The sequence below is a fragment of the Lentilactobacillus parafarraginis DSM 18390 = JCM 14109 genome, from assembly GCF_001435895.1.
Classification (GTDB): domain Bacteria; phylum Bacillota; class Bacilli; order Lactobacillales; family Lactobacillaceae; genus Lentilactobacillus; species Lentilactobacillus parafarraginis.
In genome coordinates, this window is the sequence record NZ_AZFZ01000012.1 from 1 (window position 1) to 57671 (window position 57671).

Annotated in this window: 44 protein-coding genes, 2 pseudogenes and 4 CRISPR repeat arrays; of the genes and pseudogenes, 13 read left to right on the forward strand and 33 right to left on the reverse strand. The window is 48.2% G+C overall.

Features of this window, described 5'->3' with window-relative positions; genetic code table 11:
* Window positions 1-208: 208 nt before the first annotated feature.
* The 7 genes from FD47_RS04375 to FD47_RS04405 form a co-directional block, all read right to left on the reverse strand.
* Window positions 209-682 (reverse strand): GRP family sugar transporter, encoded by a 474-nt coding sequence (locus FD47_RS04375; protein WP_082620184.1) that lies wholly within the window; start codon window positions 680-682, stop codon window positions 209-211.
* Window positions 682-873, reverse strand: a complete 192-nt coding sequence (locus FD47_RS16070) for a GRP family sugar transporter (protein WP_056980096.1) — start codon at window positions 871-873, stop codon at window positions 682-684. The genes FD47_RS04375 and FD47_RS16070 overlap by 1 nt, the downstream gene beginning before the upstream one ends.
* A 360-nt stretch (window positions 874-1233) precedes the next feature.
* The gene (locus FD47_RS04385) at window positions 1234-1992 is read right to left on the reverse strand and encodes an ABC transporter ATP-binding protein (protein WP_054734601.1); all 759 of its coding nucleotides are present in this window, start codon (window positions 1990-1992) and stop codon (window positions 1234-1236) included.
* Entirely contained in the window at window positions 1989-3008 is a 1020-nt protein-coding gene (locus FD47_RS04390) for a taurine ABC transporter substrate-binding protein (RefSeq protein ID WP_054734597.1), read from the reverse strand. The genes FD47_RS04385 and FD47_RS04390 overlap by 4 nt, the downstream gene beginning before the upstream one ends.
* Entirely contained in the window at window positions 3008-3787 is a 780-nt protein-coding gene (locus tag FD47_RS04395; protein ID WP_054734595.1) for an ABC transporter permease, read from the reverse strand. Before FD47_RS04395 ends, FD47_RS04390 begins: the two co-directional genes overlap by 1 nt.
* 179 nt (window positions 3788-3966) lie before the next feature.
* Window positions 3967-5670, reverse strand: a complete 1704-nt coding sequence (locus tag FD47_RS04400) for an FAD-dependent oxidoreductase (protein WP_056980097.1) — start codon at window positions 5668-5670, stop codon at window positions 3967-3969.
* Between the two features lie 17 nt (window positions 5671-5687).
* Window positions 5688-7031, reverse strand: a complete 1344-nt coding sequence (locus FD47_RS04405) for a YeeE/YedE family protein (protein ID WP_056980098.1) — start codon at window positions 7029-7031, stop codon at window positions 5688-5690.
* Window positions 7032-7161: 130 nt separating this feature from the next.
* Here FD47_RS04405 and FD47_RS04410 point away from each other — a divergent pair, with 130 nt between their 5' ends.
* Window positions 7162-8082 (forward strand): LysR family transcriptional regulator, encoded by a 921-nt coding sequence (locus FD47_RS04410; RefSeq protein ID WP_054734592.1) that lies wholly within the window; start codon window positions 7162-7164, stop codon window positions 8080-8082.
* Window positions 8083-8203: 121 nt separating this feature from the next.
* On the opposite strand, the gene FD47_RS04415 is transcribed toward FD47_RS04410, so the two are convergent.
* Window positions 8204-9088: a tyrosine-protein phosphatase gene (locus FD47_RS04415; protein ID WP_225425032.1), complete on the reverse strand. Its 885-nt coding sequence runs from the start codon at window positions 9086-9088 to the stop codon at window positions 8204-8206.
* A gap of 362 nt (window positions 9089-9450) precedes the next feature.
* On the opposite strand from FD47_RS04415, the gene FD47_RS04420 reads away from it, so the two are divergent.
* A complete protein-coding gene (locus FD47_RS04420) occupies window positions 9451-10185 on the forward strand; it encodes an SDR family NAD(P)-dependent oxidoreductase (protein ID WP_054734588.1) in 735 nt (244 codons plus the stop codon).
* A gap of 116 nt (window positions 10186-10301) precedes the next feature.
* Here FD47_RS04420 and FD47_RS04425 read toward each other — a convergent pair whose 3' ends face one another.
* The 9 genes from FD47_RS04425 to FD47_RS04465 all read right to left on the reverse strand — a co-directional run bounded on the left by FD47_RS04425 (window position 10302) and on the right by FD47_RS04465 (window position 19852).
* On the reverse strand, window positions 10302-11681 hold the full coding sequence (locus tag FD47_RS04425; RefSeq protein ID WP_056980099.1) for a glycoside-pentoside-hexuronide (GPH):cation symporter: 1380 nt from the start codon (window positions 11679-11681) through the stop codon (window positions 10302-10304).
* A gap of 297 nt (window positions 11682-11978) precedes the next feature.
* On the reverse strand, window positions 11979-12878 hold the full coding sequence (locus FD47_RS04430) for a helix-turn-helix domain-containing protein (RefSeq protein WP_054734585.1): 900 nt from the start codon (window positions 12876-12878) through the stop codon (window positions 11979-11981).
* A gap of 93 nt (window positions 12879-12971) precedes the next feature.
* A complete protein-coding gene (locus tag FD47_RS04435; protein WP_054734582.1) occupies window positions 12972-13874 on the reverse strand; it encodes a triphosphoribosyl-dephospho-CoA synthase in 903 nt (300 codons plus the stop codon).
* The gene (gene citX / locus FD47_RS04440; RefSeq protein WP_054734579.1) at window positions 13861-14430 is read right to left on the reverse strand and encodes a citrate lyase holo-[acyl-carrier protein] synthase; all 570 of its coding nucleotides are present in this window, start codon (window positions 14428-14430) and stop codon (window positions 13861-13863) included. Before citX ends, FD47_RS04435 begins: the two co-directional genes overlap by 14 nt.
* Window positions 14431-14873: 443 nt before the next feature.
* Window positions 14874-16412, reverse strand: a complete 1539-nt coding sequence (gene citF / locus FD47_RS04445; protein WP_054734576.1) for a citrate lyase subunit alpha — start codon at window positions 16410-16412, stop codon at window positions 14874-14876.
* On the reverse strand, window positions 16402-17316 hold the full coding sequence (gene citE, locus FD47_RS04450; protein WP_056980100.1) for a citrate (pro-3S)-lyase subunit beta: 915 nt from the start codon (window positions 17314-17316) through the stop codon (window positions 16402-16404). The genes citF and citE overlap by 11 nt, the downstream gene beginning before the upstream one ends.
* 1 nt (window position 17317) lies before the next feature.
* Window positions 17318-17611 carry a citrate lyase acyl carrier protein gene (citD, locus tag FD47_RS04455; protein ID WP_054734572.1) on the reverse strand — a complete coding sequence of 98 codons (294 nt, stop codon included), beginning with the start codon at window positions 17609-17611 and terminating at the stop codon, window positions 17318-17320.
* Window positions 17601-18659: a [citrate (pro-3S)-lyase] ligase gene (citC, locus tag FD47_RS04460; protein ID WP_054734569.1), complete on the reverse strand. Its 1059-nt coding sequence runs from the start codon at window positions 18657-18659 to the stop codon at window positions 17601-17603. The genes citD and citC overlap by 11 nt, the downstream gene beginning before the upstream one ends.
* Window positions 18660-18676: 17 nt before the next feature.
* The gene (locus FD47_RS04465) at window positions 18677-19852 is read right to left on the reverse strand and encodes an NAD(P)-dependent malic enzyme (RefSeq protein WP_056980101.1); all 1176 of its coding nucleotides are present in this window, start codon (window positions 19850-19852) and stop codon (window positions 18677-18679) included.
* 240 nt (window positions 19853-20092) lie between these two features.
* On the opposite strand from FD47_RS04465, the gene FD47_RS04470 reads away from it, so the two are divergent.
* The gene (locus FD47_RS04470; protein WP_054734567.1) at window positions 20093-21040 is read left to right on the forward strand and encodes a sugar-binding transcriptional regulator; all 948 of its coding nucleotides are present in this window, start codon (window positions 20093-20095) and stop codon (window positions 21038-21040) included.
* Between the two features lie 59 nt (window positions 21041-21099).
* On the opposite strand, the gene FD47_RS04475 is transcribed toward FD47_RS04470, so the two are convergent.
* The 3 genes and pseudogenes from FD47_RS04475 to FD47_RS04485 all read right to left on the reverse strand — a co-directional run bounded on the left by FD47_RS04475 (window position 21100) and on the right by FD47_RS04485 (window position 24587).
* A complete protein-coding gene (locus FD47_RS04475) occupies window positions 21100-21879 on the reverse strand; it encodes an alpha/beta fold hydrolase (RefSeq protein ID WP_054734607.1) in 780 nt (259 codons plus the stop codon).
* A 32-nt stretch (window positions 21880-21911) separates the two neighbouring features.
* Window positions 21912-23332 (reverse strand): annotated as a pseudogene (locus FD47_RS04480) (anion permease).
* Window positions 23333-23642: 310 nt separating this feature from the next.
* Window positions 23643-24587 carry an L-lactate dehydrogenase gene (locus tag FD47_RS04485; protein WP_054734563.1) on the reverse strand — a complete coding sequence of 315 codons (945 nt, stop codon included), beginning with the start codon at window positions 24585-24587 and terminating at the stop codon, window positions 23643-23645.
* 467 nt (window positions 24588-25054) lie between these two features.
* Here FD47_RS04485 and mazE point away from each other — a divergent pair, with 467 nt between their 5' ends.
* Both mazE and FD47_RS04495 read left to right on the forward strand, forming a co-directional pair.
* Entirely contained in the window at window positions 25055-25276 is a 222-nt protein-coding gene (gene mazE, locus FD47_RS04490) for a type II toxin-antitoxin system PemI/MazE family antitoxin (protein WP_225425033.1), read from the forward strand.
* Complete coding sequence (locus FD47_RS04495) at window positions 25273-25656, forward strand: type II toxin-antitoxin system PemK/MazF family toxin (protein ID WP_054734558.1); 384 nt, start codon at window positions 25273-25275, stop codon at window positions 25654-25656. The genes mazE and FD47_RS04495 overlap by 4 nt, the downstream gene beginning before the upstream one ends.
* An 84-nt stretch (window positions 25657-25740) precedes the next feature.
* On the opposite strand, the gene FD47_RS04500 is transcribed toward FD47_RS04495, so the two are convergent.
* The gene (locus FD47_RS04500; protein WP_056980102.1) at window positions 25741-26913 is read right to left on the reverse strand and encodes a D-alanyl-D-alanine carboxypeptidase family protein; all 1173 of its coding nucleotides are present in this window, start codon (window positions 26911-26913) and stop codon (window positions 25741-25743) included.
* A gap of 269 nt (window positions 26914-27182) precedes the next feature.
* On the opposite strand from FD47_RS04500, the gene FD47_RS04505 reads away from it, so the two are divergent.
* From FD47_RS04505 to FD47_RS04520, 5 genes are all read left to right on the forward strand, one after another.
* Window positions 27183-28766 (forward strand): BCCT family transporter, encoded by a 1584-nt coding sequence (locus FD47_RS04505; RefSeq protein ID WP_054734556.1) that lies wholly within the window; start codon window positions 27183-27185, stop codon window positions 28764-28766.
* A complete protein-coding gene (locus tag FD47_RS15340) occupies window positions 28763-28939 on the forward strand; it encodes a hypothetical protein (RefSeq protein ID WP_156319448.1) in 177 nt (58 codons plus the stop codon). The genes FD47_RS04505 and FD47_RS15340 overlap by 4 nt, the downstream gene beginning before the upstream one ends.
* A 5-nt stretch (window positions 28940-28944) precedes the next feature.
* Window positions 28945-30714: a choline/carnitine O-acyltransferase gene (locus tag FD47_RS04510; RefSeq protein WP_056980103.1), complete on the forward strand. Its 1770-nt coding sequence runs from the start codon at window positions 28945-28947 to the stop codon at window positions 30712-30714.
* Window positions 30715-30883: 169 nt separating this feature from the next.
* Window positions 30884-31687, forward strand: a complete 804-nt coding sequence (locus tag FD47_RS04515; protein ID WP_054734547.1) for a CHAD domain-containing protein — start codon at window positions 30884-30886, stop codon at window positions 31685-31687.
* A complete protein-coding gene (locus FD47_RS04520) occupies window positions 31684-32451 on the forward strand; it encodes an alpha/beta hydrolase (protein WP_056980104.1) in 768 nt (255 codons plus the stop codon). The genes FD47_RS04515 and FD47_RS04520 overlap by 4 nt, the downstream gene beginning before the upstream one ends.
* Before the next feature lie 65 nt (window positions 32452-32516).
* Here the strand turns inward: FD47_RS04520 and FD47_RS04525 are convergent, their stop codons facing one another.
* From FD47_RS04525 to FD47_RS04585, 11 genes are all read right to left on the reverse strand, one after another.
* Window positions 32517-33347: an undecaprenyl-diphosphate phosphatase gene (locus tag FD47_RS04525; RefSeq protein WP_054734544.1), complete on the reverse strand. Its 831-nt coding sequence runs from the start codon at window positions 33345-33347 to the stop codon at window positions 32517-32519.
* Window positions 33348-33664: 317 nt separating this feature from the next.
* Window positions 33665-34615, reverse strand: coding sequence for an IS3 family transposase (locus FD47_RS04530; protein ID WP_162230589.1), 951 nt, complete (start codon window positions 34613-34615; stop codon window positions 33665-33667).
* Between the two features lie 274 nt (window positions 34616-34889).
* A CRISPR array of direct repeats spans window positions 34890-36442; the repeat unit is 28 nt; unit sequence GGATCACCCCCACATGCGTGGGGAATAC.
* 64 nt (window positions 36443-36506) lie between these two features.
* A CRISPR array of direct repeats spans window positions 36507-38918; the repeat unit is 28 nt; unit sequence GGATCACCCCCACATGCGTGGGGAATAC.
* Window positions 38919-38947: 29 nt separating this feature from the next.
* A complete protein-coding gene (cas2e, locus tag FD47_RS04540) occupies window positions 38948-39856 on the reverse strand; it encodes a type I-E CRISPR-associated endoribonuclease Cas2e (RefSeq protein WP_054735673.1) in 909 nt (302 codons plus the stop codon).
* Window positions 39853-40806 carry a type I-E CRISPR-associated endonuclease Cas1e gene (gene cas1e / locus FD47_RS04545; protein ID WP_056980105.1) on the reverse strand — a complete coding sequence of 318 codons (954 nt, stop codon included), beginning with the start codon at window positions 40804-40806 and terminating at the stop codon, window positions 39853-39855. The genes cas2e and cas1e overlap by 4 nt, the downstream gene beginning before the upstream one ends.
* A 2-nt stretch (window positions 40807-40808) precedes the next feature.
* Window positions 40809-41480: a type I-E CRISPR-associated protein Cas6/Cse3/CasE gene (gene cas6e, locus FD47_RS04550; protein ID WP_056980106.1), complete on the reverse strand. Its 672-nt coding sequence runs from the start codon at window positions 41478-41480 to the stop codon at window positions 40809-40811.
* A gap of 12 nt (window positions 41481-41492) precedes the next feature.
* Complete coding sequence (cas5e, locus tag FD47_RS04555; protein WP_056980107.1) at window positions 41493-42224, reverse strand: type I-E CRISPR-associated protein Cas5/CasD; 732 nt, start codon at window positions 42222-42224, stop codon at window positions 41493-41495.
* Window positions 42205-43281: a type I-E CRISPR-associated protein Cas7/Cse4/CasC gene (gene cas7e, locus FD47_RS04560; RefSeq protein ID WP_162230590.1), complete on the reverse strand. Its 1077-nt coding sequence runs from the start codon at window positions 43279-43281 to the stop codon at window positions 42205-42207. Before cas7e ends, cas5e begins: the two co-directional genes overlap by 20 nt.
* Window positions 43271-43903 (reverse strand): type I-E CRISPR-associated protein Cse2/CasB, encoded by a 633-nt coding sequence (casB, locus tag FD47_RS04565; RefSeq protein ID WP_082402648.1) that lies wholly within the window; start codon window positions 43901-43903, stop codon window positions 43271-43273. Before casB ends, cas7e begins: the two co-directional genes overlap by 11 nt.
* Window positions 43904-43910: 7 nt before the next feature.
* Window positions 43911-45650 carry a type I-E CRISPR-associated protein Cse1/CasA gene (locus FD47_RS04570; protein WP_056980108.1) on the reverse strand — a complete coding sequence of 580 codons (1740 nt, stop codon included), beginning with the start codon at window positions 45648-45650 and terminating at the stop codon, window positions 43911-43913.
* On the reverse strand, window positions 45631-48453 hold the full coding sequence (locus FD47_RS04575) for a CRISPR-associated helicase/endonuclease Cas3 (protein ID WP_056980109.1): 2823 nt from the start codon (window positions 48451-48453) through the stop codon (window positions 45631-45633). The genes FD47_RS04570 and FD47_RS04575 overlap by 20 nt, the downstream gene beginning before the upstream one ends.
* A 1111-nt stretch (window positions 48454-49564) precedes the next feature.
* Window positions 49565-49747, reverse strand: a complete 183-nt coding sequence (locus FD47_RS04585; protein ID WP_054735667.1) for a hypothetical protein — start codon at window positions 49745-49747, stop codon at window positions 49565-49567.
* Window positions 49748-49938: 191 nt separating this feature from the next.
* Window positions 49939-51185: direct repeats of the CRISPR family, unit length 28 nt; unit sequence GGATCACCCCCACATGCGTGGGGAATAC.
* A gap of 474 nt (window positions 51186-51659) precedes the next feature.
* Here FD47_RS04585 and aldA point away from each other — a divergent pair.
* The 3 genes and pseudogenes from aldA (at window position 51660) to FD47_RS04600 (ending at window position 54131) form a co-directional block, all read left to right on the forward strand.
* A pseudogene (aldA, locus tag FD47_RS04590) lies at window positions 51660-53132 on the forward strand (aldehyde dehydrogenase).
* Window positions 53133-53521: 389 nt separating this feature from the next.
* Window positions 53522-53722: a hypothetical protein gene (locus FD47_RS04595; RefSeq protein ID WP_054735665.1), complete on the forward strand. Its 201-nt coding sequence runs from the start codon at window positions 53522-53524 to the stop codon at window positions 53720-53722.
* Between the two features lie 163 nt (window positions 53723-53885).
* Window positions 53886-54131 carry a hypothetical protein gene (locus FD47_RS04600; protein ID WP_054735663.1) on the forward strand — a complete coding sequence of 82 codons (246 nt, stop codon included), beginning with the start codon at window positions 53886-53888 and terminating at the stop codon, window positions 54129-54131.
* 566 nt (window positions 54132-54697) lie between these two features.
* Window positions 54698-56312: a CRISPR direct-repeat array (repeat unit 28 nt; unit sequence GGATCACCCCCACATACGTGGGGAACAC).
* A gap of 188 nt (window positions 56313-56500) precedes the next feature.
* On the opposite strand, the gene FD47_RS04605 is transcribed toward FD47_RS04600, so the two are convergent.
* Window positions 56501-57637, reverse strand: a complete 1137-nt coding sequence (locus tag FD47_RS04605; RefSeq protein ID WP_054735659.1) for a DNA/RNA non-specific endonuclease — start codon at window positions 57635-57637, stop codon at window positions 56501-56503.
* Window positions 57638-57671: the final 34 nt, after the last annotated feature.

Sequence of the window (57671 nt, forward strand, 5' to 3'; positions counted from 1 at the left end):
CTGAAATAAAGTTTTCAGACGGACCCTAATTAAAATATATCTTTTAACGCCTCTTCCAAAAATAAATTACAATTAATTTTTATTTGCGCTTCACGAAGCAATTAATCAAAAACTCAATAATATAATAAATCCAGTGGAAGTAAGTTTATAGAAAATATATTCTGACGTCCACTAGATTCTTTATGATGAGCAGTCTATTGTCATTCTGTTATGGATCTCTATGGATATAATCTCCACTGACCAATATGTCAGTACTCTTAAAGAGATAATTGGGGCCCCCCCTCTTCGTCACTCCAATCATCACCGCCCCGACTACCACCAATACCAACCCGGCCAAAATAAACCATTCCTGCATGCTGGTTTTCTTTTCGTGAAGAATGAACAGCCCGCCCAAGGTTGCAATGACTACGTTAAACTGAGGGGGGTAAAGCCAACGCCACACCATTGAATTGATTTGAAAGTAAAATGCCGATGTTAGCAATCGCGAAGCAAAAGCCGGTCGGAATATTTTGAAAGCTTTTTTGCTAAAAATATCCTGCCACCGGATCGTCCCGACGATGATCATCATCGCCACCAAAGTCGCTATGACCTGGGGAAACAGAATATCCCAACCGTTTAGCCCAAAGATTCGCGGGAAAACCGCGTAGCCGACGTTAGCGGCCGCCGAAAAGGTCAGAACGATTAGTCCACCCCCCCAATGTTGGTCCCAGCATTCTCTGGGCGATCCTTATAGTAGGTCGTCAGGTAGATTCCTAAAATAGTAATTGCCAGGGTGCCAAATCCTAATATGTATTGCCATAGGTACGGGCACTCCTGAAAGTAAAACACCCCAAATAATGCCGATTTCAACTGCTCCCCAGTTGAAATCGGCATTGCCTATGATAGTCCCATCATATCAAACGACTTAACCTGCAGAATATTGGCCACATACCAGGACACCCCGCAAAGAACTGAGCCCCAAATTAATCCCTTGGTAATTTGCGCTGGTCGATGAATCATCAGCGCGCAAATGGCAAATAAGAACACGCACAAGGCCCATCAGTAAATCCGTCACAGGATCGCCTTCTTCTCATCACATGGTAGATAACTAATCTGTCATAATGATTACCTTTAAGATGTGGCAACACAATGCGTTGCGTATCTTTTCATTAAATATCTCAAAAAAACACGCCACCAGTTAGCCAAAAACGATTCCCACCATCCTCAGCTAACTACCGCCGTGCTTTCCAAATTTTAGCGATTCTTTGGCTTCCCAATCAACCCCAACAACCGTCGCCGAAACGCCCCGTATGCGGGTTCGCCCGACAAATCCGAAATATCTTTCTTGAAATACGGATTCGCTTCCACGCTCACGATCGTTCCGGGGTGCTGGTTAATCACAATGATGTTTTGCCCTAAGAAGAGGGCCTCATCAATGTCGTGGGTAATCGCAATCACGCAATTTTGCGTCGTTTCCCACAAATTTAACAAGATGTCATGCATGTCACTGCGGGTCGCGTTATCCAGCGCGCTGAACGACTCATCCAGCATTAGGATTGGCGGCCGATTGATAAATTCCCGGGCAAGGGCCACCCGCTGTTTCAGGCCACCAGAAAGCTCATAGATCGCCGCGTCCCGATAATCAGTCAACCCCGTCTGAGCCAGCAAACGCGCTAAGCGGTCCTGAATTTCCGGATCATTCAGATGGCGCATCTTCGGCCCAAACAGAATATTGTCCGCCACCGTCAGCCACGGAAACAGCGCCATGTCCTGAAAGACCATCCCCCGCTGCCAATCCGGCTGATCAATCGCTTTTCCCGCCATCTTAATTTGGCCGGTGGATGGGTGATCGTAGCCGGCAATCAAGTTAAGGAGGGTCGTTTTGCCAATTCCCGACGGCCCGATCACGACGTTGAGCGAATTACTTTCCAAATTCAGATTAATATTCTTCAGTGAGGGGTCACACGACCCGGCATACTTAAAATCAACGTTTTCAATGGTTAACAGGCTCATGATAATCCCTCCCGAGGCATAAATTCAGACGTGACAAACCGGCAGCAGTCCGCGTAACTCGGCGTGCTATTCAAGGTCTGCTGGTCGCACATAAACTGGCAGGCGGCGTAGAACTGCTTGGTAAACGTCGTGTCCGTGAAGGCTGCCATCTGCCGGGACGGCACCCACCTGGCCGTCCCAATTTGCTTCTTGGTTGCCTGGGGGCTTAGCTTCAAATTAGCGGCTGTGCTGCGATAAACCATTTGCGGATCGTGCCGATAATCATCATGGATCCGGGCCAGGCAATTGACGAACGCCCGCAAGACTTGAGGATGATGCTTGATAAACCGGTTGCTGGCCAACGTCACGTTCGCCGTTAAGCGGCCCTGGCGTGCTAAATTCTGACTGTCAGCCAATTTAACCCGTTGATTCAAATTCGACAGACTCGGTTCCCATGTGTAGGCGCCATCAATGTCCCCCCGATGCCACGCGGCAACAATTTCTTCGGTTTGCATGTCCACCAAATCAACCTTTCCCAGCAAATGGTGCTTCTTCAATAGCATCATTAAGCTATAGTGCGACGTCGAGGCAAACGGCGTGGCAATTTTTTTGCCCTTTAAATCCTGCCAGTGGTGAATGCCACTGCTTTTCTGGACAACTAATTGTTCATTACTGCCGATCACGTCATTGACCCACACCAGTTTTGCCGGCAAGTGGGCCGCCATGGCGACGACCGCGTTGGTATCACCCATCGTGGCAACGTCGATACTATTTGACATCAGGGCCTTATTGGCATCCACTCCCGAATCAAAGGTGACAAATTGGGCCCGGTAGCCGCGTTTTTCAAAAGTCTTCTTTAACAATCCCGTTTGCCGGGCAGTCGTGACATCGTTTGGAACCCGCAAAACACCAATTCGAATGACCCGGTTAACTGGCTGCTCACCAGCCGGGTGCTTTCCATTCGCCATTGAAAATCCCGAAAGGCAAACCAACAGAAGCAACAACCCTAATAATGCGAATCGTTTCAATCTTTTCATCAGAATTTCCCCCGCCAATGCACAACCCGATTTTCAACCAACTTGATCATCCAATCCAGCACGACGCCAGTCACGCCCAGGACGATAATCCCGACAAACATCACGTCACTCTTTAAATAATGCGACGCGTCAACGATCATCCAACCGATACCGGCAGATGCCGCAAACATTTCCGCTGAGACAATCGTCGTGTACGCGACCCCAACGGCAGACCGGACGCCGGTAAAGACGTCGGGCAGCGCCGCTGGAAACACCACGTGAAAGAAGATTTGCCGTTGATCCGCGCCCAACGAGGACGCCCCGCGAATGTATTCTCGATTAATCTTGACGACCGCGTCAAAACACGCCAGGTAAATCGGCGGTAAGGCCGCCAGAAACAGTAAGGTCACTTTCGACGTTTCACCAATGCCCAGCCATAAAATCAGCAGGGTATAGTAAGCCAACGGTGGAATCGGTCGGATAAACTGCACGATCGGGTCAACCACCGCTTTGACGGTTGGCACGTACCCACTCAAAAGTCCCAGCGGAATGCCAATCACGATGGCCAGCACAACGGCAACTAGCAGCCGCCCCAACGTAATTAAATAGTGCTGGTACAGCAAAGTGCCATTGTACCCAACCAGACATAAATTAATGAACGTCTGCCCCACTCGCAGCGGTGACGGCAACAATACCGGAGAAATCAGCTTCAAAGACGTCACCGTGCTCCATAGAATGATGATGACCGCGGTCGTCGCCAAACTAATATTGAATGACCGTAACCGACGTTTTTTCTGCATCTTTTTTTCCTCCTTTGCTTGGTCACCGGAATGACTGGGTTGCCAGCATCTTAATCGACAAGCGCGCAACCATACGATTTTATTCATGAATCACGATCAGGGTTAGAACAAACCACTCATTTGCCCTAGCCCTAATCGACACTATGATACGAAAGCCATCTTGATTTTAACGACCCGGTTTACAGTAAATCGAATCGGTATTCCGTCATAATCGGCTCTCTTTTTTCGGTCACGTCCCGGTAGTACTCTTCCTCACTAATTCCCAGGAATGAGCCGGAAATATTGTAAATGTTGGTGTAACCCATATTGTTCAGCGCCCGAACCACGTTATAGCTCCGTTGGCCGCTTAGGCAGTGAACGTAAACTGGCCGACCGGTTGGAATTTCATCTAACCGATCCCGGAACTCGCTCATCGGAATGTTGATCGCATTCTTGATATGGCCCGCTTCGTATTCAAACTTCTCACGGACATCAATGATGGTTGCCCCGGATTCAACTAATGAGCGAACCTCCGAAACGTTGACCTGCTTGTACTCATCATTCAAAATGTTGGTAGCCACCAGACCGGCCATGTTAACGGCATTCTTAGCGGTACTAAACATTGGCTGGTAGCACAATTCCAAGCTTTCTAAATCTTCAACGTATTGGTGATTGGTAATCATTGCGGCAATGACATCCACTTGTTTATCAACGGCACTTTCACCAACTGCTTGAGCGCCCAAGATTTCCCCGGTTGGGTAAGCAAATACCAGTTTGAAGTAAAGGGGCTTGGCATTTGGCATCAACGCCACTTTATCCTTTGGAATCACCATGACGGACCGGTAATCAATCTTTTCGTCCTGACACTGCTTTTCAGTTAAGCCAGTTGACGCAACGTTCATTTCGAAAACTGGAATGCATTGGGAACCGATAATCCCGCGATTGCGGATCTGACGACCATATACATGATCAACTGCTTGGCGGGCTTCCAATTGGGCTGGAAATGCCAAATTCAGTTTGGCCGGTTTGCGGGTCATGCGGTTGGTTAATTCAATGGCATCGCCGACTGCATAGATGTGAGGTAAATTGGTTTGGTAGTTCTGATCCACCTTAATGCCGCCGGTAACTCCCAGCTTGATACCGGTCTTTTTGGCAAGCTCCGTATCGGGTTTAACGCCGACCGCCATAATGACGGCGCCGCTCTTCACAGTTTTGCCGGATGCCAAGGTGATATCGTCATCAGTAATTTCGGTTAACGTATCGTTGGTAATCACGTCAACGTCATGATCAATCATCGTCTTCTGGATAATTTGGGCCATGTCATCATCGATCGTGCCCAGAATATGCGGCATCCCTTCGACCAAGGTCACGTGATAGCCACCCTTATTCATGTTCTCAGCGGTTTCAATTCCAATAAAGCCGCCGCCAATCACTGAGACATCCTTAATTTGGTTATCATCCAAGAAGCTCTTAATCTTCTTAATGTCCACCACGTTACGGATAGTGAAGACATTTTCATGATCAATCCCCTTGATTGAGCGGGGCAAGATTGGAGTGGCTCCTGGTGATAGGAATAATTCATCGTAGTCTTCTGCGGTCACGTCATCGGTTAAGACGTTACGAACCTCGACCGTTTTAGCGATTGGGTTAATCCCAACGACCTCATGATTAACAATTGCATCGATATTGTACTGGGCCTTGAACTGCTTGGGATCCATCAACACGATGTCCTCAGCGTCCGCAATGGTGCCTGATAAATGATAGGGAAGCGCGCAATTTGAAAATGAAACGTTGGGTCCCTTTTCAAACATGACCACCTTTGCGTCCTCATCTAACCGCCGAGCTCTCGCAGCTACGGATGCCCCACCAGCAACGCCGCCAATAACAACAATCTTTTTACTCATAATATCCGATCTCCTTTTTAGTTTGAACTTGTTGAAAACAATGGTTTACGTGATACCTTGTACGTTGGGCACAGGGCAATCTTGCCTGCAAACAGCTTGATTGCGACCGCGCCGCCCAAAATTAAGAATGCCATGAAGATGTAACCGTGAACTGAGAAGTTGGTAATTGAGGAGTATAGCGCGCCGATGTTGCACCCCCGGGCCATTCGTGAACCGAGGCCCATCAAGGCACCGCCAACCTCGTAACCGCCGAAGTCACGCAGGGTCATCTTGAACTTCATGCTGAAGCGGCCGGCAAGCAGAAAGGCGATTAACGCCCCAACCACAATCCCAATGTTTCGGATCGTGCCGCCATCAACCAGCAGGGAATGCTGCATGGCAGTGGCGGTTTCGTCAAAGGCCGGCGAGGTAAATTTCATCCCGAACAGCCCCAGAAACTTTTGATCCAGGCTAACAAACGGGGTGGTGACGCCCCAGGCCTTGCCGGTGGTCGTGAGAATGAAGACCGATGCGACGGCAATTCCAACCGATCCGGTCACAAACGTCCAGCGTTGAACGAAGAACCGGTGATACGTTTTCCACGACCAAAGCTTAAATGGTTCCTCAGGATCGTCTTGAAGCGGCTTCTCAAAGGATTCCCAGTCAGACTTGGGATCCAGGTAAACCCCCTGGCGTTTCTTGCGATTTTCGTAACGCTTCAAAATCACGTACAGAATCAGCATCATGCCAAGCGTCAGCGCGATGGCACCGCCATAGCCGACGTACTGGGGCAGCCAGGCATTAATCCCAACCTTGCCGATCGCCGTGTTATCAAGCTGATAGCCAATGTACTGGCCGGGAGCGGCAAACAAGACGAAGAACGGAAACGCCATCCAGGCATGACCCTCACCTTCCCCAAAATCAGAAAGGGTTCCTGACGCGCAGCCGCCAGCCATTAACATGCCCATTCCAAACAGGAAACCACCCAGCATAACTGAGATATTGCCAATTCGAACGTTTTGGGTTCCGGGGATAATTGACTGACCTGGATTGGTAATCTTCCAGGCCGGCAAAGCCCCCTTGCTGGCGGCAAACCATTGAATCCCAACGTTTACGATGGCGGTGACTGCCAGTAAAATAATAATGGCTGTTGCCAGGCTGCCCTCACCACGATAGAAGGTTCGCTTCACCCCGCCGGCAAATCCGAACCGTGATCGGGTCAGCACGTAGCCAATCATCAATCCGGCAACCAGGTAAACCGGTAAGTTACCGTCAATAATGTGAAGGTATTCACCCCACCCAATCATCAGGACAAGAACAAGCAATCCTATTAATGGCTGACGTTTACTCAATCCATTTTTCTCTAAACCGTCCGCTATCATGTTGCACCTCCAGATATTGTTAATTTATTCACGATTACAGTGTAACCGCTACCAGCCACTGCCGTAAAATACTTATCGGGTAGCGGGGGTATAGCCTGTAGGGTATAATATTGATGGGAGGGCTTTCATCATGAACGATACGTCAATCTTATTGAACTATTTACGGGCAATTACCGCCAGCGGCAGCATTTCCGCGGCTGCCCGCCAGCTTTACATTTCGCAGCCATACTTGAGCCGTTATATCCACGAAAAGGAAGCCGAATTGGGGATCACCCTGCTCAATCGTAAGACGCACCCGATCTCACTGACTGACGGCGGCGCCAAATACCTGCAGGGAATCGAGAATTTGGACAATCAGTACAAATCACTAGTCAGCGAAGTCAACGAAATGACCTATAACCAAAAGGCCAACATCCGGATCGGCATTAACCAGTCAATTTCCAGTCAGTTATTGCCGAAACTGATCGCCCACTACACCACGGAGTTTCCGGGGAGAAAAGTGTTCGTCAAGGAAGGCCCTTCCAGTCAGATGGAGGACCAGCTGCTCAATCACCAAATCGACGTTCACGTGAGAATGCTGCCGATTTTTCCAAATGAAATTATGTATCAGGAACTCTGCGATTCACCGGTGTACTTGATCATTAACCGTTCGTGTCCGCTATACCGGCGGGCCAACGATCAGGTCATCACCGCCGATTTCCCGCTTAAAGAGATCGGCGGATCCGACATGATCTTTCTGCATTCCGGCTCCGGATTTATGCGGTTAATTGAACTATTTTTAGCCAATAACAAGCTGCCGCTGAACCAAAAGTACGAGGTTAAGTACTTAGAAACGGCCGCCAACATGGCCTACGAAGGCCTGGGGTGCACGTTTGTGCCGGGGATGTTTCTTCACGAAACGTTTAATCCTAATAAGTGCAACGTGCTCAAAATTCCGACTGACAAAATTCCCCTTAAACTGGTTGTGTCTTACTTGAAGGATTCCGCCCTCAATGAGGTTGTGCAGGAATTCGTTAAAGTGGCAACGAACACCGCCATCTTCACCGGCTGAGGCCTCAGGCAGCTAATTGCTAAATTGCCATATCAAAAGCCGTCCAGATTGTCCGATTGGGACAATTCTGAACGGCTTTTTGTGTAGGGCCATTTCAAATTATTAGTGTTATCGACGACGCCTATTTCTCCAAATACTTATCCTGCAGCTTCGTCAAATCACTCTGAGTCAATCCAAGCCCCTTGGTTAAGAAGCCCTTCATTGACCCGTAGTGTTTTTCAGCCTGCTTGTAGGCTTCGTCCAAGTATGCTTTTTCAACGATTAGCCCATAATAATTCTTCTTAATTGTGGCCTGACTGGCGCCCTTCTTCTTGAGAGCGGCCAAGGCCTGGTCATTAGTCGTTTTGCGGTATTTATTAGATAACAGATAGTCTTTATAAATGGTTTGCTTGCTGACGCCAAGCGCGGTCATAATCAGGGCCGTGCCAAATCCGGCGCGATCCTTGCCGGCACTGCAATGCCATAAGACGGCCTTGTTGCTTGGCGTGGTCAACAATTCATGGAATAGAACCTTGTAAGCATGACGGCCCTGGGTGGAGTCGACAAAGTACTTATAATAATCGATCATCCCCGTTTGACCATTCGCAATTTTGTCATTCTGTTTGCTTTCAGCGTCGGAAACCACCGGATTCTTGACATACTTGACGCCGGCAATCTTTTTATCCGGAGCTTCCTTCATTTCTGCGGGAGTCCTGAGGTCAACGTCAACGCCTAAATGGTGCTGCTTAACCAAAACGGCTTCATCGTGAGCGGTTAAAGTGTTCAACTTCGCCGATCGAATCAGCATGTTCGGCTTAATCACCTTTCCCGATTCCGTGTGGTAGCCGCCCAGATCACGGACGTTGACGGCGCCCTGCAGCTTAATCTGTGAACCGGCAACCGGCGTAGCAGCCTTTACCTTGGTAGTTGCCGCGCTGGCAACCGGCGTAACCGCACTGGCGGCGATTGGCGTTCCCACCGCTAACAAACTGAGTGCAACAGCGAATAACGTAACTTGCTTTTTCAAGATTCTCTCCTCCATACCCTTTTTATGATACGAATTCATCATAGTTGATTAACGTAAAAACCGGGTAATAGTGCCGTAAATGTTGTGTATATTTCTGCTGGATCGGATTGGACGCCATCAAAACACGTCAAATGAGTCAAAATATACATGACCAATCCACTTGAGATATCACTTTCACCATTAGTCTCACCATATTTTCTAGGGCTCACACCACTTATTTTAACGACATCCCCAACGATTGGGGAACTGTGGCTTTTTCACTGCGAATTTTCATTTTGTAGGCAAATAGTTTAGCTCTCAAATACGACTATTATATAATAACTTCGTAAACCGTAACCCACTACCCATTAGGAGGAACTATCATGGATAGGTTAAAGGACAAAGTCGCCATTATTACCGGCGCATCCCAAGGCATGGGTGCCAGCCACGCAAAATTGTTTGTTTCGGAAGGTGCCAAAGTGGCCATCACCGATATTAACGAAGAAAAGGGAAATCAAGTCGCTGCAGAATTAGGAAACGGGACAATCTTTATCAAGCAGGACGTTTCCAGTGAAAGCGATTGGCAAAACGTGGTTCACACAACGGTCGATCACTTTGGCAAGCTGGATATCCTGGTAAATAATGCCGGTATCAGTATCAATAAATCTCTGGACGACATGAGTGTTGATGACTACCTCAAAATTTTCAAAATCAACCAGTTATCCGTTTTCCTGGGAACCAAGTATGCCGCCCCAGCCCTTCGCAAGAACGGTTCCGGCAGTATCGTTAACATCTCTTCAATGAACGGACTGGTTGGCGGGGCAGTTGGCTACACCGACACTAAATTTGCGGTTCGAGGATTGACGAAGGCCGTTGCCTTACAGCTGGCCAAGGACAACATCCGCGTTAACTCAGTTCATCCCGGGGTAATTGCAACGCCGATGATCCTTCAGGGCGACAGCAAGGCCGTTATCGAAGAATTTGCGAAGAACATTCCTCTTCAGCGGGTTGCCGAACCAAGCGAAGTTTCCAAAACCGTTTTATTCCTGGCGTCGGATGATTCAAGTTACTCAACCGGTTCAGAATTCATTATCGATGGCGGGTTAACCGCTCAATAACAATTCCGCAATCAAATATATTATGACGATATTCAAACGGGCTACCACGCATCTTCAAAAGAAATGCGTAGTAGCCCGCTTTAATATCGTGAATTTAATTTAACGCGTCCGCCACCCTACTCGGCGGCTTCACGCTTATCGGCTCGCTCTAATAAGTCACTCTTAATCTGATTTTCCATTCGCTCATATTTAAAGTAGAACACCATAATGGCAGCAACAACCGCATAGATGATCACTGGCAGCCAAATGAACGAAAAGCTGATTGCACTTGATGCTTGGGCGGTTTGGGTGCGGTGAGCCACAAAGCCGGCCGCGGCTAAAATCTTAGACGGAATAAAGCTCCCAAATCCTGATCCGAGCTGGATACAGAAGGCACTCCCGACAGCTGTCAGGAACCCTGGTGCCCGATAGCCGCTCTTCCACTCACCATAATCAACGGTGTCGGCCAGCATGGCAAATGGCATTGACATCGCAAACGACGACCCAATCACGCCGATTGACCAGGCAATAATCACTAAAACAAAGTTTCCGCTCACAACTGCCATCAGCGCTTGACCGGCGGCTCCAATTGCCAAACCAATCAGCATGGTTGCGGTTTTATTAGTAATTTTGACAACGAAGGGAATCGAAATGCTGGAGATAATTCCCAAGACTTGCAGGCCATTAAAGACCGATGCCAGCTGGGCATTTCCTAAATTATACTTCGCGTAGTACGTCGAAAAGCTGTTGCGATCGGCCTGGGCGATCCAGAAAATGGCAAACGCGCTCACCAGCAAATACCAAGGGACGTTGCCAACCGTTGCTTTCAAGCTGTTCTTGAAGGAGACGGATTTTGTGCTAACGGGGACCCGTTCCCGGACGTTCTTAAACGCCAACAGCAGCAGGGCCGCCGCCACAATTCCGAACAATGAAATCGTCAGTGTAAAGCCGCGCTTGTTATTGCCATTTCCCAACAGGGCGACCAACGGCAACGTAAAGGTACTCGTCAAAAATGACCCAATCAAGCTGCCGACCATCCGGTAAGAATTCGCGCCGATCCGCTCACCGGCGTCCAACGTCAGATTGGGCAAAATGGCGGTAATGGTCGTTTGAATTCCGGTATAAATCACCCCGGCAGCCAGAATGTAAGTAAAGCCCGCGTACAAGAGTTTAGCCGTGCCATGAAGATTCGGGGCTGAAAATGCGAGCAGGGTCCCAATCGCAAACGGAATCGATAACCATAGAAAGTACGGGCGACTTTGCCCCCACCTGGTATGGGTGTGATCGACAATCGATCCCCAAAAGATTGCGCTGACAGCATCAACAATGCTGGCCAGTAAAATAATCATGCCGGCGCCGGACACCGGAATATTGAATACGTCCGTGTAAAAATAGAGAATGTAGCTGGACATGCTGACATATAGGAGATTGCCGGCCATATCCGTGAAGGCGTAACTAACCTTCTCAAGAACCGGCAGCTTGGCAGCCGCCGGATTTGCTTGCTCGTTTAATTCCATCAAATAGCCTCCATACATGAATCAATTTGTAAATCCGATTCATAAAAATATGATTATTATAAGTCAGTAAGGCGCTGGTTTCAACCGAATTATTAATTTTTCATTGACCTATAACGGTTGATTTAACGGTAAAGGAGTTTACTTTTTTATAAAATATCATAGTAGTTTTCAATAACCCGATCTCAACATTAAATTGGGCCAATCAAAAACTGACCAAACAGGGCGGTCATTGTTTGGTCAGTTGATCCGATTCGTATTCATTTGTAAGTTGGAAATTTAGCTATCAAGCGGATCATTTCAATCAGCGATCGACTTGATTTGGTCGGTGGTCACCCGATCACGAAAATCCTTTGGTGTCTGGCCCGTCCAGCCTTTGAACTGGCGATTGAAATTCTTGGGACTGCTGTATCCTAAAGCGCCGCTAATTTGAGCAAGCGAATAGGTTGGCACTTTCAATAATTCCGAGGCGGCCTGCTGTTTTAATTCCGATACATAACGTCGTGGCGTCATCCCGTATTCGGTTCGAAACAGCTTTTCAGCGGACCGGTTATTCACCGATGCCAACGACAAAATATCGTTAATTAGGGTTGTGTCCCCGCTGAACGGCCGATCGCCATGAATGAAGTTTTTGACCCGATCAGCAATGTTCGCCTTCAGATAATGGGCAATGACCTTGGAAATTTCATGCTGGGCAAACTTACCGTTGCCGTGGACTTCAGTGATAACGTCATGGATTGCCAACATGATTCGGCTCACAATCACCTGAATGGACAGGGTTAACTCGAAGTCCTGATGATTTTCCCCGCTGATTTCAATCAGCCGCGTGAGATGCGGGGTGACCAACTGCGCCAAAACCGTCTCCCGGGGGTACACGTAAATTAAATTCTGGCTCAAAAACAGTTGAAGTTTCGGATCATCCACCGCTAAGTCAAAGCTGAAGTACGTCACGTCTTCGTCGGGCTGCGCGTTAAAGACTAACTTTGGCGGTAAAGCCAACACGTCACCCTTTTCCAAAACAAAGTGACAGTTAGCGATGTCGACGTGGGCCTTCCCGCTTAGGAGGACCCCAATTCGAAAATGGGGATCCGACTTGAAAGTAAGCCGCTGATTATGCTTGATCTGATGTTCACTGGCAGCTAAAAAGTCAAATCCGCAGTGAAGGTCCGGAAAATTAACGCGCCGTCTGCTTTTATTCATGTTGGCCACCTCTTTTCTTCTTTCTAATCTATTCATGTTTGATTATATCATCGATCGTGACAAAATGAGCAAATCAAGTTATAAAAAATGCCGTTAACCGGCATTTTGATCATTACGGATAATCCCGTTTCGAAGGCCCAGAAAGATCGTTAAAATTAACAGATCAGCCGAACCGCCAAGACTCAAATTTTCCTGCTTGAATTTTCGATTCAGTTCCTTAAGAAACGCAAATCCATCAACGGTTTGACTGCCGCCTAACTCAAAATAGCGGGTCACCCACCGACGCACTCGCACCAAAATATCGGGATCGCCGGAACGTTTGATCAAATTAGAGTCATCTGCATATAACAAAATATGCAATAGAGTATCTAATAACCGTTCATTTATAGTGCCCGTACTTTTTTCGAGGAATGGGTAGGCGTGGTTCATGACCACCGGAAAGCCGGCAGCTGCTTCGCCCCGGATTCCCAGAAAGCCGTACTTCACGTACTGGTACTCGCCAGCAGTCAGGTTGCGAACGTCGTGCAAGTCGCCGTTGGCCAAATCGTGATCGATCAATGCCGCCAGCATTTTTTGAATCACCCGCATAAGCCCGGCATTCCCCGTGGGAACCGCGGCGGGATGGCGATCCTGAAAGGCCGCCGCCGTCAGCGTAATGCCCAGTGAAAAGATGGCTCCCTTGTGTGTATTCACGCCATGGGTGGCGGCAAACATATCCTTCTCCGCTTCAATCCCAGCTGGCCGAATCGTTTGAAAGAGATCTGGCAAGGCGGCCACCCCACCGGAGAACTGTTCGCCAGCGGCCACGCAGGCGTCAAAGTAGGTCCGCAGACTTACCGCCGAATCAATAAACATAAAGACATTCATGTCCGGATGGGGCCCGGCGTCCACCGGATCGACCAACCCGGGCTTGGGATTCACAGAAACTTCGTAGAGCATTGCCGCCAGCGCTGTCGAAACCAGTTGCCTTGCGTGGGTTGTTTCACTCGTTGTCATTAACCGTTCCCGCCTCACCTTTGAATTCTTGATCAAATACTTGTTGAATCACGGCCTGCAGTTCACTGACCGAATGCCGCCGGGAGCGAGCGCATTCCTTTGCCGGCCGCCCACAAATAAAGCACTTGCGAACCGGCAGTCCGAGCTTTGTCCGCGACAGCGCCGTCGCTTGCCCATGACCGAACACGTCGACATCGAACAGGCGACCAAACGCATCCTGATCTTCGAATGCTGCCGCTTGCCGTTTCACAGCTTCAAGAGGCCCGGCAACCGTCAAAAAGGCCTCATTGCCCGTCGGCTTATCCCACTGAGCCACCAACTTCACATCGGCATCCCCCGCCTGAAGCGACTGAATCAGGCTTAATAAGCCATGATTGAACCCCCGATGGAGTTGATCGTTATTTTTAATTGGGCCGGGAATATTCAGCTTGACGGCCAAAATGCTGGCGTCAAGATAATCTGCCACGAGTTGCTTCTGAAAGGCCACCCGGGCGTCCTTACTTTCTAACACGGCGGTGATGTCCTGCGGCTCACCAGTTTCAAACAGTTTGGTCATCAAAATCCCTCCCTTAGTTAGTTTATGTATACAAAAGACCCTGCGTGCCAAGAATTCAGCAGTGGTCTTGTGAGTAAGAGTGTGACGAGGCTCGGTAGGTGCGGTGGCTAAGGGTAAAATGACGGGAATCCCGGTTCTGGATTCTTGGCATTTTACCCTTAGACGTTAGCGCCTGAGCCGTTGCCCCTAAAGGGACTAGGCAATGCCTTCAGCATGGCCGTTGGAACGCGTTTCGGCTAGGTAATAATAGACCGACCACTCCAGTCTCTTCGTTTCCACTAGGTGACAACGAAGCAAACTAAGTGGCTCGTTCATTGCTACCCAGTTGAAACGTGCTCCAAAGGACTGATCCCGGCCGTGTAAGCCCAAAAACAAACATTCCAAGCCCGGGAATCTCTGTTTTTGGGCTTACACTCTGGGATCAAAGCGTCCTTTTCCGCACTCTAATCCTTTACCTCATTAATCGCATCAATAATACTCCCATCGCGATACTCAACCAGGGCAACGGTCCGGTCGGTAAATTCCAGCGGCTTTGGCTTACCAACTTTCTTTTCGGCCATCTGCTGAAGTTCTTCGATCGTGTAAACCGGCACACCAGGTAAGTTTGCGAAGGCTTTTTGCAAGTCCTTGCGCTTTGGGTTAATTGCAATGCCGTATTCTGTTACCAATACGTCCACTGAATCACCTGGGGTCACGTTCGTCGTAACCTTTGGCACAACCGTGGCAATTCGGCCCCGAACAAGTGGAGCGGAAATAATCGTTAATTTGGCAGTTGCGGCATCTTGGTGACCACCAACGGCGCCCCGGATCACGCCATCTGAACCGGTCATGACGTTGACGTTAAAGTCAGTATCAATTTCCAACGCGCTCAAAATCACAACGTCCAGCTGATCAACCATCGCGCCCTTATTGTCAGGATCGGCGTACCATGACGCATCGATTTCCTGCTGGTTCGGATTGGTGTGCATCGAATCAGCGGCGCCCTTGTCGAAGTCCTGAACGTCCATGACGCGGCGAACCAAGCCCTCTTCAAGCAAATCCGTGGTTGGCTTTGTAATGCCACCTAAGGCAAACGATGCCTTGATCTGGTTATCAATCATGGCTTGGCGCAAGTAGCGGGTAACGGCCAGTGCGGCGCCACCGGAACCAGTCTGGAACGAGAAACCGTCTTTAAAGTACGGTGAATGAACAATCACATCGTTAACCATCGACGCGATCTTCAATTCCTTAGGATCCTTGGTAAACCGGGTTGCCCCGGAGCCAATCTTGTCGGGATCCCCAACTTTGTCGACCTTGACAACGTAGTCAACCTGCGTCTGCTTGATGGAAGCCGGCGTGTTGGGGTATGGCATGATGTTGTCCGTCAGCAAAACCACGTTATCGGCATACTGGGCATCCATTAAGGCATAACCCAGTGAGCCAAAGACGGCGTCGCCCTGCATCCCGTTGGCATTTCCTAACTTATCGGCGTTGGGCACTCCCAAGAAGGCGACGTCAATCTTGATATCACCGTGTTCGATTGCCCGGGCCCGGTTGCCATGCGAACGGAAAATAACCGGATTCTTCAGGCCACCGTGAGAAACAAAGTCCCCTAAAGAACCGCGCATTCCGGAACTGGTAATGTTGGTGATGGTGCCCTTCTTAATGGCCTCAATCACGATATCATTCATGACCCCGGTCAATGAAGAGGGTGCCAGCGTCAGGTTCTTGATCCCCTGATCAATAATCACGCGCATCACTTCGTTGAACACAAAGTCCCCGTTTCGGAAGTGGTGATGAAACGAAATCGTCATCCCGTCCTTAACGGTCTTCTTGACAACGTCCTCAATGGAATCCACCAACTTATCGTCACCGGTGGAGACATGAACCTTTGGGGCTACCCGCTGGACTTCCGGCTCCCCAATTTCGGTGCTCTTAAAGCCTTCGTAGTTTAACTGCTTCATTAAATCATCTGGTAATTCGCGACCAACACTATTTTTCAATGTAGTTCCCCTCCTCATCAACTAAGTGAGACGCCTTGGCAAGCATCATAACCCGCTGAGCTCGGAGAACAACTGGCCGGTCAACCATTTGACCGTTCATTGAAATCACTCCAGATCCCTTAATTCGGGCTTCCTCAATTGCATTAATCACATTCTTGGCATTTTCAACTTCTTTTTCGGTTGGTTCGTATACTTTATTGACCATCGCAATTTGCCGCGGGTTAACCAACGATTTACCGTCAAATCCAAGCTGGTGGATGTAACGGGTCTCACGGTAAAAGCCTTCGGTATCGTCCATGTTGGTGAAGACGGTATCAAATGCGGCGATCCCGGCAGCTCGGGCAGCATGGAGAACCATGTTGCGGGCAAACTGTAATTCGGCGCCATCAGGATAACGATGGGTCTTCATATCGGTGGTGTAATCTTCAGCAGACAGCGCAATCCCAATCATCCGATCAGATGCCGCAGCGATTGCCGGGGCATTCAAAACGCCCTTGGCACTTTCAATGGCAGCCATCAAATGGGTGGATCCTTCTTTTCTGCCGAATTCCTTTTCGGCGGCCAGGACATCCTTCTCAAGGGTTTTGACCATATCGGCCGTTTCGGTCTTCGGTAACCGAATCACGTCGATGCCGGCCTTCACCATTGCTTTGATGTCGTTATGGTAATAGGGTGTATCGTCACCATTGATCCGGACAACCAATTCAGCGTCGCCGTAGTCCTGTGTCTGCAAGGCTTCATAGACCAAATCTCGGGCAGCATCCTTCTCAGCCATCGACACGGCATCTTCGAGGTCAAACATAATGGAATCGGCACCATAAATGCCGGCATCCTTGACCATTGCGGGGTTGTTGCCGGGTACAAACATCATTGTCCGTCGTAATCGTTCACCATTTTCAGCCATTTTACAGTACCTCCCATGCAGGTTGGTCGACCGTCTTCAACGCCCGTTGCGCAGCGGCGATCGTTCGGGCCTTAATCACGCAGTCCAAGGCACCCTTGTCGACGGCCTTCACCTTCACATTATCAATATCAAATTTTTTGAGAGTTTCGGTAATCACCGCGTTAATCTGATCACCAAACTGTTTTTTGACATCCGATTCAAGATCGATCTGGATTCCGGATTGACCCTTTGACAGCATGATTTGGATATCTGACGACTCCAAAGTCCCCGCAATTGCGGTCTGCTTAATTTCCATCAATATTCATTCCTTTCATAATGCGTGATTGAAGCTCATGTAAGTTCTCCTTAATAAAATCATAAGTCGAACTTGGCAGCGATTCAATGATATTTGAAAGATCACCGGCCTTAATGGCTTTTCTCACCCGGGTGGCGGTAATGACAGCCCCCGTTTGGTCCTGATTTCTGGGAACTTCAACGACCTGAACATCCGGTGGCAGTTCCCGTTTTAAAGCTTGATTGTACTGGTTGGTTGTCTTGGATAGCGGCTCGGAACCAACGTAACGGGTCGTAATGTGAAGGGCTGGGGCAATCTGGGTCTTAAACACCCGGGCGTCCAGTGCCGTCTGGTAGTCGGTCGCCGTGACGTTGTCCGGCAGAAAATAAGCCGGAAACGTCGCGTAACTGACCATGTAGTCGCCGCCCGCCACCACGATGACGTTATCCAAATCACGAAGCCCTGCCCGAACGAGCTTCAGTCGTTCATCAGCGGTAAACAACGACCGCTCGGCGCTCACCACGAAAACGTACACGAAGTCGTTTTGCTTGGCGGCTTTTTCGACCAGGTAGCGATGCCCCAGGGTAAATGGGTTGGCGTTCATCACCACGGCCCCGATTTGCTGGTACTGCTGATTGGGCACCTTGGGGAGACCATCCAGATAATCGTGAATGTTGGGATCGCCCATTTCAAGAAACGCGGCGACGTCCGTATCCCCCAGCTGCTCAAAGCCGATATGCTGAAAGCTTTCGGAATACCTCTTCTTGGTAAACACAAAGATGTGAAAGATCTGCTGCTGAAACAGCCGGTTCACCAGTTCACCGACAATCGCGTTAAACCGGCTGCCGGTCGTCACGCCCTTGTTGCAGACGCCAACGTATTTCAGGACGTTACCAGCAGCTGAGCCGGTTGCAACCAGGTCATCGCCGTTATAGATGCCGATTGTGAAATCGATCTGATCGACTTCCCGATCACTAAAGTCGGCGATGCCCAATGACTTTAGGAAAGCCTGCCATTTGGCGCGAACCTTCGAATTAGTTAAATTTAAATCAACAATTGATTCATACATTAGTTAGTGATCCTCCACTAATCGGTTACTAATGCGTGATCTTTCTTGGCATAGGAGACTAATGCATTAGTAACGGTTTTAACAACGCCCTTATCAAAGACGCCGGGGACAATTTCTTCAGCCGTTGGGTTGGCAATCATGCCGGCCAGGGCGTTTGAGACCACCGCCTGCAAGTCATAACCAACGTGCTTGATGCCAGCTGATAACAGCCCCTTAAACAATCCTGGGAACACCAGGATGTTGTTCACCTGGTTCGGATACTGGGACGAGCCGGTAGCAATCACCACTGCGCCGGCATTGCTGGCAATTTCCGGATCAATTTCGGGAATCGGGTTGGCCAGCGCGAAGATAATCGGATCAGCGGCCATCCGGCTAACGTCGTCAGCGGTCATCAAATTGGCAGCTGACAACCCGATAAAGGCATCTTTGCCCCTGATAACGTCTGATAACTGACGGTTCTTGAGACTGTCATCCTGACCAAGCTTGGCAGCGAAGTCCCGCTGGTATCGATTATAACGCCCGTCATTCTTAGTGATCACGCCATCCTTATCCACAAGCGTCAGATTGGTAATCCCAACGTGGTCCAAAAGTTTGGCAGTCGCAAGCCCGGAAGCGCCAACCCCGTTGACGACAACCTTCAAGGATTTCAGCGGCTTGCCGGTCACCTTGGCGGCGTTGATTAATCCGGCCAGAACAACGATTGCCGTGCCTTCCTGATCGTCGTGGTAGACGGGAATGTCTAATTCCCGGGCCAGCTGGTCTTCAATTTCGAAGCACCGGGGTGCCGCGATGTCTTCCAAATGGATCCCGGCAAAGGAACCAGCAATGTTCTTAATTGTCCGAACAGTTTCATCGACACTCACCTGATTGACTGAGATGGGAACCGCATTGACGCCGGCCAAGTCCTTGTATAACAGGGCCTTGCCTTCAATCACCGGCAAACCGCCGGCTGGGCCGATGTTGCCAAGTCCCAGAACGGCCGATCCGTCGGTCACCAAGGCCACCAGTTTACCGCTCATGGTGTAGCGGTCCTTTAACTCCGGATGGCTGGCAATCAGCTTGGAAAGGATTGCCACGCCGGGCGTATAGGCTTTTGCCAAGTCCTTGCGGTCATCAACCGGTAATTCAGACGCGATGTCCAATACGCCGGTATGCAGTTCGTGAAGCTTTAAAATATCATCTTTCTCAGTCATATAGGTCGTCTCCCAATTCAAATTCTGCTCTTAATGTCATTAATTCCGCGTGATTTTATCTGATTTCATTGCTCACTAAATAGAATAACGCGTCTTTTAACATTTATCAAATATCTATGGATATTTTTAAATTTGTTAAATCCACAGCCATCATGATTTTAAATTTGAAAAGGAATTCTCTATTTGTAAAAACCTATGCTATAATATTTTTAAAGCCTCACCATTGAAAGGAGCCCGCCCATGAACGACGTCAAACATCAGGAACTCCTGGCCAACATTGCCCAGGACTACTACCTATCAAAGCAAACCGTCACCGACCTATCGAAGAAGTACCAGCTCAGTCGCTACCTCATCACTAAGTATTTAGATGAAGCTTTAGCAAGCGGCCTGGTCAAAATCAGCATTGCCACGCCCATCAGCCGGAACTTCGACTTGGAAATGCGCTTTAAGAAGGCCTTTAACGTGCGGAACGCCTTCATTCTGAAATCTTCAGACACGCCCAACGATGATAACGAAAACATCATTGAGTATGCCTCGGCAGAAATTCAGGATCTCATTCGCCAAAGCCGGATTATCGGCCTCACCTGGGGCGATACAGTGCTCAGCGTCATCTCCCACTTCCAAGCCGAAGTTAGAGATGACATCACCTTCTCGCAATTTGTCGGCAATAACCTCAAGTACACGTCTTTATCTGGCGCCACCCCACTGGTCGAAAAGGCCGCGGCTAAATTTGGCGCGCCCTACCAAACCATGCCGGCACCGCTGTACATCCTCAGTGATTCCGCCAGGGCCGAACTCCAGCATGAGCCGGCGCTGGTCCCGGCCTTTAGCACCGCTTCGAAGATGGACCTGCTATTTACCGGTATCGGCACGTTGGCTTCAGTTGATACGATTCCGGTGTGGAAGCAGCATCAAGCTGAGATTTTTGACGGCGTTGACCTCGATCGGGTGGCCGGCATGCTGTACGGGCGGCCGTACGACATTAACGGCACGATTCTAAACGTCAAGAATGACAAGACGTTTGGCATCCCCATCGACACGGTGCTGGCAACCACCCGTCGTGTCGGCATCGTAAAGAGCAAGTTCAAGGCCCGGGCATTGTTAGGTGCCCTGCGCGGCGAACTACTCACCGACATCGTTACCAACGAAGGGGTTGCCAACCGGGTTCTGCTGGAAATGGGCGGCTAAGGACAATTAAATCAGCATGATCACTGGGTTGCCGTTTACGCGGCAGCCCTTTTTTGGCCTCACCTTCGCAAAAACTTGCGCAGGGCCGTCCAAAACGCTTCCGGCTGTTCGGCCATTACCAGATGGCCACTGTGATCAATGACTTTGGCGCTGCCGTTCTTCGCCATTTTCGCCATCACTGCGGCAAACGCCGGATCAAAGTACGGTGACTGCCTGCCGGCAACCACCAGCAGCGGGATCTTTAATGAAGCAACGATGTCCCGCCAGTCCTGAAACGCATGGTCAACCAGCAGCGGATAATTGAGCTGGGCATCGTAAGGATGAGCCTTGGCGGCGGCCTTCATTTGACTGAAAACGGCATCCCCAATTTTATGAACTGCGGCCCGGCCCATCGGAAACTTCAGGCTGGCAGGAAAACTGTCCCAGGTTAACGATTCAAAGCCGTACTGCCAAGTGGCATCGCTGATCATTTTTGGGGACTGGTCGACATCGACAAATTTGGCAAACCGGCCCTCACCGAACAGTGAAGCGTATGCAAACAGGGTGGCTGCGCCCATCGAACTGCCAATGCCAATCACATTGTCGACGTCGAGATCAGCCAGCAGTTCCGCCACATCCAGGGCGTGACGACTCATCCGCCGCCCCTTTACAGTGTGTTCAGAAGCGCCCTGATTGCGGGCGTCCAGATTAATGACCCGGTAGCCGTTCTCAACTAATTTGGGGATGATGGCGCCGAACACTTCTTTATAGGCCCCAACCCCAGAAAGGAGCAAAACCGTTTGGCCTTGCCCCTCATCTGTGTAGTCGAGAATGACGTGATCACTGGTTTGAAATTTGATCGTCATCCCTCCTCCGAAATTTTAATGAACCATTACCATAAACCAATCACTTTCATCCAAAGAGCCCCAATTCCGATCCAAACGACCAGATAGAAGAGCCCGAGAATGAAGTTCATGCGCCACCAATCAGATTGCTTAACGTAGCCGGAACCAAATAACACGGTTGCGGGGCCACTGGCAAAGTGAGTGGTTGAATTAAAGATCGCGCCGACAAAGCCAAGCGTGATAGCTGCCATAACGGCAGGGGCACCGGAAGAAATCGCAACCCCGAGTAATGCCGAGTACATTGCGGTAACGTGGGCGGTCCCACTAGCAAACAGGTAGTGAGAATAGAAGTAAACCAGTACCAAAATCAACAGAACCCAGATCCAGCTAACGCCGGCAACGGCATTCTTAATGGTCAGAGATAACCACGGAATAACACCCAGAGTGTTCAATTCGGTTGCCATGAAAATCAAGACTGAGAACCACAGTAACGTGTTCCAAGCCCCGGTTTCCTTGAGGATATCCTGAATGGACAGCACCCCGGTGAGCAGTAACAGCGAAACGGCCATGAAGGCAACTAAGGAAGCTTCCATGCCAATAAAGCTGGAAATCATCCACATAATCAGCGCAAAGACGAAGACGCCGGCCATCATTTTTTCAGGTAACGAGAACTTACCCATCTTATCCAATTCGGAATCCGCCCACTCCTTGGCGTTTGGCGTTTCCTTAATCTCAGGCGGGTACATCTTGTAAATGATCCACGGCACACAAATTAACGAAATAATAGCAGGTACTAAACCAGCGATGAACCAAGTCATCCATGGGATGTTAACGTGCAGTGCTTTGGCAAGGGCAACGGCAACAAGGTTAGGCGCCATTGCAGTCATGAACAACCCGCTGGTGATGATGTCACCGTGAAACTCTTCGAAGACCAGGAACGCGCCCATTTTACGAGCGGTCCCGTCCCTTGGATCTGACCCATAGGTGTGAGCCAGTGAATCAATAATTGGGTAAACAATGCCGCCTGAACGAGCGGTGTTACTTGGAGTGGCTGGAGCGGTCACCAAATCAACGGCGATCAGTGAATAGACCAACCCAAGTGATTTCTTTCCAAACAGGCGGACGAACAGCAGCGCGACTCGACGACCAAACCGGTCTTGATGAAGCCCCGTGACAGGAAGTAGGCCATGGCGATCATCCAAACGGTACTGTTACCAAATCCCATGGCGGCGTCGTCCATATCGACTAAGCCCAACGTGACGGTAATCGTAAATCCAAATAGTGCAACGGCGCCAATTGGCATTGGCTGGGTAATGCACCCAACAATGGTCCCAACAAAAATAGCTAACATATGCCAGCCGGCAACTGGAATTCCGGCGGGCTTAAACGGTGTGCAGAGCCATATAATTAAAGCAATGGCAATCGGCCAGATGAATTTCTGGTACTTAATTTTCTCTAAGTGTTCCATACAGAATTATCCCCTTTGTTTGAAACGGATCCATTCGCGATCCCCTTCATTAATTGGTGCAATGAAGATCAATCAACATTTGAGTCAAATCCCCCTTTTGTGAATTTATTCAAATGCCAATCGTTTAGGAAACGGTTTCACAAAAACCACTTGAAATTATGACCGGGCCAACACCTCCCTAAGTGCATTACCAAAGCATTTTTATTGTGACTTCATTAACAAGTATGGGCAAATAAAAAGCAGTGATAATGTTTTATTTCTTTCAATAATACCACTGCTATTGCCGATTATAAAAAGTTTGCATGTTTGGTTATGCGTTCATTAATACTTCCGCCATCTGGCGTGCCGACCGCTTCATCTTGGCCTTTTCGTCGTCTGATAACGGTTCCTCAATTACTTTAGCAATCCCCCGGGAATTAATCAAGGCCGGGTTGCCAATGTAGATATCCTTCAAACCATATTCGCCGCTTAATGGCGCGCTAACTGGCATCACAATATTTTGATTATTTAAGATTGCCCGGGTGAGCATCATCATCCCGTAGGCAACGCCGTAGAAGGTCGCGCCCTTCAAGCCGATGATTTTACCGCCCTTTTTGCGGACATCCACTTCAATTTGGTCAAGGTCATCTTCAGTGATCCCCTTTTCCATCGCAACTGTCCGCAGCGCGCGGCCACGAATGGTTGCTTCATCGTAGGCGGCAAAGGAGCTGTCGCCGTGCTCGCCCAAGATGTTGGCATCGATATCCTGCAGGTTAACGTGGAATTTGTTGGCCAGGGCCACTTGGAACCGGGCGGAATCAAGGGATGTTCCAGTTCCAATCACGCGGGTCCGTGGGAATCCGGAAATCCGTTGGGTAATCGTCGTTAAGATATCAACCGGGTTGGCGGATACTAAGAAGATGCCGTTAAAGCCGCTATCCACAATCGGACGCACAATTGATTCGAGGATGCGGGCGTTTTTAGAGACCAAATCCAAGCGGGTTTCGCCCGGTTTTCGTGGAACGCCAGCGGTAATCACAACCAAATCGGCGTCTTTGGCATCCGCATATTCACCAGCGCGAATCCCCATTGGGCCGGCCATTGGCATCACGTCTTCAAGATCAATCACGTCGCCTTCGGCATGATCCTTGGCAACGTCAACGATCACCAATTCGTCAGCGATCTGAGATTGAATTAATGAAAAGGCATATGATGAGCCAACTGCCCCGTCACCGATAAGCACAACTTTTTTTGATTTATGAATTTGATTTAACATAACGGCATCTCCATTCGTTTGACGTTTTTCTATCCGTCTACAAGCCTGAGGAAAACAACGGTCTTTCTATCCTCTTTGTGAATTCATATACATTGTATGCTATCGTTTTAAAAATGTCAAAACATATCGTTTATTTTCCAAAATTTAAATGCCCATTTGTAATTTTTTTGAGAAAGTAAACGGTTTTTATTATAATTTTAACGTTTTTCTCATTAAAAATGGTTGGGCCATTTCGCCCCTACGCCGCCCTAAAAGGATTTATTAGAAAGCAATGTGAAGGAAATCACGATAAATTTCCTGCTCGGGCTTGCCTTTTTAGAGGCGCGTTGGCTGGGAATACCGTTAGTCTGCATGATCATGATTTGGTTTAAAAAATAATCAGTTAGAAAAACGTATATAAGTCTGAAGAAAGGAAAATCAGTTTAGCCGTGATATAATTACTGTGAATACATCGTGAATACATGGAGGTGTTCCCCTTGAAAGTTAGAGAACAGGGTAATTCATTAGTTGTGACGGTTCCAAAGAAATTTGGGATCAAATCAGGAACCGAAGTTGTCGCGGTTAAGGGCAAGGGAAACTCATTCTCATATGTCCCAAAATTGGCAAATCCGTTTACTGACCCAACCATTCACTTTGGCCATGACCAAGAAGCGTTTCCTGATGATTCGACTGGGCGTGAATCGCTGTGAGCAGGGATTCGTATCGGGGCTATACCCCTGAACAGGGCGATATCGTGTATGTGACCTTCGATCCACAATCCGGTCGGGAAATTAAAAAGCGCCGCCCCGCGTTAGTCGTAAGCGCAACCCCGTATAATCGGGCGACCGGCTTTGTCCAAATCTGTCCAATTATAAGCACCATTCGCCATCGACCAGGATTCTTTACACTGACTGATCAGAAAGCCATCAGTGGTCAGGTTAATGCCATTCAACTCCGATCGGTTGATTTCCTTTCTCCTCATAGAAATATCGTTAAAGTCGAAGCAATCGATCCCAGAACCTTTGGTGAAATCGCCCAGTTCATCAGATTTATCTTTGACTTTGACCAAATCCTCGACTTCGGCGATTAACCGGAATAACGCCAAACAATCCCGCCAAATCCGTCTGACTTAACAGGCAGATTTGGCGGGATTGTTTTCGATTCCTTTAAACACCTAAATTTTCCCAGTTCGATAAACGTGATTCATCAACGACCGGGTTTCAGTAAACTCGTTCTCGTCATGAAGGACCACCGTAATCACGCGGTGATGGCCGGCCTTCTTACCGGTTCCGACGAAGCAGTAACCTGCCAAATCAGTAAAACCAGTCTTTAAGCCGTCAACCTTCAACGACTTTTGCGCGTACTTGCGGCCTGGCAATAGGTTGTTATAGTTGTGCATTGACTGACTGCCAATCTTGACGTTGCCCATCTTGGCGTAAGTCAAAACGCTGGGGTAATCGCTGATAAAGTGCTTGGCAATCAGGGCCACGTCCTTGGCGGAAACCTTATTGGCGTTGCCGCCCGGTGCCGAATAGCCGTATGAACGCAGGGCATTTTGTTCCATGCCGTTTGCGGATACAAAGCTCGCGTGACCGAAGTGCCAGGATTTAGCCTGCTTGTTCATTAGTTTAATAAACCGGCGATTGGCTGCTGGCGTTGAGCCGCCGGCAACCCACTGGCCTAGCGCGATGGCGGCATTGTTCGATGAACCAATCAACGCTGCCTTGTACAGTGAGCGGACGGTGTAGTGATTCTGCTTGAATTTGAAGCCGCCATAAACGCCGGACCGCCCCATGGTCTTCAAACCAGCGTAGTGGGTGTTTACACGACTATTCCAGGTTGCCGAGGTCTTGGCAACCTTTTTATCAACCAGATACAGCGTCATTAGTTTAGAAACTGACGCGATCGCCCGCGGGGTGTTCACATTTTTATGCCAGAGAACCTTGCCCGTACTTGCATCCATTGCCACGGCGGCCTTCGCATACTTTAAGCCAAACGGGGCCTTGCCCTTCTTCAAATGATGGTGCCAAACGTAGCCGCTAACAGAACCGCTGCCGCTTTTAACGCGGTAGTATGTCGCGTTTTTGCCATTATGCTTTAAAATCACTTTTTTGGCGGCATACCAGGTGGTGTAGGGATACGTCTTCAGTGCGTGAAGCCGGCGGGTGTGGTGCAGATTATAAATATAGCCCGCCTTTGAAGCCCGGTGATAAGCGGTCTTTTTCATAGTTGTGGTCTTTACAACCCGATAACCAGCGGCGTGGGCAACTACCGGCTGGTCCATAACGACTGCCGTGGCCCCGAAAATGGCGGCTGCGGCAATCACCCCAATAAATTGTCGTTTCATGAATCATTCTCCTCATTTCGATAATTGATCCTTTTTCTAAAAGATCAGACCAATCTATTATAGCTGATTAGAATTATCAAAATCTGGAAAAATATAATTGTAATGGTTTTGTGACCTCACTGTCGTATTTTCATTTGTGATTTCATACAAAAAATCCGCCGAAATTTTGTAGAAAGTGCTGACCAATTTCGGCGGTAATTAAGCTATGATCCTTTTGTGAAGAGATGCTTCCTGTCGCGTAATGGTCAAAAAAGGTTAAGGTGATCGTTATGAAAGCCATTATTCAGCGAAAGAACTTTTTGTTTTGGGCCTCAATTGTTTTTGCGGGGATTTTTTCGATTTGGGCCGTCGTCAGCCCCACCGGAATGACCGGGACGCTTTGGAATTGGCTTGGCCTTTACAACCGGACCTTTAGCTGGTTTACCATGCCAATGCCGGTGATTCTGCTGCTGATTTGTCTGTATCTGGCCTTCGGAAAATTTGGCAAGATTAAACTGGGCGGCGCCGACGACGAGCCAGAAATGAGCACGTTTGCCTGGATTGGCACCCTGTTTACTGCCGGCATTGGTATCGGCATCGTCAACTTTGGGGTTGCCGAACCCCTGGTCCACTACCTGCAGTCACCCGTCGGAATTGCCGGGGGTGTTTCCCCAGCCCAAGCAGCCGAAAACGGCATGAAATACAGCATGTTTATCTGGGGATTGCCGGCATGGGCCATCTACACCATGGCCGGATTAGTGATTGGCTACTTTGCATACTATAAAGGAAAGAAGTTTCTGCCGGGCGAACCAATTGCCGCCGGGTTCTCTGATAAGGCGTGGGCCCCAAGCGTTGCCGTTCTTGCCAACATTGTCGCGGCTGGCGCGGCCGCTCTGACAATTGCCGCCCACATTGCGATTGGTATTTTTCAAATCCAAAACGCCGTGCATTCGGTCAGCGGGTTCGATATTTCTTCAGCGACCAGTTCGATTGCGTTATTAATTATCATGTTCTTTATTTATACGTTTGCCGCCATTCTGCCGATTCAAAAGGGGATGGCATCCCTTGGCAAAATCAACACCATTGTCGCGGTGATTTTGATGATCTATGTCTTCATGATTACCAACTCGACGATGATTATGCGACTGGTGACTGAAAACGTCCGCCACGCCTTTTTGGACGTCTTTCCAGTCGCCTTCACCACCATCCCGTTTTCTGATCAGACCTGGTTTGGTTCGTGGCCCAACACAATCATGATCTGGTGGTTCTCCTGGACGCCGTTCTTGGGGATCTTTATCGCCCGAATTTCCAAAGGCCGCACCATTCGCCAAATCGTGACCATGTCCATTTTGGTACCGACGTTCTTCCTGATCTTTTGGTTCAGCGTTTTCGCCGGCAACGGCTTCTGGAACACGTTCTTTGGTGATGGTAAAATCATTCATTTTATTGCTAATAACCCGGAGAACGTCTACCTGTCGTTCATCATGGTGCTCAAGGAGCTGCCGGGATTCCAAGTTACCGGGCCAATCTTCCTGTTACTGGTGGTGATCTTTTTGGCGACCGCCACAACGTCGGGCATGATTTCGTTAAGTATCATTACCAGCAACGGCCCGGAAAACGCCCCGAAGACCCGGGTAATTTTGTGGTCAGTCCTGACCACGATGATTGCCTTTTCCAACATCGCCACCGGGACTTTGGACGGCGTCAAAGCTGTCGGCGTCATCATCGGGATTCCGTTTATGCTGTTTGTCCTGTTATCCATTTCCGGCATGTACCGGCAGATGACGCTTGACTACAACCACAATCTCCTGGTAGCCGCTGAAAAGAATCAGCAACTGATTGACCGCGAACACGGAAAGAAGGCGTCATCATGATTCTCATGTTCTTAACATCCAAATTCGTCCCCAACGAACATTTTCCGTTGGACAAAGCCCTTGCCGGCCACGATATCGTGACCAACTTACTGACGTCGCTTGTCATTATCGCGTTTATTGCATTGATTGCCTGGATCGTGTACGAGGCATTCGATCAAAAAAAGGAGGAGTGATCGTCATGGTAAATGAACGTTATACCACTGACCTCCAGCCAAAATTACCGTCATTACCGGTCCCGGAGCTTGCCCAAACCCTGACCAGCTTGGAAATTTGGGCAACCCCACTGCTTAATCAGCAGACAGCCGAAGATTTTTATCATTTGGTCAGACAATTTTCCCAAACGGACGGTCCAATCTTGCAGAAACGCCTGATCAGTTTAGCCCGGCAAACATCGGGCAGCTGGCTTGCCCCCATCTGGGAGGAAAGTTATTTAACCAGCCGTCAGCCGCTGCAAAATTCCACCAACTTTGCCTTCACGGTTGATCCGGCCGTGATTCCCCCGGCGGCCAGCCAAAGCTACCTGGCCGCCCAAATCATTGACCGCTTGACCGGCGCCTACCTGAGCTACGCCACGGGCAATCAACCATTGGAAACCTACCGCAATGGTAATTTGATGGACATGAGTTACTACCAAAACTTCTTCAAGGCCATGCGCTTGGCCCGACTTGGAAAGGACAGCTTTTATCAGGGCGATTCCGAAATAACCAACCAACAGGTGGCCATCATTTCCGGGCGCCAGTTGTATTTTGTGACCGTCACGGACGCGGACGGGCGCCAGTTGCCGGCCGAAAAGATCGCCGCGGATCTCACGGAAATTTTAACTCAACCGGCAAGCGATTCGCCATTTGTCGGTGAATTCACCGGTCTTCCCCGGGATCAGGCCGCTCAACAACTCACCGCCCTGCTAGAAGATGATCATAATCGCACGATCTGGCATGCCGTCAGTGACGCATTGTTCACGGTCAGCTTCGAAACGGCGCCCGCTGATCACAACTATCTTCGAGAAACGCTGCTGGGCGTCACCAACCGCTTTGTGGATAAGCCACTTCAAATCGTGATCTATTCCGATTCCCACGTCGGCTTCGCCATTGAACACAGCCGTGTGGACGGCGTGCCGGCACTGAACCTCATTCAACACGCCCTCACCGGCCTAGGCGATCACTCGCGCTGGTCGATGAAAACGACGCCGCCAAAACCAGTCTCGTTTCACTTAACGCCGGAACTGACCAGTCAATTGAAACTTGCCGCTGATCAAAATCAACGGGTTGCCGGCCAAATAACCATTACAACCGCCGCCTTCGATCACTTCGGCAAGAACCAGATCAAACAATTTGGCGTTAGTCCCGACGCTTTCTTCCACATCGCCCTCGCCCTGGCAATGTATCGGCTGACCGGCACCTGGCAAAGTATCTACGAACCGGTCTCCATGCGCAACTTCTACCAGGGCCGCACCGAAGACGCCCGCAGCGTGAGCCTGGAAAAGAAACGCTTCATTGCCGCCTTTGAGCATCAGGAAGACCCGCGGGATTTGAAGCAACTATTTGAGACAGCCGCCAAAGCGCACACCACCCGCATTCGCCTCGCCCAACAGGGATTCGGCGTTGAGCGCCACTTGTTGGGGCTGGAAACGGTATTCAACCAGAATCAAAATGGCCTGAAGATCGCCAAGACGTTTTTCGCTTCCCCCCAACTTGCAAAGCTGCGAACCGATTTTCTGTCAACGACATCGATTCCATTTCCAGTCATTCAGGGACTGAGCTTTGCCCCGACTTCGCCCAAAGGATACGGCGTTTACTACGGCATTTTAAAGGATGATATTCGCCTAGCGGTTTCCAGCTGGCAGGGAGCCGAATTTTCCCCGAATCAGTGGCTGGTGGCCATCGGCAAGGCCCTTGACGATTTGCATGAAATGGTATTGAGCTGGCCGAAGAATCGCAACCGACTGTGACGCCACGCTTAATATAGTAATAACCGGCTGATGATTTCAGCTAATGAGGTGACGACAACTATCTAGATGTCGCCACCCCTTTTTTGTGCTATCTTTAAGATGAATCAATCGTTGATCAATTGTGGTCATGCCATCGACTGCCATCTCTCACGAAAAGGGGTAATGACTCATGCCAATCCAGTCGATTCTTCATCAACAATTTCGCGTCATTAAAACTGAAGCTGTCCGTTACCAAAATAACCCGTACGATCCTGATCGGGCCCACGACTTGCGGGTCGCGATCCGAACCTTGCGGGGACTGATTAAATTTATCAAGCGGCGGCTGCCCACAACCGTTTATACCGAAATCGACCAGCAGTTGAGTGCCGCGGCGCAAATCTTTGGCCCGGTTCGCGAGCTCGACGTTCTGATCGAAGAGGCCGCTCAATTTGCGTACGATCATCCTGACAAGAACGCGGCCTACCAGCACTTCTTCAGTATGTTGGCTGCCAAACGACACGATGCCATGCAGGCCACCCTCACGACGGCCGTTCAAGACAAATTGGCGACCACTATCACCAATGTCCAGCGCCAGTTAAAGACGCTCGACCTGGACCAACAGGATAACTGGTCAGACTACGTTGAAACCGAAATGGCCCGCCGGAAGAAAAAGCTGGCCAAGGAATATCGCCATCTTGATTTAAGCGACTACCCCGCGGTTCATCACCTGCGCAAACGCTCGAAAACGTTGCGGTACGCGGCCACCTACTTTGTCAATTTGGCACCCAAGAACGCACCGAAAATTCGTCAAAAGGCCGAAAAAATCCAGAACACCACCGGCACCATTACCGACGCCCATATTAACGCCGACTATCTCAAAACCTTTGCCAAGCAAGCCCAGGACCCGCGGGACACTGCGCTGTTATTAAAGATTGCCGATGATCAACTGGCAAAAATTAAGCCGGCCCGCCAAAATAAGGGGGATTCCAAATGAGCGTTCTCACCTACACGCGGGCCTGGTCCGGATTACAAGAACAGACCACCACGTACGTGATTTTACCCAATGAGCTGCCCCAATCCGGCAAGCTGCAGGTCCTGTGGCTGCTTCACGGCTTGGGGGATAACGGCAGCGGCTTTCTGCGTAAAACCAACCTCGAGGTGCTGGATAAGTACACAAATCTGGCCATCATCACGCCGGAAATGAACCGCAGTTTTTATACGAACATGGACCGGGGCCTGCCTTATTGGGATTATTTAACCACCGAGGTCATCCCCACCATGCGGCAGCTGTTGCCCCTATCAACCGCCCGGGCTGACAACTTTGTCGGCGGCGTCTCGATGGGTGGCTTTGGCGCTTTCAAGTTAGCGTTCAGCCACCCCGACTGGTTTAGTGCGGTCATGGCGATGTCGCCGGTTGTCGATTTAACCAGCCTGCCGCAAGTGATGCCGGATTATCAGGAAATCTTTTCGGGTCCCTTGCCAAATCAATATTTGGAAAAGTTGGCCCAGGAGGCCCCGCCGGCAGCCCTCAAAAGTTTAAGAACCTTCTATTGTATTGGCGATCAGGATATCCTGAAACCGCAAAACGCCCGCTTCGTTCGCCGCCTTCAGGATCAGGGGACGCTGACACTTGACCTCAAGACCGGTCCGGGGGATCACGATTGGCTTTATTGGCAGGAAATGTTTCCCGAAATGTTGCGCTGGCTTTTGAATGTGCGGCTGAGTGACGGAGCACCATTGAAAAATCAGGATGAATGACAGAAAAAATAAGTGGTTAGCTTCCAGAATAGTAAGTCTGGAAACTAACCGCTTTTGTTTCACATTTATTTGGCTACCAATCCAAAATACCCAATCACGATCACCGCGAGGATAATGCGGTACCAGCCAAACACCTTGAAGTTATTATGCTTGATGTAATTAAGCAGGAACCGAATCGCCAGGTAGGCAACGATAAATGACACAATCATCCCCGTCAGCAATACCGCCGTCTGCATGCCGGTAAAGACGCCGCCGTGGTGGAAGTACTTATAAAGCTTCAGCAATGACGCCCCGAACATCGTGGGGATCGCCAGGAAGAATGAAAATTCAGTCGCCACAAACCGCGACGTGCCAATCAAAATTCCGCCGAGAATGGTGGCCCCGGATCGGGAAGTCCCGGGTACCAGCGACAAAAGTTGAAACAGCCCGATAATGAAGGCGGTTGAATACGACAATCGGTTCAAATCAGTGAACTGCGGGGTCCGTTTGGCGTTCCAATTTTCAATCACGATAAACAGAATCCCGTACACCAGCAGCATGGCGGAGACGACTGCCCAGTTCATCAAATGCGCGTCCATCCAGTCGTTAAGCAGAAGGCCAATCACGACCGACGGCAGGACGGCCACAATCACTTTCGACCACAGAATCCAGGTTAAGCGGCGCTCATCGCTGGTCTTTTTGGGCGACAGCGGGTTGAGCTTATGAAAGTACAGGACCACCACCGCCATGATGGCGCCGAGCTGAATGACCACGTTGAACATGTCGGTAAACTGTTGGGACTCACTCATTTTGATGAACTCGTTCACCAGAATCAGATGACCGGTGGAACTGATCGGCAAAAACTCGGTGATGCCTTCGACGATCCCTAAAATAATGGCTTTGATAATATTTAGCATGACAAACGACTCCTATTTAATTGATAGTCCAAGCATGCCATAAATGACGCGGCAACGGGGCTGATTTACCAATTGTTTACATATTGGAAACGGACTTTTTACATTCGGGATGCCAGCTGCTATTTTTTCCTTAATTGGTGATGAGGCAAATGTGAATGAGCACCCTTTTTACGTGACCAACAGCCCAACTGACCATTCATTTTGAATCAACTGAAGACTTAAAGAGCCGCGGCTTATGGCTGCGACCCTTTATGATTTAGATGATTATTTTGTCAGGCATTAATTTAGTGAGGAACCCCGGCGTGTTTTGAAGCAGACTAATCCTGCTTGGCTTCATCAAGGTCAACGTCACCGCTGTGGCGCTGCCGATACGCGACCGGGCTTAACCATCCCAGCCGCTCCTTGATGCGGACATAATTATAGTAGTGTATGTAACGCTGAATCGCCAGCTTGAGTCTGGCAAAGCTGTGATAGACCCGGCCATAGTACATCTCGCGTTTCAAAATGCTGAAGAAATTCTCCATGATCGCGTTATCCAGACAGGTGCCTTTCCGTGACATGCTTTGAAAAATTCGTTCCTGCTTGAGCCGCTGGTGGTAGGCCGCCATTTGGTAAACCCATCCCTGATCGGAGTGAAAGGTCCGCCGAACCGGGCAGTCAGCGGTCACCTTCACGGCGTCGTTGAGTGCGGCCAAGATGGCCCCTTCACTGGGTTGTGAAGAGATCCGGTACGAAATAATTTCTCGATTATACATGTCTAAAAAGGCGTCCAGGTAAACGCCCTTGACCTGAAACTGGCCGTTGGGCAGCTTGACGACGTACTTGAGTTCGGTGGTATCCGTCGTGACTTTCTGATGACAAATGGCCGTACAAAACCGGCGGCGCAACCGGTTCTTACAAACAATCCCGACCTTGCCCTGATAGGAATGATAAGTCGTCGAATCCAAGTGAATGGCCCGTTTGGCACATCCCTCAGCCTGAATATGAAGTTTGCGCATCAGGCGCTGAACGTGCTTTTTATTAATTAGGACCCCCTGATCACGCAGGGCAATCGTCACCCGCCGGTAGCCATAGTCCGGATTCTGACGATGAACGGCAAGAATCCGGTCCTCAAGGGCTTTATCAGCGTCAGGCCGGTGAAACCGTTTCTGCCAATACATATAGGTTGCCTTCGGAAATCGAAGGGCCTTTAAAATGTCAGTGAGAATGAACTTTCCGCGAAGGTCGTAGATGATCTGCGATATTTCCCGACGGCACAGAGCCGCCACTTCTTTGCCGGCCTTCGCTACGGTTTTAAAAACGATTGGCGAATGTCAGTTTGAAGAAGCCAGTCACCTAAAAGTTCAGTTTGGACAAATCGCTGGGTCATGTGCGTCACCTCGACTGATGAGCGGGAGTGGTCACCGCGTTGCGTGGTTTGTAATGGATAACGTTAATTTAATTTTATTTTAGTTCACGGCGGGGAATTTGAACAGGGATAAGAATGTGAGATGGGAAGAAAATTGCGGGATGGGGATTGGTTACACTTGATCGGGATGTTGTTTTTGACCCCCACAGGCGTGGGGAATACATTGTACAAGCGCACTTCTGAACCGTCGTACAAGGATCACCCCCACATGCGTGGGGAATACCTGTGGCACCTTCACTTTTTCACTCATAATTTAGGATCACCCCCACATGCGTGGGGAATACAGCCGCTCTCCCAATTAAAGAACGGATTGAAAAGGATCACCCCCACATGCGTGGGGAATACAGTCCTGGAATAGCTTGCCATTTTCCAATGTTGGGATCACCCCCACATGCGTGGGGAATACAATTCTTTTTTAACATTTTAACCCATCCTTTGAGGATCACCCCCACATGCGTGGGGAATACTCTATCAATAAAGGGTGCTTATGCTCTTTCATAGGATCACCCCCACATGCGTGGGGAATACCATTAAAGGGTGCATTAGATAAATCACGAAACAGGATCACCCCCACATGCGTGGGGAATACTTAGCTAATAACTATGGAGCAACTAAATCAGTAGGATCACCCCCACATGCGTGGGGAATACTTATTAAACTCATATTAGTTCCATAGGAGTTCAGGATCACCCCCACATGCGTGGGGAATACTTAAAGAAAACTTTAAAGAGAATATTACAAGTAGGATCACCCCCACATGCGTGGGGAATACTTAAGGATTGTGTTGATAAAAATGGGGTTGGGAGGATCACCCCCACATGCGTGGGGAATACTTAAGGATTGTGTTGATAAAAATGGGGTTGGGAGGATCACCCCCACATGCGTGGGGAATACTTAAGGATTGTGTTGATAAAAATGGGGTTGGGAGGATCACCCCCACATGCGTGGGGAATACTTAAGGATTGTGTTGATAAAAATGGGGTTGGGAGGATCACCCCCACATGCGTGGGGAATACTTAAGGATTGTGTTGATAAAAATGGGGTTGGGAGGATCACCCCCACATGCGTGGGGAATACTTAAGGATTGTGTTGATAAAAATGGGGTTGGGAGGATCACCCCCACATGCGTGGGGAATACTGCTGGAAAAGTTGCAGAGCGTCAGATTATCCAGGATCACCCCCACATGCGTGGGGAATACCAGCGTTGATAGTTTGTGTCATCTCTTTGATTGGGATCACCCCCACATGCGTGGGGAATACTTATGTATTTGTTGACTGGCCATTCAAATATCAGGATCACCCCCACATGCGTGGGGAATACAGTCCTGGAATAGCTTGCCATTTTCCAATGTTGGGATCACCCCCACATGCGTGGGGAATACAATTCTTTTTTAACATTTTAACCCATCCTTTGAGGATCACCCCCACATGCGTGGGGAATACTATTAAAGGGTGCATTAGATAAATCACGAAACAGGATCACCCCCACATGCGTGGGGAATACTTAGCTAATAACTATGGAGCAACTAAATCAGTAGGATCACCCCCACATGCGTGGGGAATACTTATTAAACTCATATTAGTTCCATAGGAGTTCAGGATCACCCCCACATGCGTGGGGAATACTTAAAGAAAACTTTAAAGAGAATATTACAAGTAGGATCACCCCCACATGCGTGGGGAATACTTAAGGATTGTGTTGATAAAAATGGGGTTGGNGCATTTACATGCTGCCTCCTATACATAGAGTAGGATCACCCCCACATGCGTGGGGAATACTTAAAGAAAACTTTAAAGAGAATATTACAAGTAGGATCACCCCCACATGCGTGGGGAATACTGCATTTACATGCTGCCTCCTATACATAGAGTAGGATCACCCCCACATGCGTGGGGAATACTTAAGGATTGTGTTGATAAAAATGGGGTTGGGAGGATCACCCCCACATGCGTGGGGAATACTTAAGGATTGTGTTGATAAAAATGGGGTTGGGAGGATCACCCCCACATGCGTGGGGAATACTTAAGGATTGTGTTGATAAAAATGGGGTTGGGAGGATCACCCCCACATGCGTGGGGAATACTTAAGGATTGTGTTGATAAAAATGGGGTTGGGAGGATCACCCCCACATGCGTGGGGAATACTTAAGGATTGTGTTGATAAAAATGGGGTTGGGAGGATCACCCCCACATGCGTGGGGAATACAGCTGGAAAAGTTGCAGAGCGTCAGATTATCCAGGATCACCCCCACATGCGTGGGGAATACCAGCGTTGATAGTTTGTGTCATCTCTTTGATTGGGATCACCCCCACATGCGTGGGGAATACTTATGTATTTGTTGACTGGCCATTCAAATATCAGGATCACCCCCACATGCGTGGGGAATACTCATATTTTTTGCTTCACAAAGTTGTTTAACGAGGGATCACCCCCACATGCGTGGGGAATACCACCATTGGTACATAAGTCAATTTCATTGCCCGGGATCACCCCCACATGCGTGGGGAATACCGGATGTAAACAATCCCAAGGCTGGATTCCACGGGATCACCCCCACATGCGTGGGGAATACTTGTCGCATAAATAAATCAGCAGTGGCGTATAAGGATCACCCCCACATGCGTGGGGAATACCATGATATGACTGTGGTTGTCCAAAAGTGTTAAGGATCACCCCCACATGCGTGGGGAATACAGTCCGATTCACAAAACTTTATGGCAGGCATTAGGATCACCCCCACATGCGTGGGGAATACTCATAACAATATTCTAAAACGTCTCCCTCGTATAGGATCACCCCCACATGCGTGGGGAATACAAAGTGGTTGTAAAAGGTTCGTTAGTTGGATTGGGATCACCCCCACATGCGTGGGGAATACCATAGAGCAGCTTGCTTCTCTACCCATTTAGCAGGATCACCCCCACATGCGTGGGGAATACCCAATTTTCCGAAAACGTAAAGTTTCCCCACAGGGATCACCCCCACATGCGTGGGGAATACCAACTGCTGATTTAAAGGCTGGAAAAAAGCTTAGGATCACCCCCACATGCGTGGGGAATACCTGTTTTACAGATTGATCCTTTGACACGCAAAGGGATCACCCCCACATGCGTGGGGAATACTTAACCAGAGCGTCTGTCTTGCGGATGAAGATGGGATCACCCCCACATGCGTGGGGAATACTCATCAGTACCACCAGCCCTGATAACGGCCATAGGATCACCCCCACATGCGTGGGGAATACTATCCCCGTTTGCAAAAAGGCGGTTCAGTTATCGGGATCACCCCCACATGCGTGGGGAATACTACTGTTGGACAGTCTTTAGAAGCAATTATTGAGGATCACCCCCACATGCGTGGGGAATACTGGGATGAGGGGAAATCTTATCAGGGGTATTTATGGATCACCCCCACATGCGTGGGGAATACTAATTTCATCGCTCGTTGCCAATGCCCGGTCCAGGATCACCCCCACATGCGTGGGGAATACCGAGTAGTTCACGATTACAGAAAGAATAAATTAGGATCACCCCCACATGCGTGGGGAATACTTGGCTTTCAGCCAATTCAGTGTCTGGGTTTGGGGATCACCCCCACATGCGTGGGGAATACGAACTGATATCACTATTTAAACTTGTATAATCAGGATCACCCCCACATGCGTGGGGAATACGCAAAGAAAATGATGACTTTGTCGCCGGCCAAGGGATCACCCCCACATGCGTGGGGAATACCATAACCAGTAAAAGTGTACCAGTATAATTTGAGGATCACCCCCACATGCGTGGGGAATACTAACACAAAGCCTCTATGCTTTAAAAAGTCTTAGGATCACCCCCACATGCGTGGGGAATACTCCTCTTTAATTTGCTTCGGTGATTCAGTTCTAGGGATCACCCCCACATGCGTGGGGAATACTGTTATAGGACTTTTGAATAATTAGGTATATAAGGATCACCCCCACATGCGTGGGGAATACTTAGTCCACTCTGCTTGTTTGATATAGTTAGTAGGATCACCCCCACATGCGTGGGGAATACAATTGGTTAATACTTTAGGTTTAGCTGGTGCAAGGATCACCCCCACATGCGTGGGGAATACTTGTCTGGGTCGCCAATTTGTGTAGCCGGTTTGGGATCACCCCCACATGCGTGGGGAATACACTAAACAAAAGCCGATATAACAGCATTCTTAAATGTGAAAACTGCCATTTTTCATTAACTTCATCGCCAGTAACAAAGTCGCTTCCGCATCCGCTAATGCGTGATGGGGTGTTAAATTCTCAATATCGTAATCTTTCAGCACAGTTGCTAATCGATAATTTTCCAGAAACTGATTAGCTTTCTTAACAACCGGCATCAAATCAATCATCTGGTTAGTCAGCTCCGGAAGTCCGTTATTTTGAATATTATAGGATAAGAAGGCCTCATCAAATCGGAGGTTATACCCAACAATCACCGCATCCTTAACGAAGGCTTCCAGCTTTTGGAGCGCGGAGACCAGCTCAACGCCTTCTGCACTTAACCGTTCAGATGTGATTCCGGTTAACTCAGTAATCTTCTTGCGAACTTGGCCATCAATTCGAATTAATTTATGAAATGAAACATCTTCACCATTCTTTTGTCGCTTAACGGCACCGATGGCAATAATCTGATTTTTAGCGGCATCCAACCCCGTTGTCTCTAGATCAAGTGATACTATGGTTGCTGCCACGCTAGTTCCAGTTGATTTGCCAACATTAGTTTTCTTCATGTTTTTCCGTGCCATCACCTTTGCCCGATGGTACTTGGCAGCGTTGCTGAAACCATGTTTGGCAACTGCGGGCGGATGATTTAAACGCATCATCAACGGAATGCCGTCAAAATCGACAACCTCATAAGCTTTTCGCGTCGTCTTAATTTGATAACCCAACTCGTTCTTGGCGTTATACACCATGGTGGCCTCGCCGCTGCCAATGTTTTTCATCACCCGTTCCCAAACCAAATCGCGGATTCGGGCACTGACATTACCTACATAGACCCCCGTTTGGACTTCTTGATACCACTTGGTCAAATCGCCTCGCAGCGAAGGCGGCACCTTGGTCAGCGTTATCACAATCATACGCCACCATCTTCTTTAAATTCATGATACTGAACGCCAAATTTCTGAAGACCCATCTTGTCATCCCACAAATTAATCACGCCGGCGCCAATATCAGTTTCAGTAACGCCAAGAATTGACGTGAGATCCTGAACCATTCGTACGAGTAACTTGCCATCGCTAAAAGCATCCCTCATGGCAAGTCGCGTCCGAGACCCGATATCCTTGTCATCACCAAACTCAGCGGCAACCCTGAACGCGACCGGAATCGAATACTCGGCTTTGTAAAGATCGGCAAAATCATACACGAACGACAAATCGTGACCAGTGTGCACGAAGCCAAGACCGGCCGAAGCCCCCATCGCAACAATAACGCTGTAACTCAATCCATATAGAGCCTGGTGAGCGGCGGTCAAAGCTTTGTTAATTGGCGTGCCGGCTTCAAAATTATCAGGATTATATTCGCGCCGTGACCAGTTAACATGGGTGATTAAGGACTGGTGCCGGTAAACATTTCTCACTCGGCTGCCCTCCTTACCCCGTAATTCGGCCATGGTTAAATCAGAAACATCGTCATTCGGAAACCGCATTTGGTACATTTTACGGGCTACCGCCACTCGCGATCGCTGATTGGAAACCAGTTTCGCTTGGGCCTGCAGAATTCGCGACGAATGATTCAGAGACCTCCCGTGGGCATATTGCCGTACGCCCTGCTCGCCAACCCACACTACCGCCATGCCAGAGTCCCCGATGAGTTCCATGGCTCGGTGAGTTACATCAACCCCGGGTCCCAACATTAAAACGCTGACAATTGCAGCCGGCACAAAAACGGTCCCCCGATTATCGGTGACCATCATTGCACTATCTTGGCGATTGAGTTTAGCGTGTTCCAAATAAAGAAATGTCAACCGATCACGAACGCGGCTCAGTTCTGAAAGTTCGGGCTTTTTCGCGCCCATTTTTCCAGCCATTATTATCTCCCCGGAATAACCGTCATAAGCCCCATTCCAAAGGCTTTTTCACGGCCAATTCCTTTCACCAGCGTCTGTTTAAACAGGACTGGATTTTCAACTCGCAACGCGCCTTCAAATGTGACGCGACTCAGCCGAACGCCACGGCCCCGTTTGCGGTGGAGAACGGGATAGTCTCGACTCACAACGTTAAACGCAGCAACCGATTCGCTTTGTGAATCATCCGCCGCAACCTGTTTAACTAACTCAAATCCGGATTTTTCAGCACGATCCACCAACCATTGCCGCTGCTGGGCGATGGTAATGTGCGGAACAATCCGTGGTTGATCACTGCCCGGGCGTTTGATTGCATGAGTTGGATTAGCAGTTAGGCGAAACTGCATGATTTGTCCCGGTTTAATTGCCGCCAAATACTGATCGTATGGTTTTGTGACGGCCGTTCCGGGAACCCCATAGGTCGCAAGCTTCGTCAAATCTGGTGCGTTTTCACTCAGCACAAGCAAATACGATTTTCCTGCCAGCCGATCAATGCGCCACAGATGCCGGCGGCGTTCATGAGTCGCAATTTCATTTGGAAAGCTTTGCTCAACCCAGTTATGGTAAGCTCCCAGGTGGGTTAAATCCCTGGTTTTTTGGCGGTTATTGATATCAATTTGAACTCTTGATAAGTACATGGGCACTCCTTTCTACAGATGATCCATGATGTCGTGCTTCGTTTCTGGTTCATCATCGATCTCCGTTTGGTCTTTGGCAAAGGACGGATTCTTTAAATTAATGGTCTCAACGGCAACGGCTCGATAACCATGCTGCCGATTTCGTTGGTCAAACGACTCAACCCGGTCCTTACCCATTGAACTTCGTTTGCCTGGCATTAAGTCGGCGTCTCCAATAATCTCAACATTCTTGATCAATTCAGATTTCTTTTGACGCTTCTGATACCATTTTGATGCTTCCCACGGCAAATCGCTGAGCACTGAAACCGGATTATCGTCCTTAAAAACACTGACTTTAAGCGTTCCTGCCGGCGCATTTGATCTGCGACCCAAGAACAATTGAAACTTAGGGCGCTTTAAAGCCTCGGCAATCCGATCAATCAGTTGCTCATCGTCGCTTCCCAATGCGGCAACAAATACCGCGTCTTGGAGGTAATCGCGATAAGTAACTTTGCGGGTATCTTTTTTCCATTCAACCGTTTGGTAGTCAGTCAATGCTTTACCAGCTTGATCCACCCGGACGGCAAAACTCAGATCATTCAGAGTCAAGATTCGGGGATCATCCCGATGATAACCCAGAGCAGCGGCAATCATCCCAATGACCGCACTCTTTGAGGGGTGGTCGCTGCTGGTCCGCCGGGAAAAGCTGGCTTCATTTCCATACGACTGCAACGGTGCCGTCAATCTAATCGTTAGTGTTTTCATCCTGGACCACCTTCGTCAGAGCATCGGTGACTTTACTTAGGAGATTGGATAAGTCGTCAACCTGGTCATCCAATTTCGATTGATATTTTTTATTAGCGAGAACCACCGTTAAGGATGGATCAGCAACAAATCCCAGCGTTGCCTTGTACTCTTCTTCGAGCTTTTCAATCGATGCCTGAACATAGCCGTTCGTTGAATTAACTGCGTCTTCAAAAGCTGACACCAAGTTGACCGGCGTGTCCGTGCGAATCGTGACCATCACATAACTCGGCAACGTTTTGTTGGCAAACGAATTCTGCTTACCGGTTGGCATCGATAAAATAAAGGCCTTAATGAAATCGGCTGCTCCGGCAACGGCATCTTGGCTGCCCAAATTATGAACCAATTCATTCACATTCAAATTGGCATAGCGGTATAGCGTAGCTGAATTGAATTCAACCGTCCCCAGCATTGCCGCACCAGTGGCATCGTCAGGCTGAAGATCATCTAAAGCTGTGTAGTAATCAAATTCCGGTACCACTTCATGCGTCGAAATGGCATGGGCAACCTGGGCAGATCCTTCAACGTTTAATTCGGGATTATCAGCGACCATTCGGCCAAAGAGGGCTAAATCTAAGGAATTGTCGGACTTTAAGACTTTTTTGACTTCTTTTTTGTCAAGCTCGTCGTGATCAATGACGTACTGAGCCAGTTTTTCAATTTGCCCCGGACTCACGAGCAGTAAGGCGCCCGTTTCGTTGTTTTTATCAAGCTTAATGCTGGCAGCTTTAAATACGGCATCTACCTTTGCCCAAGCCGTTTTTTCGTCCATTGATGCGTCCAAAGCCATCAACTTATCGGCCAACATTTGGGCAGCGTCCTTTGTTCGGGTACCGGTATTAACACCTGAGTCCTTAAAGGAGCTTCGAATCGCATGCTTCCAGCTTTGCGAGGAAACTCGGGAACGGGAAACCCCACCATAGAGCGCCGTCTTGGGAGCCCCGGTATCGTCACGGTTGATGTTTGATGACGGAACAGTTTGTAGCACATTTAAGTCAACATACACATTAGTCATTATTTTTCTCTCCTTCTGTCAAAGTTACTGGTTGTTTGATGAATCGGTAATACTGTTGCGCCCAAGCCAGGCTAACCTGCCGTGCTTGCTGGTAGCCGCCCTGGTAGCGGTATAAATCCCCGGCTAGCCGCGCGTAATCAATCTTCTGATTTGGCGTGGTCGCTTTCAAAATTTCAACAAGGTGCGTGATCGAATTAATCACACTGCTGATGTTGGTCGTCCCAAACAATGCCTGTACTCGCCGATCCAGAGCCGTTCGAGTATCGTCATTTTTTCGTAAGTTAGCCAACGCCGCAAACAACGTAATCCCGTCAGCCGTCTCATCCTTACCGGAAATTCCGGCAACAAGCGGCTCTTTACCTTGTTGGTGAATGGCGTAAAATCTTAAGGCAGAATATACGGCTATTTCAGCCCTTGTCGGCTTACCAGTTCGGCTTAGCATCGCCGGATCAAGTTTTTCCATCATAATCGGCCAAACGTTCTGCGCCCGTGGGCTGGTCATTGACGACGCCCCGCGAATACTCGCTAGTACCGCCCTATTGATATTTCCATTCCCATAGAGTTCTTGAATAATGCTGGCGGTCATTTTGATAATTTTAAACGTCGTCGAATTCACATATGCCATTGATTGATCACCCTTTCTTTACATCTAAATCTACTTGAACCCGGTGCCGCAGCCGGTTACTAACGGTGAAAATATTGACTAGACCATGATTCTTATCAATTATTCCCGCCATGTCAATAAATCCTGCCATGTCCCGCGGTGAGCTTGACTGAACAACTTCTTTTGCGGCGTTCAATACATACTGTTCAAGTTCATCTTTCCATAAGTTACTCTTCTTATCCCGGTCTTCCTGATTGCTTAAATTGCTGAGCCAATCCTTAAAAGGGGCATTCAGACCATCGTAAAATGTTGCGCTCATTTTATTAGCGAACGGGCGGTAATCCAGGTTCCGAATTCGGGCAACATTAGCCGCAAACTGCCAGTAATCACTCCCAATCTTTTGAGTCAGCGTAATCATTTCAGCAATCCGATCTGGCCAACGTTGCGCCGCATCAGGATCCTCATCGAAAAGCACGTCAGCGTTAATTCGCATGTCATCATAAACTTCGGCAACCGGTGCCTGCGACGTTGCGTTACCGTCACTGATCAGAGTGACCGAGGCTAAAGTCAATAGCGTATCTTCTGAAATCAGATCTTTATCTCGAAGTGTCCGCAGCCAGTGAACCAATCCCGGCTCGTGTTGCTGGTCCTGATCACTGGTGCTCTCAATTTTCACGTATTCACCAAAATTGCGCCACATCGCCATCCCTAATGACCGCAACGTTTTAACGGCGGGGCGAAAACGACTCGTCTTTTTGTCATATCGCCACAACGTCATCGGCTCAATGAACGCGTCTTCGCTTTCAAACATTGGCAACCCCGCGCTGAAAATTGTTGGTATGCCATCGTCACTCCAATTAATGTGCAGTAATCTGGACCAAGTCGTGTATAATTCCGCCAAATTATTTGGCATCTGCTGCTTCTTACGCTGGTCCACATAGGCAGGAATTGATTCTTCCCATACCGGCCGTTGTAATGCATAGGGCTGGTCATCACCAATTAGAATCAGATTGAGCATCAAAGTTTGAAACAGATCATTGCCATCCGCAAAAACGGGGTTTAATTTATACAGCCATCCAGATGAAGTCGAAAACTTATCCGGCATGTCAATCTTGGTCTTATCGGTGACCCCGGTGTAGTTTTGATAGGTCACCAACCAACGGACCAGCTCGTCCAGCTGTATATCATTTTTAAAGTCATCGGATTTGGGAGAAAACAATGCTGGGGTATTACCACTCTCTGAAACCTGGCGATTAATTTGTTTAACCGCCACGGTTCCGGGGCCCTTTTCACCACTGATCTGCTTCTTCTTTGGAACCACCTGGTTATACTCATTTTCTGTCACTTGATAAAATGGCTGTTCGCCAAATAGGTCAAAACGATCCGCATAACGCTTTAGATAAGTGGTTACGATTTCGGTGAATTTGCCGGAATCATAAAGTTGCTCCCATGTATGGAGTAAAGCTTTTTTGACTTTTCCCTTATCATCCACATTAAGTCCACCAACATCCCGTAGCGTTTGCTGGTCAATAGTCAGCCACTCATATGGCTCATCATCGGCGTCAAATCGTGAATAAACGGTCGTGAGAATTGCCAATAAGAATCGCAGAATTGCCAGATCCTGAGCGCGGATTTCACCCCCAAGGGCCCGATATTTATCAGCATTTTCAAATAGGGTAATCAACGACACCGTTTGTTCCTGATTTGATTCTTTGCTGATAACCTTAATCCATGGATCTGTCGTCAGATTAAACTGTTTCTCTGCCATGATCGTCCTCCTTTTCGTAACTCAAACCAAATTTTGGTGAATAACGTAATTGCCAATCACCCAAATTGGCCGATAAGTTTTCATCTAAGGGCAACGCAAGCGCTCCCTTCAGCCAGACATCTTGTTGCCAATCCGGATAATATTTACTTGTGACCTTTTCCAAAGCGTCAATTGCGTCACTAATATTTGGGGTAACCGCAGCGGGAATCCGAATTAGCTGCTCAGCAATGTCACGTGGGGAAACATCTTTAATTGAACGCCGGTGAGCAGGATTCCCATCCGTGATTAGGAAGTCGCCCTGATTAGTATGCTGCAGGAGAACAACTTCCAAAGTTTCCTTAATGTCACGAACCGCGGCCGCCGCTCGCTGCTCGTCCTTATCAATATCAGGTTGGGCGTGTCCCAGCCAATTGTGAATGGTTTCATCGTCCTGCGGTTCATCAATTCGAAACACGTCAGCCTTTTCTGATTCCTTGTGAATATAATCAAAAAACGCTTTTTTCGCACGGTTAAGCTCCGGCATGTCACTCTCGGAGATCTCATCGTCGTTTGTTTGATCGTAAACGGCCTGAACAAGCTTCGAAACATCATCCGGAATCGCAATTGAGTCGTTTAAGAAGTAATCCGTCTTCATGAGCAAATACGTTTGATAAACCGCTTTATTCGCATCCCCATAGTCACCGGGACCATTAATTCCCATCACAAAGAGTTGCGGCTTCTGAAGTTGCTTTGGCCGATCAATCTGGTGGCGATGAAGCCGACCAGCCCGTTGAAGAATTAAATCTATCGGCGCAATGTCTGTGTACAGGACGTCAAAGTCGATATCTAGTGATTGTTCCAGAACCTGGGTGCCAATCACAATCATCTTTGGCGGTCGTTTGCCACCCTTACCAATTGCCTTTTGCAGGGTTTCTTCTTGAATTTCGCGCCCGGGTGCGGTGAAAGATGAGTGGAGGATCATCAACTTGACGTCTTTGGGAACAAGTTCTGCCAACTTCTGGGCTCGTTTAACCGTATTGACAACAATTCCAGCAATACCGCCGTCAGAAATCTTAGCCAAAACATCCTGAATGAGTTCCTCATCATCCGGATTAATTTTCTTGATCTGCAACTTGAATGGCTTCTGGTCGCTTTTGCCCTTAAACTCTGTCACCTGTTTCAATTTTTTACCATCTAAAATACTCAGTAGCGGGTAGGCCTCGGTTTGCCGCCAATCAGTCGGCGCATCGAACCCCTTTGAATTTTTCCTACCATACTTACCTTCTAAATACGCATCAATTAGCGCATTTCTTTTTTCTTTTGGCAAAGTCGCCGATAAAATCACAATTGGCACGTGATACGCACCAAGCCAAGTGATCGCACGGTATAGATACTGATTCATGTAAGCATCATACGCATGGACTTCATCGATCACGACAACCTTACCGCTAAGACCAAGATGTCTCAAAAAGAGATGCTTCTGCTTAAGCGCCATCAATAATAAGTGATCAATGGTCCCAACGGTGAATTTTGTTAGAATCGACTTCTTGCCGCTAAACCAGGAATTGACAGTAACAGAGCCTAGATCCTTGTTATCAGGAGCATCCGGATCATCAACGTTGCTTGCACTGGGTAGCTCTTGGTAATGGCGATTAAACTGGGCCTTGCCATGCATCAACTTAATCGAAACTGTTTCATCTTGAGATTCAGCTAATTTTTCAAGCCAGTCATTCACTCGGTCAAACATTGCATTGGTCGTTGCTTGGGTCGGAAGCCCCATGAATACCCCATCTTCACCGTCAATATAGGCAAGTTGTTCTGCAGCAACCAAGGCAATCTCCGTTTTCCCAAGACCTGTTGGTGCTTCGACAATGACCATGCCCGGATCGTGAGTCTTTGAAATGGCATCGGTAATTGTTTTCTGAACTGGCCGGGCGTCAAATCCCCAGCGAGCCTTGTAAGGATCTTGGTCCGTGGAAACTTTCTGGGGAACCCATTCGTCGCTCCGCTTCCAATTGGTGATGGCGTTGCGGAACCGATGGGTCGAATCAATATCTTCGTAAGATTGGTCAAGCGAAATGAGTGGAAACAAGGGAATCGTTTTGCCCGCATCAAGATACTCACTGGATGCCAACCAATCAGCCATAATTAGCAAACCCTCTAAGATGACGGCTTGGGGTTGATTAACATCTGGAATCTCGGCAACTGACTGGTATCCGGATAACTTCAAACCGTAGTCAAAAAGATCCTTTTGCGTTTGCTTCCAAACTGCTTGAATTTTCGGATCGTTGTCACTGAGATAATAATTCGCAGTGTAAGTGCTAATTTGCTTTTTGGGGGCAAATTCCGCTGGTTTCCCATGGTGACCACCGATAATCGCTCCAATAGATTTTGGGACCTTCATTTTTTCAAGAATGGCTTCACCAGCTAAGGCGTGAGGAGAGGCACGAGGATTGGACAGCTTATCCTCTAAATTGGAAAAGCCGCTTCTAGCTAATTTTTCTAATAGCTGATTGTCTAACGAATCGTCACGGATATACGATTGCTTTTCTTGAAACGCGGCGGTTGCTTTGCCGATATCGTGGGAAAAGCCAATGAATTTAATCAACTTTTGAGTATCAGCGTCGGCTTCTTCACTTGTTTCATTCGGTGACTGTTGAACTAGCAGCAATTCGCGTTGCTTTTCGCTTAACCAATGAGTGTAAAGCCAATTGATCACGTTGCTGGTGTCGGTTAAATGAGTAATTAATGGTAACCAAAGTTGCTGATTATTTTCAAAAGACTTCTTAGCCCATAAAGCGGTTACATTTTTTTGTAAATTCATCTTAAAAACTACCCCCATAAATAGTATCAGCATTTGCTTTCTTACAATTCAAAGTGTAACACAATTAACGTAAAAAGCAAATTCATCATTATAATTAATTTCATTCGCCAACTTATTGTTGTTTCTCGCATACATTCGACAACTCAAACCATAGACTTAAACCCCGTCGTCTTTGTAACATCATCAAAGCTCCTAGTTGCTGACTGACATCATTCCTGCACTATTTCACCCCCACATGTGTGGGGAACACTCGTCAAATGCAAACTCATCAGGATCACCCCCAATATGCATGGGGAACACTGACTACTTTTAGTATATCGCAGTCGTAATTGAAGTTCACCTGCAAATTCTGACCGTTCAACAACAGAGAAACGCCTCATCAGCAAGAAGGGCATCATTTTTCGATGCCAAAATTGGCAGCCACCTGGAAAATCCAAAATTGCACAATTTAAAACTAAGCCCTCTAGATCGTTTCAACTGTGTTGGAGTCAATTGCTAGATGACAACTTCCAACTATGTTAATAAGTTCAAACATGACAAGACCAATAACGATTGAGCTCCGTTTTTGTATGCCTTTAGTTAAAGTGGCCGCTTTCAACCTCCCAATCATAGCTGGCAACGTGGTGAATTGATAGATGATGACCATAATTTACACCATATTTCCTACTGACATAGCTTTTATAACGGGGAAAGACCTTTTCATTTTATAGAGAGCGTAAGCTTTAGTGACTGTATCCCAATGGAATGTTTTCAATAAAAGAAATTATGACTATCAGCAACGCTTTGTGAACCCAATCCAACCGTTCCACAAATTAAAGCAGAAATTCCAAAAACAAAGTTGCTCTTAAATTTCATAATTTACATCTATCTTTTAAAGAATAAACTTGGATATACCGATTCACGTGTAATTGAATGCCGATCAAAATATACATGTGGTATCTACATATCTTCTTAATTGCAATCCAGTAGAACAGATTCAAAGATATGTGACTAAATTTTCAACTATTTATTAAAGTAATTTGAATATTGTACATTAAGACCCTGACATGCGTGGGAATACTACAATTAGAATGTATATCATATGATATAGATATGCAAGCAAAAATACAATTTATTTTAAAGAATCGTAATACTTACCTAATTTTTCTGCAATATCTAACGTTAAATTACCGATCTCACGTTTCCCATTGCGAAGATTCGAGATATTTGGCTGCGGAACCCCTGTTTCTTTAGCGATTCGATAAGCGCTAATATCACTATCTAAAATTGCTTTTATTTTCTCCCGAAGATCCATCTCGTCCTCCTATTCCCAAACAGGGACACTGTCCTTTTCTTTAAAGGGTGAAGCCTGCTTTGTAATTTGTTTCACCCTTATCAATTCATCTGCATCCATAACAATATTCCTCATGATCCAGGCATCCGACAATATTTCCACACATGCGTGGGGAATACGGAATCACTTCCTTTTTCAGTTGCTATCCAATAGGATCACCCCCACATGCGTGGGAATACCAGAAACAAATGGATGAATTACAGCAGCAATCAGGATCACCCCCACATGCGTGGGGAATACACAGAACCTCCTGGAAGAAGCGCAAGCGGTCAGGGATCACCCCCACATGCGTGGGGAATACTAAGGCTGGCAAGACCACTGAAAACCTTGACGAGGATCACCCCCACATGCGTGGGGAATACTTAGAACCTCCTGGAAGAAGCGCAAGCGGTCAGGGATCACCCCCACATGCGTGGGGAATACTAAGGCTGGCAAGACCACTGAAAACCTTGACGAGGATCACCCCCACATGCGTGGGGAATACTTCTTCAAATGCGCCTCACTCTTTGGAACATGAGGATCACCCCCACATGCGTGGGGAATACGCGAAACTGGTTCGATTGAACAGGATGCCAACAGGATCACCCCCACATGCGTGGGGAATACGAAAAATTTTGTCCTTTCCCTTGCATATATATAGGATCACCCCCACATGCGTGGGGAATACCTGTTTTAAGCAATAATTCTAGCTATCATGACGGGATCACCCCCACATGCGTGGGGAATACGCGAAACTGGTTCGATTGAACAGGATGCCAACAGGATCACCCCCACATGCGTGGGGAATACGAAAAATTTTGTCCTTTCCCTTGCATATATATAGGATCACCCCCACATGCGTGGGGAATACCTGTTTTAAGCAATAATTCTAGCTATCATGACGGGATCACCCCCACATGCGTGGGGAATACGCGAAACTGGTTCGATTGAACAGGATGCCAACAGGATCACCCCCACATGCGTGGGGAATACGAAAAATTTTGTCCTTTCCCTTGCATATATATAGGATCACCCCCACATGCGTGGGGAATACCTGTTTTAAGCAATAATTCTAGCTATCATGACGGGATCACCCCCACATGCGTGGGGAATACGATGCTTCTTTTAAATCGACAAAATTAAGATTAGGATCACCCCCACATGCGTGGGGAATACTTGAAGGTGGAAATATCTTCAAACGTGACTGGAGGATCACCCCCACATGCGTGGGGAATACTTTGAGGCTTTAAGGAGTTGATTGACTACTGGAGGATCACCCCCACATGCGTGGGGAATACGGATTAAGTCTTCATTTTTAATATCCTTTTTCAGGATCACCCCCACATGCGTGGGGAATACACATTGACAATAAATTGTCACGAGAAGATTTTGGGATCACCCCCACATGCGTGGGGAATACACTAAACCAATCCCGTCATACCGCGATTCCAAATTCAGAAATAACCAAAATTTCATTAACTTGTATTCAGACAAAAACGCCGTTCACGATCTAATCAATCTCATTATACCAATTTCACCACTGCAAAATGGACAATTCTCACCTCAAAACGACTCCCTTACATAAAAACTTCCGCGGTCAAAATGGCTATTGCTGCTCACACACTAGTCAATCTCATCTACCAGCAATACAATTCAGCTCCCTCAATCCCAAGTCTAATTACTTGTGTATTTTCCAAAACCGAATAAAATGTAAGCGTTACCAAAAGTATGGTGGATAATTTAATTTGGCAAAACCAAAATCGCGTTTATGTAAGTGTTTACCTTCCCCATTACTTTTGGATAGAAGTTGGTCGTTCAATTTAATGTCTGTTTTCTGTCGCCGTTATCCTTCACGGATGATCGCGCCAGTTTCTAGAAAGGAAGCAAACTCACTATGGCACAAAATGTTTCTATTAAACACTACCAGATGTATATTAATGGTGAATTTATGGATTCTAAGTCTGGTAATGAAATTACGGTAATCAATCCGTCAACCGGCGAAGAAATTTCAACGGTTCCCGAAGCTACCCGTGAGGAAGCCCAAGAAGCCATTGACGCCGCTTACGAAGCCGAGAAGACCTGGAAATTCGTTCCCGCTGCCACTCGGGGCCAGTATTTACACGAGATCGCTAACGAAATTCGTGAGCATAAGGATCTCTTCGCTGAAATGCTTCAAGAGGAACAGGGTAAAATCAAATCGTTGGCCATGACCGAAATTTTATTCTCGGCTGATTACTTTGATTACATGGGAAGTGCTTCACGCACCTATGAAGGCGAAATTTTACAGTCAGATAATCGGAATGAAAATATTATGATTGCCAAACAACCGATTGGGGTCGTTGCCGGGATTTTGCCTTGGAACTTCCCATTCTTCCTGATTGCTCGGAAGATGGGCCCAGCGTTGGTTACTGGCAATACCATCGTGTTGAAACCAAGTTCGGATACCCCTAACCTGGCGCTTGAATTTGCCAAAACCGTTGAGAAGGTTGGCATCCCCAAGGGTGTTGTTAACATTATCTCCGGGCGCGGTGGCGTTGTCGGTGATGAACTGACGAAGAACCACAAGATTGGCATCATCAGTCTCACCGGTTCCACGAAGTCCGGCAAACGCGTCATGGAAGGCGCCTCTGAACATTTGGCCAAGGTTTCCCTTGAATTAGGTGGGAAAGCTCCCGGCATCATTTGCTCAGACGCCGATATTGATTTTGCCGTTCAGTCAATTATTGATTCACGAATTGACAATAATGGCCAAATCTGCAACAACTGTGAGCGTCTCTACGTTCAAGAAGATGTTGCTGATGAAGTGATCGAAAAATTGTCCAAGAAGTTGTCTGAAGTCACCGTTGGCGATCCAATGGAAGACGAATCCATCGGAATGGGCCCGCTCATCAACCAAGAAGCTTTGGATAAAGTATCCGGCATGGTTGATCGCGCAGTTGAAGCTGGCGGCAAGATTACCGCCGGCGGCCACAAACTGAAGATTAAGAACGGTTTCTACTACGAACCAACCGTAATTACCAATGTTAAACAGGATTCCGAAATCGTTCAGCACGAAGTCTTTGGCCCAGTTCTGCCAGTCTTAACTTTCAAGACGTTGGACGAAGCCATTGAAATGGCCAATGACACCACTTACGGTCTGACCTCCTCAATTTTCACCCAGAATCTCGACACAGCCGCTCGGGCAGCTAACTAGTTGGAAACCGGCGAAACCTACATCAACCGGTTCAACTTTGAAGCAATGAACGGTTCTCATGCTGGCTGGAAAGAATCAGGCGTTGGCGGCGACGATGGCAAACACGGGATTGAAGAATTCTTGAACACCCACACCGTTTACCTCCAGGGACACCCGGAAAATGCCCGTGGGTAAAGGGTTCCTCGAGCTTTGGTTAAAATTTTAACAAAAGGTTAATTGAGCAGTTAAAAAACATTTCCGCGCCAGTCATCAATTCGGCTTGTACGGAAATGTTTTTTACGTGCAACTATTTAAACTCAACGAAAATGGTAGTTATCCAAATTGGAAAGATTTGGAGAAGTCGCGACGGACCTTTGGGTAGCTGATTTTGTCGGTATCTGCTATGGGATTTATATTCTCGCATGTGCTTACCATAAAATCAAAAAAGGCTAACCAATAGGCTAGTCTTCTTCCCAAGTATCCCAACTCACGATTGAGAGCATTGGGGCGCAATCCCAGTGCTCTCTTTTCAAATATTAACACGACCATATTTCTTGAGCCATCATAATTAAGAGGTGAACTTAATGGCTAAACAACCCTATACCGAAGCCCGCAAACGAGCTAATCAGAAGTGGGACGCTGCCCATAAGGAGCGAGCACGATACATTTCGCGACGCTCGCAAGCTCGGGGATTTATCCGCAACTTTGCGACGATGGAAGATTTACAGGAACTCCAAGAATTAATAAAGGAACGGCAAGATTTTCTAAACGGCGGCACGGACTAGTTGTGACCGTGATGCCGTCTGTACGAGAACTGATAAATAGGATATTGATCAGCTTTCCTTCGGTGTAAACAATACCATAATTCTGGGAGGGCGAAGGATCACCCCAAAATGTGTGAGAAATACTCCTCTCGAGTGTAAAATATATCTAGGAGATGTGATAATTATGAGTTATAAAGATGAAGCCCTAAATATCTTTAATGAAGAGTACGGACGTGGAAAACTCACACCGGGTAACCATATTTTCCCGTATAAATTTAATTCTCAAGTGGAAGCGTTAGAAACTCTAAAATATATTAACGATAATTCTTCTACTGCACAGTTGTATCAAATGGAGCTATTTGAACTAACCACCGACGCAAATCCTTTTCCTGCTGGATGGTACATCAAGCTTTTAAAGCGAGGTTATTAATATCCAACACAAACCCCAGTCAATTGATTGAGGTTTTTATGTATCCTAGAAAGTAAGTGCTTTTTTCTAACAAAACGGATACACGAAGTCGAAGTTCAAAGCCGCTATCATTTTAAGAGAGGAAAAATATTAAATTTTTTTCTATACTACAATTCCATGAGAATAAAAGGATAATGGGAGCGCATTTTGGACATCATTGGACATGCCGTTGATTTCATCAACCTCAAATTACACTACTAATATCTCACAAATTGCGCTGCGTTTACAACGACGTATAGTTTTTTTATCAACATTATGGCCGAGTTAATTAATAACGAGGTGTCATCCTGTAGCCAGGGCAACTCAACATCTCAATAACTTTCCAGTAACCAATAGTTTTTTCAATTAGTCCTTAATATTTCAAGACTGATTCTCAGATTCAGGTTTCAAAAAGCCAAATCCTTTGGTGGTCATCCGATCCGCCAGCTCTTTAATAGTTTGATCTGACAAATCTATCGTCACAAGATCACACCCCTCACATACGTGGGAAATACTTGGCGATGTCCGTCCAGCTCAACTTGTAGTTCGGATCACCCCCACATGTGTGGGGAACACCTTTACGGTTATCTGGAAAATCTCGGTTCATGAGGATCACCCTCACATACGTGGGGAACACACTGTGAAATCGATCCCGTGCTTGCTTAACTCAGGATTACCCCCACATACGTGGGGAGCACACGACGTTGTACTGTTCAGTTTCCATGACGTCGGGATCACCCCCACATACGTGGGGAGCACGGCGTCTCGTTAAACATCGTGCCCTTTCGTGGGGGAGACCCCCACATACGTGGGGAGCACATACGTGTGTATTTTGGTCACCATACGTGTGTAGGATCACCCCCACATACGTGGGGAGCACTTACATGACAAGCAACGGCGCCACGCTTTGGCAGGATCACCCCCACATACGTGGGGAACACTGCGGTTAATTTTTCGTCTTTGGAAACGATCAAGGATCACCCCCACATACGTGGGGAACACCGGTCAAACTTATCTTTTTCTCGCATCACGTTAGGATCACCCCCACATACGTGGGGAACACTAATATTTTTTGGCATCGATATGATAAATTAAGGGATCACCCCCACATACGTGGGGAACACTACTGGACACCCACACGATAAAACTTAGTAGCAGGATCACCCCCACATACGTGGGGAACACCGTTGCGGCTGTCAGCATTTGATACCAATGCTAGGATCACCCCCACATACGTGGGGAACACGTTACCTCTGGTTCAGCTAGTGGCGCCGTATTAGGATCACCCCCACATACGTGGGGAACACCACACCTGCTGACGATTCAAAAGTTGTTCATAAGGATCACCCCCACATACGTGGGGAACACGAGCTTGGGCAAGTTTCCTAAGAGTTTTCCCTGGGATCACCCCCACATACGTGGGGAACACTCCATCTCCGCAACTCCTTTTTCTTAGCCTTAGGGATCACCCCCACATACGTGGGGAACACTCTTTTCGTCAGAGATATCACCATTGATATTGAGGATCACCCCCACATACGTGGGGAACACGACGTTCTGTAAAGCCTGAGCGCATCGATTTGAGGATCACCCCCACATACGTGGGGAACACAGGTCTGTGGTGTATGAGATCCCATCAGTTTCGGGATCACCCCCACATACGTGGGGAACACAAAGTTGCACGTTACGGCGGCTGTGAATGCTTAGGATCACCCCCACATACGTGGGGAACACCAACTAATGGATCTAGTATTGTGTTAGGCAATAGGGATCACCCCCACATACGTGGGGAACACCTATTGAAAACTTTCTCCATGATTTTGGCGTGAGGATCACCCCCACATACGTGGGGAACACTGAATTACCAGCTTTAGTTTTATAGCCAAACTGGGATCACCCCCACATACGTGGGGAACACCCAATACCCACAACAGGTAAGCAACTAGCGTCAGGATCACCCCCACATACGTGGGGAACACTTGTCGGGGTCACCAATTTGTGTAGCCGGCTTGGGATCACCCCCACATACGTGGGGAACACCAACTTTCCCATGTGTTCGTATCTCCTGCAAACGGGATCACCCCCACATACGTGGGGAACACGATGATCTTGAAGAGCTTGAAAAAGCTACCACGGGATCACCCCCACATACGTGGGGAACACACTAAACAAATCCCGTCATACCGCGATTTCAAATTCAGAAATGGCCCAAATTTCTTTAACTTGCATTCATTCCTAAACCTCTCACCATCAAATCAACCTCATTATACCAATTTCACAACTGCAAAGCAGGCAATCCTCCCCAAAGAAGATTGCCTGCTTCATCAACGACAATTTTAATAATCAAATTATCACGGCCGGGCATACTGGTTCCCCCGCGCCGCTTGGGTTGCCCCACTCGCGGCTGCCTGTGACCTGCTCATATACTGATAATTCCCAGGGGTAGTGACTTCCGTATAGAACTTGTTGCTATCGGAGACAAACACCATCCCCGACGCCGCCACCGTCCACTTGCCCTGCTTAGTTGTCGAGTGAGCGGCTTGCGTTGCGCTGCCGCCCTGAGATCGACTTGCCGTTGATTGCCGGTGATGGGTTGCGGCATGATGAGCAGCAATCGGCTTCGCATTGCTAGAGCCATCGTTATAGTTGATCTTAATACCTTCAACGGAATTAATGACCACAATTTCAGTATTCACGACGCCATCTGAAGACCTGATGGCAACAATCGATCCCCGCGGAATCGTCTCATCGCCGTCATACAACGGCGTCGTTTCATAGTCGACCGTGTGCTTGGTTCCCGGATGGCTCTCCCAATAATTTTCGACCGTTTCTTCAGCGTGGCGCATGCCGCCATCCTGGTCGGCACCCACGTTTTGCGGGCGCGTCCCCGTGGTGAAATTGTACTGGGATGTATATGATTTGGTGCCCAGTAAGCTGTCGCCGATCGAATGACTTCGATTATACAAATACCCATGATAGGTGCGGCCGGTCAGACCGTAGTTAATCGCAACCCGCGGATTATTATCCGGCCATGCCGGCGGTGCCAGCGGATCACCCTGTCGAGAGCCCCGGGATAAGCGATATTCGGCATACGTTAACACTGCCCGAGCAGTTGCGGACCGTCCCTGACTGTCATTGGCAAAATGATAATCGCCAGCCTTAAGACCGATGAACCCAGATAACTTCGCCTTTCCATTAACATAGTAGTAATCGCCAGTTGGTCCCGCGGATTCGTGATTGGTATAGTAAACGAGTTTGTGTAAAATGGCGCTATGCTGCTGTGAGACCGCCTTAGTAGTCTGCTTTACGGCCTGCTTGTGGTGCGCTACCGTTGTTGACTGCTTTTTCGATGACTGCTTACTCGTCTGGGTGACCTTCGGCTGCTGATCATTCGTCGCCTTTTGGCCACTGTCCGAATCGCTGCAGGCGGCCAGACTCAGCGTCGTCAGAATCGCCAGCCCGAGTGTCGCCAGCTTTTTGAATTTCATATTATTCGCTCCAAATCAATTGCAATAAATCATA

Coding starts and splice junctions, on each gene's coding strand:
- FD47_RS16070 (WP_056980096.1), bottom strand. CDS start 873: ATGCCGATTTCAACTGGGGAGCAGTTGAAATCGGCATTATTTGGGGTG.
- FD47_RS04385 (WP_054734601.1), bottom strand. CDS start 1,992: ATGAGCCTGTTAACCATTGAAAACGTTGATTTTAAGTATGCCGGGTCG.
- FD47_RS04390 (WP_054734597.1), bottom strand. CDS start 3,008: ATGAAAAGATTGAAACGATTCGCATTATTAGGGTTGTTGCTTCTGTTG.
- FD47_RS04395 (WP_054734595.1), bottom strand. CDS start 3,787: ATGCAGAAAAAACGTCGGTTACGGTCATTCAATATTAGTTTGGCGACG.
- FD47_RS04400 (WP_056980097.1), bottom strand. CDS start 5,670: ATGAGTAAAAAGATTGTTGTTATTGGCGGCGTTGCTGGTGGGGCATCC.
- FD47_RS04405 (WP_056980098.1), bottom strand. CDS start 7,031: ATGATAGCGGACGGTTTAGAGAAAAATGGATTGAGTAAACGTCAGCCA.
- FD47_RS04410 (WP_054734592.1), top strand. CDS start 7,162: ATGAACGATACGTCAATCTTATTGAACTATTTACGGGCAATTACCGCC.
- FD47_RS04420 (WP_054734588.1), top strand. CDS start 9,451: ATGGATAGGTTAAAGGACAAAGTCGCCATTATTACCGGCGCATCCCAA.
- FD47_RS04425 (WP_056980099.1), bottom strand. CDS start 11,681: ATGGAATTAAACGAGCAAGCAAATCCGGCGGCTGCCAAGCTGCCGGTT.
- FD47_RS04430 (WP_054734585.1), bottom strand. CDS start 12,878: ATGAATAAAAGCAGACGGCGCGTTAATTTTCCGGACCTTCACTGCGGA.
- FD47_RS04435 (WP_054734582.1), bottom strand. CDS start 13,874: ATGACAACGAGTGAAACAACCCACGCAAGGCAACTGGTTTCGACAGCG.
- citX (WP_054734579.1), bottom strand. CDS start 14,430: ATGACCAAACTGTTTGAAACTGGTGAGCCGCAGGACATCACCGCCGTG.
- citE (WP_056980100.1), bottom strand. CDS start 17,316: ATGGCTGAAAATGGTGAACGATTACGACGGACAATGATGTTTGTACCC.
- citD (WP_054734572.1), bottom strand. CDS start 17,611: ATGGAAATTAAGCAGACCGCAATTGCGGGGACTTTGGAGTCGTCAGAT.
- citC (WP_054734569.1), bottom strand. CDS start 18,659: ATGTATGAATCAATTGTTGATTTAAATTTAACTAATTCGAAGGTTCGC.
- FD47_RS04465 (WP_056980101.1), bottom strand. CDS start 19,852: ATGACTGAGAAAGATGATATTTTAAAGCTTCACGAACTGCATACCGGC.
- FD47_RS04470 (WP_054734567.1), top strand. CDS start 20,093: ATGAACGACGTCAAACATCAGGAACTCCTGGCCAACATTGCCCAGGAC.
- FD47_RS04485 (WP_054734563.1), bottom strand. CDS start 24,587: ATGTTAAATCAAATTCATAAATCAAAAAAAGTTGTGCTTATCGGTGAC.
- FD47_RS04500 (WP_056980102.1), bottom strand. CDS start 26,913: ATGAAACGACAATTTATTGGGGTGATTGCCGCAGCCGCCATTTTCGGG.
- FD47_RS04505 (WP_054734556.1), top strand. CDS start 27,183: ATGAAAGCCATTATTCAGCGAAAGAACTTTTTGTTTTGGGCCTCAATT.
- FD47_RS15340 (WP_156319448.1), top strand. CDS start 28,763: ATGATTCTCATGTTCTTAACATCCAAATTCGTCCCCAACGAACATTTT.
- FD47_RS04510 (WP_056980103.1), top strand. CDS start 28,945: ATGGTAAATGAACGTTATACCACTGACCTCCAGCCAAAATTACCGTCA.
- FD47_RS04515 (WP_054734547.1), top strand. CDS start 30,884: ATGCCAATCCAGTCGATTCTTCATCAACAATTTCGCGTCATTAAAACT.
- FD47_RS04520 (WP_056980104.1), top strand. CDS start 31,684: ATGAGCGTTCTCACCTACACGCGGGCCTGGTCCGGATTACAAGAACAG.
- FD47_RS04525 (WP_054734544.1), bottom strand. CDS start 33,347: ATGCTAAATATTATCAAAGCCATTATTTTAGGGATCGTCGAAGGCATC.
- cas2e (WP_054735673.1), bottom strand. CDS start 39,856: ATGATTGTGATAACGCTGACCAAGGTGCCGCCTTCGCTGCGAGGCGAT.
- cas1e (WP_056980105.1), bottom strand. CDS start 40,806: ATGGCTGGAAAAATGGGCGCGAAAAAGCCCGAACTTTCAGAACTGAGC.
- cas6e (WP_056980106.1), bottom strand. CDS start 41,480: ATGTACTTATCAAGAGTTCAAATTGATATCAATAACCGCCAAAAAACC.
- cas5e (WP_056980107.1), bottom strand. CDS start 42,224: ATGAAAACACTAACGATTAGATTGACGGCACCGTTGCAGTCGTATGGA.
- casB (WP_082402648.1), bottom strand. CDS start 43,903: ATGGCATATGTGAATTCGACGACGTTTAAAATTATCAAAATGACCGCC.
- FD47_RS04570 (WP_056980108.1), bottom strand. CDS start 45,650: ATGGCAGAGAAACAGTTTAATCTGACGACAGATCCATGGATTAAGGTT.
- FD47_RS04575 (WP_056980109.1), bottom strand. CDS start 48,453: ATGAATTTACAAAAAAATGTAACCGCTTTATGGGCTAAGAAGTCTTTT.
- FD47_RS04585 (WP_054735667.1), bottom strand. CDS start 49,747: ATGGATCTTCGGGAGAAAATAAAAGCAATTTTAGATAGTGATATTAGC.
- FD47_RS04595 (WP_054735665.1), top strand. CDS start 53,522: ATGGCTAAACAACCCTATACCGAAGCCCGCAAACGAGCTAATCAGAAG.
- FD47_RS04600 (WP_054735663.1), top strand. CDS start 53,886: ATGAGTTATAAAGATGAAGCCCTAAATATCTTTAATGAAGAGTACGGA.
- FD47_RS04605 (WP_054735659.1), bottom strand. CDS start 57,637: ATGAAATTCAAAAAGCTGGCGACACTCGGGCTGGCGATTCTGACGACG.